Genomic DNA, 56030 nt, shown 5'->3' with positions numbered 1-56030 from the left:
GGACCTGGAAGTGGTGCGGATCGCCCCCGAGGGGGTGGCCCCCGGCGGCCTCACGACGCTCCACGCCTTCGTCGCCAACCGGGGCCCGGACACCACCGCCTCCCCGTTCACGGTCGTGGCCGCCCTGCCGGAGGGGGTCACGGCGGAGGGGCCGTTCTACCCCTCGGGCTGCGAGGTGCTCCAGAACGGCCACCGGGTGCAGTGCGTCTTCGGACCCGGGTTGAAGGAAGGACGCAGCGCGACCGCGCTCATCCCGCTCCGGCTCAGCCGCGACCTGGAGCCGGGCGAGCTGCACGGCGGCCGGGTCGCGGTGCACAGCGCGGACGACCGGAACGAGAGCGACAACCGCACGCCGTTCACCATCCCGGTGGTCGAGTCGGCGGGCTGACGGTTCCGGGACCACGTCCGTCCCACCGGTCACCGGCCGCCCGCGAGCGGCTGCCTGCTTCCGGTGACCGGGGGACGGTCCTACGGACTACCGGTCACCGGTCACCGGTAGACGCGGACGTAGTCGGCGGCCATGGTGATCGGGGCGGTCCCCTGCGGCGCCGGGTGGTACTGGCCCGCGCACACCGAGAGGTTGAGGATCAGGTACGCCGACCAGTTGGCGCCCACGCCCTTGCCGTCCGAGAAGACCTTGACGCCGTTGACGTACCAGTCCACCGAGGTGGCGCCGTAGTAGGTGCCGATGGTCACCCACTGGTCCTTCGCGATGGCACTCGCGTCGGTGTAGTACTTCGGGTTGCCGGGGTTGACGTGGTTGGTCAGCTCCAGCAGGTTCGGGTTGTCGGGGTGGTACTCGAAGGAGTCGATCTCCCCGTTGCCGTTCTTCCAGGTCCACAGGGCCGGCCAGGCACCGGTGCCGGCGGGCAGCTTGACCCGGGTCTCGGCGTAGTCGCCGGTCTTGACCTGGAAGCCCTCGCTGGAGCCCTCGGTGGTCAGGAAGCCGGTGTTCCAGGACTGCTTGCCGTTCTCCAGGGCCGGTCCGCCGGACGTGGCGGTGAAGGTGGCGACCCCGCCCGCGACGCTGACGTTGTTCTTGTTCAGCCAGTCGAGCTTGTTGTCGTCCGGGTTGTGGTTCCCGTACTTGTAGGCGGTGCTCTTGTCGCCGACCCAGCGCTGGCCCCAGGAGAGCGGGCCGTTGAACTCGTCGGACCAGGTCAGCGACTTGCCGGCGACCGGGGAGGTCGGCGCGGGGGTGCTGGTCGGGGTCGCGGTGGGGCTCGGGGTCGGGGTCGCGGTGGGGGTCGGGGTCGCGGTGGGGGTGGCGGTCGGCGCGGGGGTCGGGGTCGGCGCGGGGGTGGCGGTGGCCGAGACCACCAGCTGCTGCGAGGGCAGGTTGTGCCAGGCGCCGCCGAGGTCCTGCCAGAAGCCGAACTGGGTGTAGGTGCCGGCGGGCAGGGTGCGCGCACCGCTGGTGAAGTTCACACCGCTCGGGCAGATCTGCACGTTGGAGGCGTTGCCGGGGAAGTCCAGGTTGGTGCCGCGCGCGTCCCGCACGCCCACGCCCACGGTCTTCGCGGTGAAGCAGGCCGAGGAGTGCAGGGTGAGCGAGGCCGTGGTGGCCTTGCCCGCGACCATGGTGGCCGGGGCGAGGCGGTCCTGGGTGACGGTCGGCGCGGTGGCGGCCTGGGCACCGGTGACGGACGGCAGTCCGAGCAGTCCGGCGCCGCTGATGGCGAGCGCCCCGGTGGCGGCGAAGGCGGCGTTGCGGCCGCGGTGGGAGGGGCGGGCGTGGCGCGGCGCGCGGCGCCGGGCAGCGGCAGGCTGGGGCATGGGTCACCTCTGCGACGCCTGCGAGGTTAGCTGTCGGGTTCGGGCTGCAGTTGCCCGGCCGCCTGTGGAGCGGCTTCACCCCTAGCCTCGGCCCGCGCGCGCGTGCGCACGGGTCGGGCGCCGACCTTGGTTCCCCCGCTCCCGTCCGCTGTGGTGCTCGGTGACCCGCCGGCGGGTGGACAGGACTAGGCGTCCCGGCGGCGGGGTCCGCGAGGGGCGGACGCCGTTGCAGGCTAGGCAGGCCGTACGTGAACGGACAACTCCTCCGGGCCGGTTGTCGCGCAGCTCACAGCGGTGTCGATCAACGACGCTGCGTGGCGGCCGAGTTGATCATTCCGGGCGGGCCGGTGTGGCGCGGCAGGCGGTGCCGGGCGTGAGGGCGGGTGCAGGGCCCGGCATGGAGCCGGGCCCAGCGCCGGGGGTGGAGCCGGGCGTCGTGCCAGGCGGCGCGGTGACCCGTCCTGCGGCAAAGATCCGACGGGGTGCGCCCGGTCGGATAAATTTGAGCCTGACATCTTCCGCAGTGCACAAGAGCGCAGTGCACACGAGCACCGACCCCCGAAACGAGGAGCCGCCCCACCATGACCGCGCCCCTGCCCGCCTTCGCCGGCCGTACCTACGTCTTCCGGGCCGACAACGGCGCGGCCTTCCGCAACACCTACTCGGCCGACGGCACGCGGTTGCGCTGGGAGGGCCTCGGCGAGTCCGCGGGCCAGTGGGAGGACGTGCGGCTGCACGTCGCCGAGGTCGCGCCGGAGATCTACTTCATCAGCTGGACGGAGCAGAGCGGGATCACCGTCAGCCATGTGATGGACCTCAACAACCTCACGATCCGGGCCTTCTGGACCTTCGAGGGCGAGGGCGGCCGGGTCGGGCAGTTGCACACCGGGACGCTGGAGCGGGTGGCCTGAGCCACGTGACGATCGAACCCCCGGGGCCGCGGCCCCGGGGGTTCGGTCGTCTGGCGCGCCTGTCCGTCAGACGGCCTGGTCGGGCACCTTGAGTTGCTGGGACAGCCACTCCAGCGAGGAGGGCAGCAGCGCGCTCCAGGTCTCGAAGTTGTGGCCGCCGTTCTCCAGCATGCTGTACGAGACCTTCATCGGGCTCTGCGCGGCGTCGACGAAGGCCTCGGTCTCCCGGCGGTAGTCGCCGTCGCCCTTCTTGGTGCCGGCCAGCAGCACGGACACCTTGGGCGCCGGCAGGTTCTTCAGCCGCCACATCAGGTTGGCCTCGTCGCGGCGCTGCTTGCTGCCGCCGAACAGGTCACCGGTGGTCGGGTCGTCGGCGGCATCGTAGTAGGCGGAGAGGGCGACGGCGGTCGGGAACACGTCGGGGTGGCGCATGGCCAGCTTGAGCGCGCAGTAGCCGCCCGTGGAGTTGCCCATGAACGCCCAGGCCTGCGGGTCGGACGAGACCCGGAAGCTGGCCTGGATCGCCGAGGGCACGTCCTTGGTGAAGTACGTGTCGGACTGCGGACCGTTCGGGATGTCCTCGCACTCGGTGTCCTGCGGCAGCGCGGGCGACGGACGCATCAGCACCATGACGGTCGGCTGCATCCGGCCCTCCTGCAGCAGCTTGAGCGCCGCGCCGGGGTAGTTGAACCGGGTGATCAGGTTCTCGGCGATCCCCGGGAACCCGGTGCTGACGATCACGGCCGGGAACCGCTTCTGCGCGTACTCGGGCTGGAAGTACTGCGGGGGCAGGTACACGTAGCCCTCGGTCGACAGGCGGCTGACCGCACCGTCGATCCGGACCTTGCGGATCTCACCGGACTGGCCGGGCTCACGGCCCATCGCGCCGCCGCCCTTGACCGCCGCGTGGCCGACGGTCTCCACCAGCAGGCGCCCGGAGGCGTCCGCCTTGTTGTGGATCACCACCGGGCCGGTGTCACCGGTGCCCAGGAGGTCGTCCCAACTGCTGTAGAAGGCGAAGTAGTTGTTCGCCACCAGGCCGAGCGCCGCGAGCACCGTGAGCTGGGTGGCGAGCAGGGCGCCGATCCGGCCGAGCACCGCCCGCCAAGTCTTCCCGGCCAGCCTGGGCCAGAGCCAGACCGTTCCCCCCATGACCACGACGGCGATCAATACGGTCAGCGCCAGCACCTTGTGGCTCGTCAGACCCATGTCCTACTTGCTCCCACGCCTCGAACTCCAGCCCCTCCGCTGGGGACATCCGAGGAGCTCACCCCGGTTCCCCGCCGGGACACGAAGATCAACCCTAGCGGGAGCTGGGAGAAGGCTGACGGGCGGCTGGGAGTTCGCGGGGAGCGGCCGCTCGGGTCTCGGGCGGCCGGGGCCGACTGGAGGGTTCGGCTGACAGATTTCAGATGACAGATTTCGAAATCTGTCATCTGAAATCTGTCGGTTGACATCTGTCAGCCGTTTCCCGCGACACGGGAGGGGCATCACGGGCCGACGCGACCCGACGTGACCCGACGCGACCCGACGCGACCCAGACGCGGCCCCGCACGCTCAGGACACCTGCTCCCAGAGCCGCAGGCCCGCCGTGAGCTCGCGCACGCAGCGCGCGCCGAGCTCCTGCGGGGAGCCGGGGCCGGTGGCGGCGACAGAGGAGGCGGCCCACTGCTCCAGGGCCACCCGGATCGCCGCCGTCGCGGCGGCGGCGGCCAGCCGGATCTCCAGCGGGTCGACGCCCTGCGGGCAGCGTTCGGCGAGGACGACGCGCAGCCGCTCCTCCGACTCGGCGTGGACGCGCTGCCAGGTGCCCTCCAGCCGCGGGTCGCGCAGCAGGCTTCGGGTCCACCGCATCATCTCGGCACCCGCTTCGTCGCCCGGCGTCAGCGACGCGACCGCAGCCCGCTCCAGGGCCTCGCGCAGCGGCAGGTCGGCGGGGCTGTCGGCGAGCCGGTCGACCCACTGCCGTCCGCCCGCCGCGAGCAGCGGCGCCACGGCGTCCTCCTTGACGGAGAAGTACCGGTAGAAGGTGCGCAGCGAGATGCCCGCGGCGAGGGCGATCTCCTCGGCAGTGGTGGCCTCGGCCCCCTGTTCGGCGAAGAGCGCGGCGGCGGTGCGGGCGATGTCCAGCCGGGTGGCGTCACGGCGGCGCTGGTTCAGGGTCGGGCGTCCGGTCACGGGGTCAGCCTACGCGGGCGGGTGCCACTGTGGCAGCACACGCCTGAATGGCACGACGAGACTTATTGGCACGACGTGCCACTTGGGCGTACCGTGTCTCGTGAGGTCGAGAGACCACGAACGAACGGAGTACCACCATGGAGCGCTTCAGCGGACGGAACGTCCTCGTCACGGGCGGCGGCTCGGGCATCGGCCGGGCGACTGTGCACCGGATCCTCGCCGAGGGCGGGAAGGTCGTCGCCGCGGACGTCGACGAGGACGGTCTGAAGAGGACCCTGGACCGCGCGACCACGGACGGCACCGCGGACCGGCTGGCCATCCGGGTCCTCGACGTCTCCGACGAGACCGCCGTCGTCGCGGGCGTCGCCGAAGCGGTGGCCGGCCTGGGCGGCCTGGGCGGCCTGGACGTCCTGGTCAACGCGGCCGGCATCCTCCGCTCCTCGCACACCCACCAGACCAGCCTGGAGTTCTGGAACAAGCTCCTCGCGGTGAACCTCACCGGCACCTTCCTGATGACCCGCGAGGCGCTCCCCGCCCTGCTCGCCGGCGGCCGGGGCGTGGTGGTCAACTTCAGCTCCACCTCCGCAAGCTTCGCCCACCCCTACATGGCCGCGTACGCCGCGACCAAGGGCGGCATCCAGTCCTTCACCCACGCCATCGCCGCGGAGTACGCGAAGCAGGGCCTGCGTGCGGTCTGCGTCGCACCGGGCAGCATCGACAGCGGCATGACCAACAACCCCGGCCTGCCCGCGGACGCCGACTTCAGCCTGCTCGCGAAGCTCTCCCCCGCCCTCGGCCAGGGCTTCGCGGGCCCCGAGAAGGTCGCCGGCGTGATCGCCATGCTCGCCTCCGAGGACGGCGCCTTCGTCACCGGCACCGAGATCCGCATCGACGGCGGCACCCACATGTGATCCGCCCGCTCCCGCAGGCCCGACGACGGGGCCCGTGCCGCCTCCGCCCCGGGTGCGGCCCGGGCCCCCTTCGCGCGCTTCCGGTGCCCGGGCGCCCGGCTGCCGCGGCGCTCAGTGGAGGGGCTTGGACAGCAGGACCTCCCTTGCCGCCCCGGCCGCCCCGACGGCCCCTGCCACCCCGGCAGACCCGGCGGACCCGGCGGACCCGGCGGACCCGGCGGACCCGGCGGACCCGGCGGCTCCAGCGTCCTCAGGGGCCTCAGGGGCCTCAGGGGCCTCAATGAGCCCGGCGAGGGGCGCCACGGGGGTGAAGCCATGGCGGCGGTAGAGCGCGAGGGCGGGGGTGTTGGCGGGGAGGACGGCGAGGTGGAGGGTGGTGCCGCCGGTGCCGCGGGCCCAGCGTTCCACCTCCTGGATCAGGAGGTCCGCGATGCCCTGGCCGCGCGCCTGCGGGGCGACCCACAGCGAGCGCAACTCCCGTACCCCGTCCGGGGACCCGTGCAGGCCGCCGACGAGGCCGACGGGCGCTTCGTCCAGGAACGCGGCGACGTGGTGGGCACCCGGGAGGTGGAGGCGGGCGTGCCAGCGTTGCTCCCCGCCGTCGCGCCACTCGGCGAGGCCATACCTGAAGGCGTGCGGCGCGTCGGCGAGGGCGGCGAGGCGCAGGTCTCGCCAGAGCGGCCAGTCGGCGGTCGTGAGGGTCCGGAGGGTCGCCATGCCGGTCACCGTAGAACTTGCACGTGGTGGCCGTCAGCCCGTTCCGGCGCGGGCGTGACGACCCCTCGGGGCGGTGCCGTCACGGGCGTCGCGGTGGGCCGCGGCGGCGTTGCCCAGCGCGGCGACCGCGGCGCCGACCAGGAGGAAGGCCACCGTCATCAGGAAGCAGGCCCCGGCCACCCGGCGGTAGCCGCCGTGCCGGCTCGGGTCGAGGAACGTGTACGGGTACCAGTCGGCGGCGTGGCCGCGCAGCAGCGCGTACGTCAGGTACAGCAGCGGGAACGCCGTCCAGCCGAGCACCGCGACCGGACGGATCCGCCGGACCGGCGGATCGATCAACCAGTCGGCGAACGCGAGCAGGGGCAGCACCCGGTGCACCGCGTCGCCCACCCACGGGATCACCAGGTGCTCCGGGTACGTCGCCAGCAGCGTGCCGTAGAACAGCCCGGTGATCGCCAGGTAGAGCACGACCGCGCCGCGCAGCTCGTCCGGCACCGGGCGGCGGCCGGTGAGGCCCGCCCAGCCGCCGTAGCCCAGGACGGCGGCGCCGGCGAGGTTGCTGAGATTGGTGAAGTAGCTGAAGAAGTCCAGCACCCCGGTGGTGTCGGTCGCCGCCCGGTAGCCGGAGAAGCCGAGGGCGACGGCGACGAAGACCGCGACGGCGAGCCGGGCGGGTGCGAGCCACGAGTACGTCGCTGGTGCGGGCATCGTCGGGTCCGCCTCTCTGGGGGCGCCCCTCATCCGGCGGGAGGGCTATTCGGATTCAAACCCGGACGGGCGGAGTCGGCCACAGCAGCGCGGGCTGTGCGGCCCGGGGCTGCTCGGCCGCGGGCTGCTCGGGCGGGGGCTGTGCGGCCGAGGGCTGCTCGGGCGGGGGCTGTGCGGCCGGGGACTGCGCGCTCGCGGGCTGCTCGGCCCCTGCCCGGCCGCGGGCTGCGTGTCGCGGGGTCAGGGCGTGCGCCAGTCGACGGCGAAGGCGGCGGCCGGGTTGGCGGTGAGGAGCAGCTCGGGCAGCTCGGGACCGAAGGTGCGGGCGAGTCGCGGGGCGAGGTCGGTGAGCAGCCGGGTCGGGCCGCCGGCCTGCCGGGCGGTGCGGGTGGTGGTGTCGGCGCCCAGCAGCAGCCGGTCGGCGTGGCCCGCCTCGACCAGGTCGGCGATGACGTCGAAGGCCTGGAGGTCGCCCGGGTGCCCGGGCCGGGACGGGCTGTCCAGCGCGAGGTGGACGCCTTCGGCGGCGAGGCTGCGGTAGACGGCGGGGTCGGGGAACCGGGTGAGGTGCCCGAGGACGATCCGGTCGGGCCGGACCCCGTGCCGGTCGGCGAGCCGGGACAGCACCCCGTGCGGATCGCCGTCGGGTTCGAGGTGGACGGCGATCGGCGCACCGGTGGCGTGGTGCGCCTCGGCGGCCGCGGCCATCGTCCGGCGGGTGTGGGGGGTGGTGCGTCCGACGTCGTCCGCGACCTTGATCAGTCCGGCGCGGACGCCCCGGGGTGCGCCGGGAAGGCCGGCGGTGAGGTCCGCGACGAAGCGTTCGGCGAGGTCGGCGTACGGGACCGGCCCGGGCGCGTAGTGGACCTCCTGGTGCGTTCCGGTGGCGGCGACGACGTGGACGCCGGTCGCGCGGGACAGCGCGGCGAGGGACTCCTCGCCCCGGCCCATGCCGTGCGGGGTCCACTGGACGAAGGACCGTCCGCCGGCGGCCGCGAAGGCGTGCAGGACCTCCTCGGCGGCGACCGGGTCGTCCAGCTCCTGGCCGGGGAGCAGCGGGCTGCGGATGAAGAGGTGGTCGTGGGAGTCGGTGACGCCGAGTTCGACGGGATCGAGGTCGCCGAGGACGGTGCGGACGCGGGCGGTGCGAACGGCGGGAGTGCCGACGGCGGGGGTCGTGGGGGCCGTGGGGGTGGTGGGGTCCGTAGGTGCAGTACGGTCCGTGGGGTCCGCCGGGGTCATCGGTCGTCCTCGGGGGCGGTGGGCGCGGCTTCGGCGAAGGTGGCGGCGGCGACGCGCAGGCCGGCCAGGGCCTTGGGGACGCCGACGTACGGGGCGAGGTGCACCACGACCTCGGTGATCTCCTCCTTCGTCAGGCCGATCCGCAGGCTGTTGCGCACGTGGTCGGCCAGCTGGGGCTCCACGCCGCCGAGGGCGGTGAGCGCGGCCAGGTTGGCGATCTGGCGGTCGCGCAGGGCGAAGCCGGGGCGCTGGTAGGTGCCGCCGAACAGGCTGGTGACGATCCAGTCCGGGAAGCCGGGGGCGAGGGCGTCCAGGCCACCGAGGGTGCCGACGGCGACCGGGCCTGCGAGGTCCGCGAGCAGGGCGTAACCGGCTTCGCGGTCGAGCGGGGCGGGGGCGAGGTCGGCGGGCAGCAGACCGGCCGCCGTGGGTACGGCAGCTGTGGGTGCGGCAGCCGTGGGGGTGCTGGGGGTGCTGGGGGCGCTGGTCACGGGGTCAGGGGTCCTTTCACCAGTGGCGGCCGGCCGGGAGCCGGTCCAGTTCGGGGCGGGAGAGGTGCAGCACCCGGTACCGGACACCGGGCGCGTCCTCCGGGGCCTCGCCGTGCCAGAGGACGACGCGGAGCAGTTCCCAGCGGCTCGGGTCCACGGCGACGGCGGCGGTGTGCAGGGCCGGGCGGCCCGGCAGTGGCGCGGATCCGGCCGGTCCGGCGAGGTCCGCCAGTTCGGCGACGGCGCGGGAGACGGCCTCGGCCGGGTCCGCGCCCTCCGGCAGTCGCACGGTGTCGCGGGTCGCGGTGGTGGGGCTGGGCACAGCGGCCGGGGTGGGCACGGTGGCCGCACTGGGCACAGCGGCCGGGGTGGGCACGGTGGTCGGGGGCGTCGTGGCCGTCGGAGTGCTCTCCGCCGAGGCCGGCGCGCTGCCGTGGACCAGGCCCGCTCCGAGCCAGTGGCGGACCGTCGGGCGGCCGAAGTCGGCGCTCAGGCCGCGGAAACCCGGGCCCCAGAGGAAGCCGTTCATGCCCTCGGCGGTGCGCCACAGGTAGAACGGCGCGTACTGGTTGACGGGCGACCCCTGCCGCCCGCGTTCGCGGACCAGGTACGCCTTGAGGCCGAGGCCGGGATGGGCGTCGAGCAGGTGGCCCTTGTCGGCGACGCGCTTGCGGATGATGCCCATGTCGTAGTCGGCGGGCAGGGTGATCTCGTACTGCATGGCGTGCACGGTGGTCCTCCTCGGGTCGGTCCAATCGGGCTGGGCGGGCTGAACGCGTATCCGGCGGGCGCCCGGCAGGCGTCCGTCAGGCCGGGCGGTGGGCCGCGAGGAGGCCGAGGGCGCCGCGGACTGCCCGGTCGAAGGGCTCCGCGCTGTCCGCGGCGCGCGCCAGGACGTAGCCGCCCTGGACGACGGCGACCACGGCGGCCGCGGTGTCGGCCGGGTCGAGAGCGGGGGCGAACTCACCGCCCGCCTGGCCTTCGGCGACCAGCTCGGCGATCCGGCCGCGCAGCCAGTCGAAGGTCTCCTCGACGGGGGCGCGCAGCTGCGGGTCGGCGACCACGTCCGGGTCCTGCGCCATCCGGCCGATCCGGCAGCCGCGCAGGACGTCGCGGTCGCGGCGCAGGTAGGCGGCGATGCGGTCGTACGCGGTGCCGGGGGCGGCGAGGTCGGCCTCGGCGATGCCGCGCATCTGCTCGGCGCTGCGGCGCAGGGCGGCCGCGGCGAGGTCGGGCTTGCCGGTGAAGTGGTGGTACATGCTGCCCTGGCCGACTCCGGAGCGCTGCTGGATGGCCTTGGGGCTGGTGCCGACGTAGCCGCGCTCCCAGAGGAGGGCCTGGGTGCTCTCGATGAGACGGTCCTGAGTGCTCATGCGGATCACTGTACATACCAGTAGGTACAGAAGGCCAGGGGTGCGCCGAATCCGGGTCGACGAGCCGTGGACGACCGAGGGCCGTGCGCCGCCCCCCGGCGGCCACGGCCCCTCGACGGTTCGTCATCCCCCTTACTAACCAGGGGCATTCCGGAACGGCCGGTGGCGCGCGTCACGTCACGCACGGTCGCCGACGGCTCGCGGCGGGCAGTCAGCCGGGGCCCGCGCGAACCGGGTCGGACCGACCAGAGACTTGATCGACCGGACCCGGCTGGCAAGATGTCCGGCATGAGCTACCTCGCCGCGGATGACCGCTATGGCTCCATGACCTACCGGAAGGCCGGCCGCAGCGGCATCCAGCTGCCCGCCGTCTCCCTCGGCCTCTGGCACAACTTCGGCGACGCCCAGCCGCTGGAGGTGCAGCGCGCGGTGCTGCGCCGGGCCTTCGACCGGGGCGTCACCCACTTCGACCTGGCCAACAACTACGGCCCGCCGTACGGCAGCGCCGAGCGCAACTTCGGCTACCTCTTCGCCCAGGACTTCCGGCCGTACCGGGACGAGCTGTTCATCGCGACCAAGGCCGGCTGGGACATGTGGCCCGGCCCGTACGGCGACGGCGGCAGCCGCAAGTACCTGCTGGCCAGCCTCGACCAGTCGCTGGACCGGATGGGGCTCGACTACGTCGACGTCTTCTACTCGCACCGCTACGACCCGGACACCCCGATCGAGGAGACGATGGGCGCCCTGGACAGCGCGGTGCGCTCGGGCAAGGCGCTGTACGCCGCGATCTCCAACTACCCGGCGGAGCAGCACCGGGAGGCGGTGGCGATCCTGCGGGAACTGGGCACACCGGTGCTGATGAACCAGTCGGCGTACTCGATCCTCAACCGGTACGTGGAGGAGACCGGCGTCCTGGACGCGGTGGGCGACACCCAGACCAGCCTGATCGCCTACTCTCCGCTGGCCCAGGGCCTGTTGACGGATCGTTACCTCAGCGGGAAGGTGCCGGCGGGCTCGCGGATGTCGGTCGGGAAGTTCCTGACCGAGGAGGCGCTGACCGGGCCGAAGCTTGAGCAGCTGCGAGCGCTGAACAAGATCGCCGAGCGGCGCGGGCAGTCGCTGGCGCAGCTGGCGCTGTGCTGGGTGCTGCGGGACCCGCGGGTCGTGTCGGTGATCATCGGCGCAAGCAGCGTGGCCCAACTGGACCAGAACCTGGCGGCGTTGGCCGGGGAGCCGCTGACGGCGGAGGAGCTGGCGGAGATCGACCTGCTGAGCCGCTGAGGCACCGCGACGCCGAGCGGCCCCGCTCCCGGGCGACGCACCCGTGACAGATGACAGCGAACAGATGTTGAAATCTGTTCGCTGTCATCTGTCATCTGTTATCTGTTCGCTGTCATCTGTTCGCCGTCGCCGGTCAGACCGCGGCGGCCAGACGGCGCCGGTCAGACGGCGGCCGGGGTGTACTTGTAGCCGACCCGGCGGACCGTCACGATCGTGTCGCGGTAGGCCGGTCCGAGCTTGCGGCGCAGCCGGGCGACGTGCACGTCGACGGTCCGGCCGTCCCCGACGTGGCCGTAACCCCAGACGGCTGACACCAGGTGGTCCCGGGTGTGCACCCGCTGCGGGTGCTCGGTGAGGTGGGCCAGCAGCTCGAACTCCAGGTAGGTGAGGTCGAGCAGCCGCCCGTCGACGTAGGCGTTGCGCCGCTCGGTGTCGACGCTGATGCCGCGACCGGCCGGACGCGCCGCGCGGACACCCGCCGGGCCACCCGCCGGGCCACCTGCCAGGACGTCCGCCGGGGCGGGCGCCGCGGGCAGGGCCGAGCCGACCGTCACCGGGGTCTCGGCCGGCACCAGCACCAGGTACCCGACCATCGGGTTCCCGTTCGCGCCGCCGAACTGCGTGCCGTACTGGGCGAGCAGACCCTGCGGCAGCAGGCCTTGCGGCAGGGCGGCGACCACGGTCGCCCCCTCCGGCAGCGCGGCGAGCAGTGCCTGGGGCGCCGGCGGGACGACCGCGCCCGGCTGCGCCGCGGCGGCCGTCGGGAGGCCGACGGGGCGGGGCGGCCTCAGGGACGTTCCCGCGAGCCCGACCGGACCGACCCCGGCCGGACCCGGCCCGCCCGGCGCGGCGGAGGCGCCGGACGGCACCGCGGGCGGCGGAGGGAGGGGGGCGGCGGGAGAGCCGGACGGAACCGAGCGGACCGCGCGCAGGTGCGGGGTCGTGGTGGGCAGGGGCAGGGTGGCCGTGGAGGAAGAAGACATGGTGTGCCGCTCATTTCGCGCGTGACGGACGGGGTGGAGTCGTCTGCGCGTCGACCGGGCGTACTGCCGTGGGCTGGACCGGATCGAACCGGGTCAGCGGGCGGAGGGCCGGGACGCGCTGGGCGAGCCCGGACACGTCTGATCGAACAGGTGCGGCTGCCGGGACGGCCAGAACGGCTGGAGGTCGGGGCGACCCCGCCGGCTGTCCGCAGCGCGGCCCGCGCGCCCGTTCCACCGTCCGGTCCGGCCACCGCCCGCGCACGTCGCGGGGCCCGCGCCGGTCGTTCGGGCACGGCCGACGGCGGCGGGGGCTGGTGTGGGGCAGACGATGTTCACTGTGGTCTCTCCGCTGGGCGGTCCGGTTTGGTCGGCCGCGGGCACGCCGGACGGCGGTCCGCTACGGCCTGGTCGACGGGATCGGCGGTGCGTCGGGCGGTGGTGGCCGGTGGGCCGGAAGCGCCGGGGACGTACCGGGACGGGACGAGGCCGGTCAGCGACAACACGCGCTGCAGATGAGCGCGTGGTCGATGTAGCGGCGGACGGTGAGCACCGGGACGGCAGCGCCCGAGCGGGCGGAGCCGGGCATGAGGGGCCCGGACACGGTGGTGACGGTGCGTCGTCGGCCGACGGTCATCCTGCTGCCCCTCCCCTCGTTCTGCGCGTGGCGGCGCACCGCTTCCGGTGCGCGCCGACGGGTCCTCGCCGGATCTCCGAAGGCCGTCCGCCGGTCGGCGCCCATGCGGAACGGGCGTCTCCGGGGCTCCCGACGGCATGGCCGGGCGGCCTTCGTCCCCAGAGCCTTCCACGGCCGGGCCACTCCAGGCAACCTTCCGAACACCGACCGTCCGGGATGCGGACAACCGAATGAGACGTCGGTGGGCGCGGACGGTCTCCGCGCCGCCGCCTGAGGCCTCCTCAGGCCCCGGACGTGGCGGGGATCCCAGCGCGGATCCCACCATGGGTCCCCGCCCGACCCCCGCAGGGAAAGCCCAGGTCAGAAGCGGATTCAGGCCCGGACGGGAGCGCCGTGCCGACGGGCCGCGGCGTGCTCGACCAGGGCGACGAGCAGGTCCTTCCCGTCCTCCCGCAGCCGCGCGTCGCAGAGCAGCACGGGGATGTCCGGATCCAGGTCGAGCGCGTCCCGCACCTCGTCGGGCGAGAAGCGCTCGGTGCCCTCGAAGCAGTTCACGGCGACCACGAACGGGATGCCGCGCTGCTCGAAGAAGTCGACCGACGGGAAGCAGTCCGCCAGCCGCCGGGTGTCGGCGATCACCAGCGCGCCGAGCGCGCCGCGGGCCAACTCGTCCCAGACGAACCAGAACCGGTCCTGCCCGGGGGTGCCGAACAGGTAGAGCGCGAGGCCGGGCCGCAGGTCGATCCGGCCGAAGTCCATCGCCACCGTGGTGGTGCGCTTGGCCTCCACGCCCGAGGTGTCGTCCACCGGGCGGCCCAGCTCGCTGAGCTCCTCCTCGGTGCGCAGCGGCCGGATCTGGCTGACGGACCCGACCAGGGTGGTCTTGCCCGCGCCGAAGCCGCCCGCGACCAGGATCTTCACGGCGACGCCCGGGCCGCCGCGCCACCGCGGGTCGTTCGGGTTGCCGCCGCCCGGGCCGGGGTGGTGGTCAGAGCGCTCGGAGTCCATTGATCACGTCTCGCAGCAGGCGCTCGTCCGGCAGCTCGGCGAGCGGAACGGGTCGGGTGACGCTGATCAGGTCGGCGTCGTAGAGGTCGCCCAGCAGCACGCGCACCACGCTGACCGGCAGGTCGGTGAAGGAGCCGAGTTCGGCGACGGACAACGGCTCGTGGCGGCACAGGGCCAGCAGTGTCTGGTGCTCGGGGTCGAGGACGTGCGCGGGCACGGCCCCCGCGTCCGGCCCGGGCTCGGCGGCGGTGATCAGCGAGATCAGGTCGAACAGCCCCTCCTCGACCGGCCGGGTGCGGCCGCGGGTCATCGAGTAGAGCCGCACGACCGGGCCGGCCTCGTCGTCGAACCAGCGGTCGTCGACCGGGGTGCGCGGCTGGAACAGGTCGACCGCGGGCCCGTCCGGCTCCCCCTGCTCCCGGCCCGTCCCCTCCCGATCCATCCGGTCGTGTCCCGTCCGGTCCTGGCCCATCCGGTCACGGTCCACCTCGGCGTCCGGATGCCGAGACGTCTCCGCACCGGACACCTCGCCGCCGGACGCCTCGCCACCGGACGTTCCCGCGCCGGACGCCTCCGCGGCGGACGGCCCCTCCGTGCCCACGGGCACCTCGGGACCGTCCGGCAGGTCCGGCACGTCCGGCACGTCCGGCAGGTCCGCCTTCGGATCCGACATCGGCCCGCTCATCTCCCCGGCGGGGCGGTCTCGGTGCGCGGCTCGGCGGCCATGTGCTCGCCGACCCGCTTGACCAGCAGGGCCATCTCATAGGCGATCTGACCGATGTCGGCCTCGGCGTCGCTCAGCACGGCCAGGCAGCTGCCGTCGCCGGCGGCCGTGATGAACAGGAAGGCCTCGTCCAGCTCCACCATGGTCTGCCGGACGCCGCCGACCTTGAAGTGCCCGCCGGCGCCCTTGGCCAGGCTGTGGAACCCGGCCGCGACGGCGGCCAGGTGCTCGGCGTCCTCGCGGTCGAGGTCGCGGGAGGCGCCGGTGGCCAGGCCGTCGCTGGAGAGGATCACCGCGTGCCGCAGGGCCGCGACGCGCCCCACGAGGTCGTCCAGGAGCCAGTTGAGGTCCCCGGACGGCTGCGTCGAAGTGGTCATGAATCAGTTCCTTCCGCTGGAGCGGGTGGTGCAGGTGAGGCAGGTGAGGCAGGTGATGCAGGTGGTACTGGAGAAGCGGGTCCTGCGGATGCTTCCGGTCGTACGGGTACCTCGGATCGCGCGGATGCCTCGAATCGCGCGGGAGTTTCGAATCGCGCGGGCGCTGCGGGCCGTACCTGCGGCGCCGGCGGGACCGGCGGACCGGGGACCTGGCCGGGGCGCACCGGCTGCCCGGGCGGCTGCCGACGGACGAGCGGCGCCCGCGCGCCGTCCGAGGGCGCGGGCAGCGCCGCCGGGGCGGGTGCCGGGCTGATCGCCTTGCGGGACGGATCCGGCGGCTGCCAGAGCGGTACGGCGGCGAGCCGGTCGCGTGATGCGCCGTCCCTCGGCGTGCCCCGGCGGTCCGGGGCGGAGCCGGTACGCTCCGTCGGCACACTAGCGCCTCGACCCCGGGTGAAGCCGCGCTGGAAGGAGGCGAAGGCCGCCCGGGCCTCCTCGGGCGAGCGCTCCCGCGCCTCCCGTGCTTCCCGGGCGTCCCGAGCGGCGCCGGCGTCCTCCGGCGCGTCCGCGCCGGCCCGGGCGGCCGGGCCGCCCGCTGCGCGGAATCGTTCCTTCACCTGCTCGGCGAACTGCTCCCTCAGCTGCGGCGCCAGGTTCGCCTGCCGGACCCGCCGCGGCAGACCACCGGCCGTCCGCGGCCCGGCGTCCACCGGCGGAACCTCAGCCGCGGCAGGCCCCTCGACGGCGACCGTGGAGGCTCCGGCGGCCTCGGCGACCGCGACAGCCTCGGCGACCGCGGCGGCTTCGGCAGCCGCGACGGCCTCGGCCGCGGCGGCCACCACCACGTCCTCCCGCCGGTGCCGCCCGGTCGCCGGCGCGCCCTCGACGTCCGCCCCGGGCGAGGGCACCAGGACCGGGCCGCCCTTGGTCCGCGACGCCCGACGCGGCAGACCGCCCGCCGTCCGCCCGGCCTCCGGTGCGGAGGGTCGCGGCCCGCCGGTCACCCGGTGCCGACCGCCCGTACCGCCCGAACCGCCCGCACCGGCGCCCGAGGAGGACCGCGGGGAAGAGCCCGCAACGGAGCCGGACGACGCACCCGAGGACCCGCCCGAAGACCCGCCCCGGGACGCCCCGGGACGCTCGCCGCCCGACCCTCCCGAGCCCGGCACCGCGACCAGGTCCCGCGGCCCGCGCCGCCCGCCGTTCACGGCCCGCCGCCCGGCCGCGGCCGGTTCCGGCAGTCCGTCCGGCGCCTCGGCGAGCAGCTCGCGCGGGATCAGCACCACCGCCGTCGTCCCGCCGTACGGGGACGGCCGCAGGTGCACCCGGATGCCGTGCCGCCGGGCCAGCCGGCTGACCACGAACAGGCCCAGCCGGTCGGTGTCGGCGAGGTCGAACTCCTGCTCCACGGCGAGGCGTTCGTTGATCTCGGCGAGCAGCTGCTCGCTCAGCCCGAGGCCGCGGTCGTCGATCTCCAGCGCGAAGCCGTGCGCCACCACCTCGCCCTGGACGGTGACCTGGGTGCTCGGCGGGGAGAACACCGCGGCGTTCTCGACGAGTTCGGCGATCAGGTGCGTGACGTCCGCGACGGCGCTGCCGAGCAGGCCGGTGCCGGGGAACGGCCGGACGGTCACCCGGGCGTAGTCCTCGACCTCACCGACGGCCGCCCGGACCACGTCCACCATCCGGACCGGCTTGCGCCAGGCACGCCCCGGCGAGCCCCCGGCCAGGATGATCAGGCCCTCGGCGTGCCGGCGCATGCGGGTGGTGAGGTGGTCGACCTTGAAGAGGTCCTCCAGCTCCGCCGGGTCCTCGGTGCGGCGCTCCATGGTGTCGAGCAGGGTGAGCTGGCGGTGCAGCAGCACCTGGCTGCGCCGGGCCAGGTTGACGAACACGGCGGAGACCCCGCGGCGCAGTTCGGCCTGTTCGACGGCGGCCTCGACGGCGGCGCGCTGCACCGCGTTGAAGGCCTGGCCGACCTGGCCGATCTCGGCGGCACCGAAGTGCAGTTCGGGCGCCTCGGTGGCCACGTCCACCGGTTCGCCGCGACGCAGCCGCCGCATGACGGAGGGCAGCCGGGTGCCGGCCAGCTCGTTGGCCGCGTTGCGCAGGCCGATCAGCTCGCGGGCCAGGCCGCGCCCGATCCGGAACGAGATCATGATCGTCAGCACGACCGCGACCAGGCCGATCGCACCGGCGATGCCGCCCCGCCAGAGCATCCCGATCGCCGCGGAGTGGGCGCGTTCGTCCAGTCCGGCGGCGATCCGGCTGTTGATCGAGGCGAGGTCCCCGAGCGCCCGGTCCGCGGTCACCCGCCAGGAGTCGCTGTTGAGTGCCTGGACCACCCGGTCGGGACCGCCGGCACCGACGAAGTCCGCCTCGGCGCGGGCCAGCGCGTTCCAGGCCTCGCCGCCGCGCAGGGCGACGTAGTCGGACTGGTCGGCGGGTTCGAGCTCGGCGATGTAGACGGTGAACAGCGCCTGCTGGTTGTGCAGGGCGTCCAGCGCGACCTGGTACTGCTCGGCCGTGGGCTTTCCGGCGCTGGTGCGCAGTCCCTCCATCGCCGCGTCCTCCTGCGCCAGGTACTCACGGGCGCGGGACAGCTCGATCAGGATGGTTCCCTGGCGCGGGAGTTGACCGCTCTGCCGGGCGACGTACGCGGACCGGAAGCCGAACACCGGCTTGACCAGGTCGCTGTACTGGTCCAGCGCGAACTCCCAGTTGAGCGCCAGGCGGCCGACCTGGGAGCGCAGCGGGCCCATCTGGTCGGCGGCGGCGATGATCTGCACGAAGCGTCCGCGCTGGGCGGTGGAGAGCTTGCTGCCGCTGCCGTCCTTCAGCTGCCGCAGGACGGTGAGGCTGCGGTCGGTGGCCGCCTTGGCGTGCTCGTAGGCGTCCCGGGCGACGGGTGAGCGCGGGTCCGCCAGGCGCTGGACGGCGGCGCGGCGCTCGTCCTGCAGGTCGTTGGCGTACTGGTCCACCGGACCGGAGAACTCCTTGTACGTACGACTGATCCTCAGCTGATTCCAGACGTCCCCGGTGGTGGCGATGGTCGCGTACACCCACAGGGCGGCGAGCGCCACGATGGGCACCAGGAGCAGCGCGATGATCTTCGCGCGGATCGAGCTGCTGCGCAGACGCATGGAGTCCTCGGTCGGGAAGTGCCAGGCGCGGACAGGGCGGGGGGGAGGAGTGAGAGGGAGAGGGTGAGGGAGGGAGGGGCCTTGGAAGCGACGGGTGCGGCGGGTGCGACGGGGGATGGAGAGGGGGTTGGAGGGGCCTCCCGGCGCAGGTCTGCGCGACTCTACTACGCCCTGACCACTCGTTCGAGGGTCGAACCAATCCACGCGTTCAGCTTGCCCCGCACACGTCAGGAACCGCTCCCGCACACCTTCGCATCACGACGGAATCGTCCCCCGATGCCCGGAATGCCAGATGGACACCCCATCCCCACCCCTCCCCCACGCTTTCACCGGATCCTCCACGACCACGGCACCACACGGGCGGACCCGTGCCGATCTCGTCGGGTCACCGTCACAACTCTGGGCAGTGACTGACCGATCCGATAGTTTCGCTCCACCCGGACAAACCGGCGCCGAACTGGGGAGGACCGTGCGCGAGTTCAGCACCCCCGCCCCGGCCGCGCCCGAGGCCGCCGGAGGACTCGCCGACTCGCTGTACGACACCGCGGAGCGCACCCCGGACCTGGTCCAGTTGTCCCGGCGGTCCGGGGACGGGCGCTTTGGCACCGGCCGGACCGGGGGCGACCGGGCCGGGGACGGGCGGTCCCGGGACAGCCAGTGGCAGGACGTCACCGCCCGGGAGTTCCGCGACCAGGTGCTCGCCCTGGCCAAGGGCCTGCTCACGCACGGCGTGCGCTACGGCGACCGGGTCGCGCTGATGTGCCGCACCCGCTACGAGTGGACGCTCTTCGACTACGCCCTCTGGTCGATCGGCGCGATCACCGTCCCGGTCTACCCCACCGCCGCCCCCGAGCAGGTGCGCTGGATCCTCGCCGAGACCCAGGCCGTCGCCTGCCTGGTCGAGGACGAGGACGCCGCGATGACCGTGGGCGCGGTCTGCGACGCGCTGCCCGACCTCACCGGCATCTGGCAGCTGGACCGCGACTGCGTCGCCGCGATCACCGAGGACGGCCGCGGCGTGCCCGACTCCCTGGTGCACCGCCAGCGGCTCGGCGTCGGCGCCCAGAACATCGCCACCGTCGTCTACACCTCGGGCACCACCGGCCGCCCGAAGGGCTGCCTGCTCACCCACGGCAACCTGGCCGCCGAGGCCGACGCCCTGCTCGCCGGCTGGGGGGACGTCCTGCGCGACACCGGTGGCGGCCAGCCCGGCACCCTGCTGTTCCTGCCGCTCGCCCACGTCTACGGACGGGCCGTGCAGATCGCGGCGTTCCGCGCGGGCTTCCGGATCGGCCACGTCCCCGAGGTCTCCACCGACGCCCTGCTGCCCGCGCTGACGTCCTTCCGACCGACCTTCCTGCACGCCGTCCCGTACGTCTTCGAGAAGATCTACCAGCAGGCCAGGCGTGCCGCCGAGGACGCCGGACGCGGCGAACTCTTCGAGCAGGCCCGGCAGGTGGCCGTCGACTGGGCCGCCGCCCGGGAGCAGAAGACCTTCGGACGCGGCCCCGGACCGGGCGCCGGACTGCGGCTGCGCCACCTCGCGTACGAGCGGACCGTCTACCCGAGACTGCGCGCGGTGCTCGGTGGACGGGTGCGCAGCGTGATGTGCGGCGGCTCCTCGCTCCGGCGCGAGCTGGGCCTGTTCTTCACCGGCGCCGGCCTGCAGCTGTACGAGGGGTACGGGCTCACCGAGACCTCCGCCGCGATCACCGCCAACCCGGCCGGCCGGCAGAAGCTCGGCACCGTCGGGCGTCCGGTGCCGGGCGCGTCGGTGGCGATCGCCGACGACGACGAGGTGTGGGTGCGCGGCGCCTCGGTCTTCGGCGGCTACCTCAACCACCCGCAGTGCACCGCCGAGTCGCTGGTCGACGGCTGGTTCGCCACCGGGGACCTGGGGCGGTTGGACGAGGACGGCTACCTCACCATCACCGGCCGCAAGAAGGACCTGATCGTCACCAGCAGCGGGAAGAACCTCGCCCCGGCGGCCCTCGAAGAACGGGTCGAGGCCCACCCACTGGTCTCCCAGTGCCTGGTGGTGGGCGACGACCGCCCGTACGTGGCCGCACTGATCACGCTCGACCCGGCGGCGCTGGCGCACTGGCTGAAGACCAGCGGCCGGGAGCAACTGGACGCCTGGTCGGTCCTCGCCGACGAGGACCTGCACAGCGAGATCCAGCGCGCGGTCGCGGCGGCGAACACGGCGGTGTCACGCGCCGAGTCGATCCGCGCGTTCCGGCTGCTGCCACGGGAGTTCAGCCAGGAGCAGGGGCTGCTGACACCCTCGCTCAAGCTACGCCGGGCGGCGGTCGCGGAGTACTACGCGGCGGACATCGAGGAGCTCTACCAGTCCTGATCAGCCAGGCGTGAGCAGCCCCGCCGTGAGCGGCACGGTTGTGACGGCACGGTTGTGAGCGGTATGTCCGGGAGTGTTTCTGACGGGCCGTCTTGTCGCTTTCCGAGGAGGGGCGAAGGCGGTTCGGTTCATCCGCCGTTCCCTTGACGGGCCGATTGGTCCAGTCCATTGTTGCTCTTCGGTCCGAGTGCGGCGCGCCACCACCCCCTCCGCTCCCGCCCCTCCGGGAGCCCTTTCCTTCCGCTCACGCCCTCCCCACGGGCGCCTCCCCCACACGCTGGAGTCCTCACGTGTCGATGTCCACGCGCCTGTCCGCGCTGGCCGCCTCCGTCGCGCTGCTCACCACCTTCGCCGCGCCGGGCGCTTCCGCCGCGACGCTGTCGCCCTCCTCCTCGGCCGCGCCCACGGCCGCGCCCACGCCCTCGACCGCGCCACCGGCCGCGACCGTCAACCTGGCGACCAACCCCGGGTTCGAAGTGCCCGCCCCCGACCTCGCCGACTGGGGCAGCATCCCCGGCTGGAACTGCACCGGCGGACCGGCCGAGGCCGCCGTCACCACCACCGCCCCGCACTCCGGCACCTCCGCGCTGACCGTCACCCCGGCGAACGCCGACTCCACGGGCGAATGCGCCCAGACCGTCTCCGTCCAGCCGAACACCGTCTACACCGCCTCCGCCTGGGTACGCGGCGACTTCGTCTACCTCGGCGCCACCGGCACCGGCCGGGACGTCGCGCCGGCCTGGACGGAGAGCACCGGCGGCGGCTGGCAGCAGCTGACCACCCGGTTCACCACCGGACCGGACGCGCGCAGCGTCCGACTGTACGTCCACGGCTGGTACCAGCAAGGGCCGTTCTCGGTGGACGACGTCCGGGTCGACGGCCCCGCGCCTGCCCCGGCCGTGGCGGCGGGCTCCGTCCCCACCGCCGACAAGGTCGTCTTCTTCACCGTGGACGACGGCTGGCAGCGCACCCCCGAGGCGGAGCAGTTCATCGCCGACCACCGCCTGCCGATCACCGCCTTCCCGCTGCCGATGCCGGCCGGCACCGACCCGGCCTTCTTCCGGCGGGTCACCGCCGTACCGGGCTCCTCGATCCAGGACCACAGCGTCTCGCACTCCGATCTCAGCAAGCTCCCGGCGGAGCGGCAGCAGGTCGAGATCTGCGACGCCCGCGACGCCATGACCCGCCTCTTCGGCACCGCGCCGGTGGTCTTCCGCCCGCCGTACTTCGCCTGGAACGCCGACACCCTCCAGGCCGCCGCCAACTGCGGCATGCGCACCGTGCTCACCGCCGACGCCGACTTCAGCTGGGGCGCCGCCAACGTCTGGCACCCTGGCCCGCTGCAGCCGGGTGACGTCATCCTCATGCACTGGTCCGACACCCTGGCCGGCGACCTGCAGCGCGCCCTGGCCGCCACCGAGGCCGTCGGGCTCAAGCCCGCCGGGCTCTCCGCCTACCTGCGCTGACCGAGCCACGGACCGGACGCGCCGCCGCCCGAGGGGAGCGGCGGCGCGTCGCCGTCTCGCACGACGCCTGGTGCTCGATGCCCCGTGCTCGATGCCCCGTGCTCGACGCCCCGTGCTCGACGCCCCGTGCTCGACGCCCCAGGCTCGATGCCCCGTGCTCGATGCCCCGTGCTCGACACCCCGTGCTCGACGCCCCAGGCTCGATGCCCCGTGCTCGATGCCCCGTGCTCGACACCCCGTGCTCGACGCCCGGCATGATCCACTCGTTGACAGTGCGCCCGCGCAGTGGCTCTAATGGGGGCGTGCAGCGCGGCGTCGGCCACAGAGCAGTGGGCCGGCCGACAGCCGAGCGAGCACCTTGCCGAAGGGACGACGCGCGATGAGCACTCTCTCCGCTTCCCTGATCTGACGTCCGGCGGTCACCGCGGTGTCCGTGTAGGCGTTCGTGTGCGCGCTGCGCCACCCCCGACTGTCACCGCGTGTGGCCGCGACCCCCGCATCCCTGGAGACTTAACCCCACACGCGTGCCCATGTCTTTCAACGTGAATGTCATCGAGGAGTTCCGCGCCAACGGCGGACGGGTCGGCGGCCCGTTCGAGGGCGGCGACCTCCTGTTGCTCACCACCACCGGAGCCCGGTCCGGGCGTCCGCACACCGTGCCGCTCGGGTACGTGCGGGCGGACGGTCTGCTGCTGGTGGTGGCCTCGGCCGCCGGGGCGCCGGAGCATCCGCAGTGGTACCACAACCTGCTGGCCCATCCGGTGGTCCGGGTCGAGCTCGGGACCGACGCCTTCGACGCGATAGCGGTACCCGCCGAGGGGTCCCGCCGGGAAGAGCTGTTCGCCGCCGTCGTCCGGAAGGCGCCGGGGTACGGCGACTACCAGGCCCTGACCGAGCGCGAGTTGCCGGTCGTCGTCCTGGAGCGGGAGCCGTCGCGCTCCGGGTCCGGAGCAGAAGCCGACCCCGACCCCGACGGCGACCCCGACACCGATACCGACTCAGACGGCGACGGCGGCGCACCGGTGGTGCGCACGCTCGCGGACAAGCTGCTGGAGGCGCACACCTGGTTGCGGGCGCAACTGCGCCAGGTCCGGGAGGAAGCGCGCGCTCACGCCCCCGGCCGACCGGCCGGACTCGGGCTGCAGCTCCGGCAGCGCTGCCTCGCGTTCTGCGACGGGCTGACGCACCACCACGCCGGCGAGGACGGCGCCGTCTTCCCCGCCCTCGCGCGCAGTCACCCGGAGCTGGCCGGGGTGCTCGCGCGGTTGGACGAGCAGCACCGGGCGATCGGGCGGATCAAGCAGGAACTGCTGGCGCTGCTGGCCGGGGTCGAGATCACCGAACCGGAGCGACTCCGGACCGAACTGGACCGGATGTCAGCCGAGTTGGAGGCGCACCTCGACCACGAGGAGGCGGAGTTGCTGCCGGTCCTCGCCGGCATCCCCTTCCCGCCGGTCGGGCCCGCGCCGACGCGGCCGAGCCCGGCCCGACCGGTTCCGGACCGATCCGCCCAGGCTCCGACCCGTCCGGCCGGGACCTCGTAGCCGAAACGGCGTTTGCCGCCGCCCTCTCCCCGGAGCTCGGAGGGGGCGGCGGCACCGGCCGTCCGGCGGCGTCGGAACAGCGTCCGACGAACCCGTCAGGACGCCGAGAAGACCGGGAGGTAGCCGCCGGCCTGGCCGGCGGCCTTCGGGTGGTAGCTCTCGTCGATCGGCAGGGTGGTGCTGTTCAGCCAGGTGGTGAGGTTGCCGCAGATCTCGTGGTCGGTGAAGATGCTGCGGACGTCGCCGAACGTGAAGCCCGCGTTGGCGGCGCGCTTGGCGAGGACGCCGTCCAGGGTGTCGGCGGCACCGTTGATGGCCGCACGCTTGGTGTCGCTGATGCCGAAGATGCAGCTCCCGTTGACCTTGTAGATGTGCGGGTAGCCCATGACCACGACGTGGGCCTTCGGAGACTTGGCCTTGATGGCGGAGTACACCTGGTCCAGCTGTCCGGGCAGGGTGTTGACCGCGTAGTTCTTCGCCGTGTTGACGGCGTCGAGGCAGGAGCTGTCGGAGCCGAGGACGCAGGTCTGCATGGTGTCGGCGAAGCCGGCGTCGTTGCCGCCCACCGAGATGCTGACCAGCGTGGTGGAGGAGTCCAGCGCCGAGATCTGGCTGTTCAGGATGTCCCCGGTCCGTGCGCCCGAACAGGCGACGAACTTGAAGGAGGACGGCGAGTGCGCGTTCTTCCAGAGGTACGCGTACGCGTTGGTGCTGCGCTTGCAGCTGCCGCTGTCGCTCAGGTAGCTGCCGGCGCCGACACCGGAGGAGTACGAGTCACCGAGGGCCACGTAGTTGACGCCGGCCGCGTTGGCTGACGAGGCGGCGAAGAGCGTCGTCATGGTGAGGCCTGCCGCAATCGCGGCGATGGACAGAGCACGGGCAGGGCGGAGCATGACACCTCCAGGGTGGGGGGTGGGGGTGAGGTGCGTGGCGTGGGTCACAGAAGTGATACCAGGCGGCGGGCCACCCTGGAAGCGTTCACGCCAAGGATGTTGACGGGCCGTCTGATGGCTCAGAGATGAACTGACCCTGACAGAAAGTGAGTTCGCACAGGTCAGCGCGGGTGCTTTTTGACGCGCGTAGCGCTCTGCGCGTAGACCCGCAGATTTCGGAGATTAACTGCTGAGTAAACCTGGGGTCGCCGTCCGACCACCGTTGAGTCGGTTTCGACGCCGATCGGCCTTCCGAAGGAGAGGCCGAGGACGGGCGCGGGGGGACCACTCCGGCATCCGGAAGCCGTAGCGGGCGCGGACACGTCGGGACGGACGCACGGAGGGACGGCTCATGGCGGGATGGGCCCTCCAGGGGCCGGCCCCTACTCCGCGTCACCCCCACCGTCCGATCACCGCTACGTCCGATGAGCCCTACGTCCGATCAGCCCGCGCCGAGCCCGGTCCGCACCGAGTCGGTGCCGCGCCGAGTCGGGTCGGGTCGAGTCGGGTCGGGTCGAGTCGGGTCGAGTCGCGTCCGGGCCGGGCAGTCCCTCACGCGCCCGGGTACACCGCACCCGGGGAGACCGTGCAACCCTCGACCGGCAGTTCCTCGATCGTCTCGTTGGCGGCGGCCGGCACGCCGAGCCAGCGGACGGCAGTGGCGACCGCCGCCCGGGCCTGGCGCAGTCCGGGTGCACCCCAGCCCAGCAGCTCGACGGCGAGCCCGGGCGCGACCAGCAGCCGCCGGTAGTGCCGGCCCGAGGCCGGGTCGGCCACGCTCGGGCCGACCGCCCGGAGCGACGCCGCCATCCGGACCCGCGCGCACTCGTGCCCACCGTTCGCCGAGCCGACCCGGTCGTAGAGGTAGCCAAGATAGTACGGACGGCCGATCACCGCCTGCGCCTCCTCCGCGGCCTCGCGGGCCAGGGTGGCCGCCGGGTCACCGCCGTCCTCCGGCTCCAGCGAGCCACCGGGCAGCGAGCAGATCCCGTCCCGGGGGTTCACCAGGGTCAGCACCCGCCCGTCGGGGGCGAACAGCCACCCCCAGGACTGCTTGACCGGCAGCCCGTCCGGCACCTGCTCGCCCGGCCGCCAGGGCCAGCCGGCCGTCGGACGCCGCCGCACCTTGCCCAGCAGCTCGGCGACCTCCGCGCTGTACTCGATCGGGCTCATGCTCTCGCCTCGCCGCGCTCGGCCGGGGCCCAGGCGTCCGTCGGCGCGCACCTCCCGGCGCCGAGCTCGCGCCGCTCGCTCATGCGTCCCCCTCTCGCTGTCGGGCTCGCCGGACCGGCGGTGCGCGGAGGGACCTGCAGGGCGCGGTACGGAGCGGAGCGGCCGGAGCGGCGGCGTGGGGTACCGCACGCTCCTGCTGTTGATCTTCTCCGAATCTTCCCCGAACAGGCGGTCGATGAACAGTCCCCAGCGCCGCATGGTGGATGCGGAGGCGGCGAACGCCCTGATCACACCAGCGGCCCACCCCCTCCCCCGGGCCCCGGGAAGCCGGGCAGCGGGAACCCCGGCCGCGGATCCACGCCGGGCGGGAACGGCAGTCCGCGCGCGGCGTCGTCGGCGAGCTCGTCGAACACCTCGTGGGCCGTCATCGGCCGCAACCGCCCGTCGGCCAGCGCCCAGCCCCGCACCGGCGGCCGGGCCCGGGCGCCGCTGCTCGGGGGATCGCCCGGGCCGCCGGGCGAGGGCTCGGAGTGCCCGCCCCTCGACGGATCACCGTGCAGCAGCAGCGCCCCCTCGCCCCCGGAGGCCACACCGGCCGCCAGCGTGACGCAGAACGCCTCGGTGTCCCGCCCGGCGGGGAGGAGCCGCCCCTGCTCCACGCAGACGTCCACCGCTGAGGTGAGCTCCTCGCCGTCCTCCGGACCGTGGCAGCGCAGCGTCAGCAGGTGGCAGCCCTCCCCCGCGCCCTCGGCCAGCGCGAGGTACACCGACGTCACGTACCGCATCACTGCCGCCATCCGGCGTTGCCCGGCCGGATCGTCACCGACGGCGTCCAGCAGGGCCGCGCAGGCCACGGACATCCGCACCCGCGCCCGGTGGTCGTCCATCAGCACCGGCAGCAGCTCGGCCAGCCGCTCCCCCGCGTAGACGAACGGCTCCCCGGCCAGCTCGGGATCGCCCGCGTAGGCGACCCGGGCCGCGGGCACCCGGGGGTCGAGGCCGAGCGCCTCGCAGTAGTCCTCGAAGTCCTCCGCCTCCAGGACCCGCAGGTGCACCTCCAGGCCCTGCCGGTGGAGGGCCGTCAGCTGCTCCTCCGCCCGGCGCAGGTAGTCCTGGTGGCCGAGCCCGCCGAACAGCCCGTACCGCGCGAGGGCACCGAAGTCCCCCGCCCGGACGGCCAGCGCCACCGCGACCGGCTGCGGCGGCGCGCCCGGGGCCCGGCCGCCGCGCCGTGCCCGCGCTCCGCCCCCTCCCGCATGGCCGCCGGGCGGCCGCCCGGCCCCGGGCGGCGGCGCCCCACCGGGCCCGCCGCCCGGAGCGCCGCCCGCACCGCTCCCCCGCCTCCGCCCCGTCAGCACCAGCACCCGCCGACACCCCCGCGGCGTCCGCGCGCCCGCGGCACCGGCCGCCTCGCGCACCCACGCGCACACCTGCGCCCGCACCGATCCATGGACCGACCCACGGACCGATCCGCGGACCGATCCGCGGACCGCCTCACGAACCGCCTCGCGCACCGCAGCCATGGTTCCTCCCGTTCCTCGCTCGACCGACACCCGACCCCGGATACTCCGCACCCGGTACTCGGCGCCCGACACCGGACACCCGGCACCGGACCGCACCGACCGCCCCGAAGGACGGGGCCGCCGACGTCGAGGAACATACACAGAGCCACTGACAATCCACCCCACGTAATCGAACAGTGGCCGGTCGGACGGGCATTCCGGTCGATTCGCTGACGATCCGGGCGCGCCCGCGCCGCGGGACCCGTGAGACGCACGCCTCCACGGATCCGGGCGGGATTGTCCGTGGCGGACGTTAGGGTCGGGGACCATGCGACTGCTGCATACCTCCGACTGGCATCTCGGGCGCTCGTTTCACCGGGAGAGCCTGCACGACGCCCAGCGCGCCTTCCTGGACCACCTGGTGGACGTGGTCCGGAGCGAGGGCGTGGACGCCGTGCTGGTCGCGGGGGACGTGTACGACCGCGCGCTGCCCGGCCTGGAGGCGGTCGCGCTGTTCGACGACGTGCTGCACCGGCTGGCCGACCTCGCCGTGCCGACGGTGTTCATCAGCGGCAACCACGACTCGGCCCGCCGCCTCGGGGTCGGGGCGGGGCTGATCGGGCGTGCCGGGATCCACCTGCGGACGGATCCCGGCGGCTGCGCCGAGCCCGTCCTGCTGGCGGACGAGCACGGGCCGGTGGCGGTGTACGGGCTGCCCTACCTGGAGCCGACACTGGTGCGCGAGCGGTTCGGGCTGGCGAAGGGCGGACACGCGGCGGTGCTCGGGGCCGCGATGGACGCGGTGCGGGCCGACCTGGCGGCGCGCCCGGCCGGAACGCGGGCGGTGGTCCTGGCGCACGCCTTCGTCACCGGCGGCGCGCCGAGCGACAGCGAGCGGGACATCGCGGTCGGCGGCGTCGCCGCGGTGCCCGCCGCGGTGTTCGACGGGGTGCACTACGTCGCGCTCGGTCATCTGCACGGGTGTCAGACGCTCGCCCCCCACCTGCGCTACAGCGGCTCCCCGCTCGCCTACTCCTTCTCCGAGGTGCACCAGCGCAAGAGCATGTGGCTGGTCGACCTCGCCGCCGACGGCTCGGTGGCCGCCGAGCGGGTGCCCTGCCCCGAGCCGCGGCGCCTCGCCACCCTGCGCGACAGCCTCCAGGCCCTGCTCACCGACGAGAAGTACAGCGAGCACGAGCAGTCCTGGGTGCAGGTCACGCTCACCGACGCCGTCCGCCCGGCCGAGCCGATGGAGAAGCTGCGCCGGCGCTTCCCGCACACCCTCCAGCTGCTCTTCGACCCCGAGGAGAGCGAGGCCGGGCCGTCCCCGTCGTACGCGGCGCGGGTGAGCGGCCGGGGCGACCTGGAGATCGCCGAGGGCTTCCTGCGGCACGTCCGCCCGGGCGCCGAGCCCGGTCCGGACGAACTCGGCTGGCTGCGCGAGGGCTTCGAGCGCGTCCGGGAGACCGCCGACCGGAAGGCGGACCTGCCCCGATGAGGCTGCACCGGCTCACCGTCACCGCCTTCGGCCCGTTCGCGGGCACCGAGACGGTGGACTTCGACGCGCTCGCCGCCGGCGGACTGTTCCTGCTGCGCGGCGCGACGGGCGCCGGCAAGAGCAGCGTGCTGGACGCGGTCTGCTTCGCGCTGTACGGCGAGACGCCGGGTGCCCGGCGCGCCAACCGGCTGCGCAGCGACCACGCCGACCCCAAGCAGCTCACCGAGGTGCGGCTGGAGCTGACCCTCGGCGGGCGGCGGCTGCAGATCACCCGCCTGCCGGAGCAGCGCCGGCCGAAGAAGGTCGGTGCCGGCACCACCGTGGAGCGGGCGCAGACCCTGCTGCGCGAGTGGGTGCCCGACGCGGGCGAGGGCGCGCCGGGCTGGCGCGGGCTCAGCAAGTCCCACCAGGAGGTCGGCGAGGAGGTCCTCCGGCTGATCGGCATGAACCGGGAGCAGTTCTGCCAGGTGGTGCTGCTGCCGCAGGGCGACTTCGCCCGCTTCCTCAAGGCCGACTCGGAGGAGCGCGGCAAGCTGCTGCGGCGGCTGTTCGACACCGAGCGGTACCAGCTGGTCGAGGGCTGGCTGGCCGAACGGCGGCGCGCCGAGGAGGCCGCCGTCCAGGCCGGCCGGCGCCGGCTGCGCGACCTCGCCAGCAAGGCCGAGCAGGCCGCCGGTCCGGGCGCCGAGCCCGCCGAGGACTGGATCCCGGCCGATGACAACGACGCCGGGCTGACCGCCGGGGTGCTCGGCTGGGCCGCCGTGCTGCGCAGCGGCGCCGCCGAGGAGCTCGCGGTCGCGGACTCGGCACTCGAGGCTGCCGAGGCGGCGCAGCGCACGGCGCAGCGGCACCGCGAGGCCGCCGAGGAGCTGGCCGGGCGCCAGCAGCGGCACCGGGAGGCGCTGGCCAGGGCCGATCGGCTGGCCGGGTTCGAGCCCGATGCGGCGCGGGACCGGCAGCGGCTGGCCGCGGCGCAGGAGGCCGTCGGGGTGGAGTCCGCACTGCGGCTGCGGGAGAGCGCGGCCGAGGCGCTCCGGCGCGCGCAGGCCGCGGAACGCGGACACCGCGAGGCCCTGGCCGCGGCCCCCGGCACGGAGGGCCGGGCGCTCGAGGCGGCCGACGCCGCCGACCTGGCCGAGGCGGAGCTGCGGCTGCGGGCCGAGGTGGTCCGGCTGGAGGCGGCCCGGGAGGAGGAGCGGCGCTGTGCCGAACTCGCCCGGGAACAGCGCACCCTGACGGCGGACCGGAGCGCCGCCGAGGCACTCGCCGAGGAGGCCGAGGACTGGCTGGCCGAGTTCGAGGCCGAGCTGGGCCGTCTGGAGGAGCAGCACGCCCGGGCCCGGGAGGCGACCACTCGGGTCGAGCAACTGGACGGCCGGCGTGCCGAGTCGACCGCCCGGCTGGACGCGGCCCGGGAGCGCGACGCGCTGCGCGCCGAGATCGCGGCGGCCGAGCCGCGGGTCGTCGAGCTGCGCGCGGCCGCGCTGGACGCCCGGGAGCACAGCCTCGACCTGCGGGACCGCCGCCTCGCGGGCATGGCCGCCGAGCTGGCCGAACAGCTGCGGGCCGGCCAGGCCTGCCGGGTCTGCGGTTCGCCCGAGCACCCGGCCCCGGCCGAGCCGGCCCCCGGCGGCCGGGTCGGCGCCGAGGACGAGGAGCGGGCCCGCCGTGCCCAGACCGTCGCCGAGCAGGCCTGGACGGAGGCCGACCAGGCACTCACCGCCCTACGGGTGCGCGAGGCCACCGCCGCCGGCGCGGCCGGGCCGGACGGCGCTGACGCCGACGCGCTCGCGCTGGCCCTCGCCGAGCTGGAGCGGGAGCACCGCGCGGCCCGGCACACCGCGGAGGCGCTCGGCCGGATCGAGCAGGAGATCGCCCGGCTGTCACAGGACCGCAGCCGCCGCGCCGACGAGCTGCGCGAGGCCAAGGAGCGCAGCGCCGTCCTCACCGACCGGCTGCAGGCGCTCGACACCGAACAGGAGGCGCTGACGGCCCGGGTGGCGGCCGCCCGCGGCGCGGCGGCCTCGGTCGCCGACCGGGCCGCCGCCCTGACCCGGCTCACCGAGCGGGTCGCCGCCGCGGCCGCCGCGGCCCGGGCCCGCGCCGAGGCGGAGGCGCGGCACTCCGAGGCCGAGGCCGAGCTGGGCAAGGCGGCCGCCGCGGCGGGCTTCCCCGACGCCGCGGCGGCACTGGCCGTGCTGCTGCCGCGCGAGGAGCGGGACCGGCTGGAGGCCCGGCTGGAGCGCCACCGCGCGGAAACCGCCGCCGTCCGGCGGGAGCTGGAGCGTCCGGAGCTGGCCGAGGCCGCGGCCCGGCCGCCGGTCGACCTGTCGGCCGCCGCGGCCGCGCTGCGCGCCGCCACCGACCGTCTCGGGCGGGCGCACGCCGCTCGGGCGGCGGCCCGCGAGCGGTGCGAGGCACTGGCCGCGATCGGCCGGCAGCTGACCACGCTCGCCGCCGAGCTGGCGCCGACGCTCGACCGGTACGGGCGGATCAACCGGCTCGCCACGCTGGCGGCCGGCACCTCCCACGAGAACCGGCTGCGGATGCGCCTGGAGTCGTACGTCCTGGCGGCCCGGCTGGAGCAGGTCGCGGCGGCCGCCAGCGCCCGGCTGGTCCGGATGTCCGGCGGGCGCTACACCCTGGTACACAGCGACGACCGGGGCGCCGGCACCAAGCGCTCGGGCCTGGCCCTGCGCGTGGTGGACGCCTGGACGGGCACCGAGCGGGACACCGCCACGCTCTCTGGCGGCGAGAGCTTCTTCGCCTCGCTCTCCCTCGCGCTGGGCCTGGCCGACGTGGTGACCGACGAGGCGGGCGGCATGCCGCTGGACACCCTGTTCATCGACGAGGGCTTCGGCACGCTGGACGAGCAGTCCCTGGAGGAGGTGATGGACGTCCTCGACGGCCTGCGCGAGCGGGACCGCGCGGTCGGCATCGTCAGCCACGTCGCCGACCTGCGCAGTCGCATCCCGGCCCAGCTGCTGGTCCGCAAGGGCCGACGCGGCTCGACCCTGGCCCTGGCCGGACGGGAGGACGCGTAGCGCCGGCGCACCGCCGGCGGCCGGCCGACGCGGGGCGGGGCGGGGCGCTCATGGGCGCCTGGTGGGCCCTCGGTGGGCCGCGGGTCAGCCCGAGCAGGCGATCCGCTGCGCCTGCTGCCAGGCGCACACCGGGCAGAGCGTGCTGCCTGCCCGGTCCGCGGGCAGCTCGGTCGGCTCACCGCAGAGCACGCAGTCGGCGCGCGGCCCGGTCGCCTCCGGGTCGTGCCGCAGCGCCGCCTCAGCACCGCCGTCGGAGGCGAACTCGCAGGCCGCAGCGGGCTCGTTCGTCACGCTGTCGCTCATGCTGCCTTCCTACTCCGCCACCCTGCCCGGCGGCAAGACGCGCCGAGCCCGGGCACCGGCACCGGCTTCCGGGACCGCCCGGCACCGCTCCGGCTTTCCGGACTGCCCGGCACCACTCCCGGCTTTCGGGACCCCGGCACCCCTCCCGGCTTTCGGGGCCCCGGCACCACTCCCGGCCGACACCGCTCCCGCCCGGCACCGCTCCCGCCCGGCACCGCTTCCGGTCGGCTCGCCGATCGTGGCGACGCCGTCCAGCGGGTTCGGCGCACGAACGACGGCGAACAACGAACAGCGAACAGATTTCAGAAAACGTTCGCTGAAATCTGTCGTCTGACATCTGTCACCCGAAAGCCGTCCCCCGCACCCGCCCACCGGCCGCCCCCGCCCGGCGGCTACCGTGACCGGCATGGCCACCGATCTCCACCAGCGCCTGCTCGCCGCCCGGGCCGCCGCACCCACCTACGCCGAGGTGGGCGCCACCCGGGGCGGGCGGCTGCCGAGTGGGTACGCGCACCTGCGGCGGCGGGTCCACCTCGGGCGCGGACCCGAGGTCCTGGAGCGGGCCGGGCGGTACGTGCTCGGCTGGGGCAGCCAGACGGGCACCGGCTTCGCCGTCTTCCCCGGCGGCCCGGCCCGGGACGGGGGGACCGTCCTGCTGCGGCTGAGCCTGCCGGGGAGCCGTCGGCCGCGACTGGTGATCCCCTGCCGGGTGGTGTGGACGGTGGACGAGCCGGACCGCGTCGGCTTCGCGTACGGCACGCTCCCCGGGCACCCGGAGTGCGGCGAGGAGGCGTTCCTGGTGTCGATGGACGCCGAGGGTGAGGTGTGGTTCGAGGTCACCGCCTTCTCCCGGCTGTCCGCCTGGTACGCACGCCTCGGCCGCCCGGTCGCGCTGCTCTGCCAGTACCTGGCGATCGAGCGCTACCTGGCGGCCGTGGCGGTGTACGCGGGCCGGTAGCCCGACGGGGCTGCCCGGGACTCAGCCCAGGAAGGACAGCCGGACGGTCCGGCGCGGATTGTCCCCGTTGGTGTCGATCAGTACCACCGACTGCCAGACGCCGAGCGCGAGTTGGCCGCCGATCACCGGCAGGGTGGCGTGCGGGGCGACCAGCCCGGGCACCACGTGGTCGCGGCCGTGCCCGGGGCTGCCGTGCCGGTGGCGCCAGCGGTCGTCGGCCGGGAGCAGCTCGCGCAGGGTGGCGAGGAGGTCGTCGTCGCTACCGGAGCCGGTCTCCAGGACGGCGATCCCGGCGGTGGCGTGCGGGACGAAGACGTTGAGCAGCCCGTCGCGCCCGGCGGCCCGCTCGTCGAGGAACGCGGCGCAGCGGTCGGTGATGTCGAGGGCGACCTCGCGGGTGCCCGTGGTGATCTCGAAGGTGGTGGTCTGGAACCGGCCGGTCGGGGTGGAGTGGTTGTTGTCCGCCATGGCGCCATCCTGACCCAGGTCAGGGGGCTCGGCGTACTGCCTCGCCGACTCGCCCTGCCGGGCAGGCGAACTCGCATAGGGTGAACGGTTCGAACGGCGGTCGGGCTCCGGCCCACTCCCCACCGAGCACCCGCACCTGCCCGGAGACGCCGATGCCCCCGGAGACGCCAATGACCCGGAGGACCGGAGGGTCCACCGGGTCTGCTCCCGACCGGGACGGGACGAGGATCGACGACGGCCGAAGACGAGACGGCCGAAGACGACCGGGGACGAGCCCCTAGCCGCGCCCGCCGAAGAGGCTGCGCCGCAGCCGACGCAGCGGCGTCAGCAGCGAGATCCTGGTGTGGCGACGACGGGTCGTCGGGGCCTCGGCGCCGCGCGGCGTCAACTCCCTTATCAGCCCGAGCGCCTCGGCGGTGTCCACCGCCGGGAGCGCGGGCGCGCCGAGCACGGCCAGGTGTCGGTCGATCCGGCGGCCGGTCGTGCCGACACCGCACTGGATCGCCGGCACACGGGGCCGAGTCCGCACTTGCATGTGTTCCATCAGTTTTCCCACCCCTACGAGGCGCCAGGGCCGTGAGGCGAAGACTATCCGTGACAGACGGCCTTCGCGCAACCGTCCTTGGTGTTGTGCCACCGTATCGTGCGGCGTCAACTGACGATGCACCAGGGGCCACCCGGTCGGTCACGACTAGGCATCAATGATGGTGCACGACCGGCCATCCGTCAGCAGGGTCCGGAGGTGCGGGCCCGGCGCCCGGGTGCGCGGCACGCGCCCGGCGCACGGAGTCGCCCTGGCGGCACCCGCTCCGGCCGCAGCCGGAGCGCCCGCGCACACCCCCGCACGGCCCGCCCGCACCACCCTCCGCGCAGCTGCCCGCACCGTCCCTCCGCACCGCCCGTCGGCACACCCCATATAGGGGACAGCCGCCAGATCGACAAAGTGATCTTCAGAGCCTCGCGCCAGCCCCCAGAACTCCGCCCGGATTCATGAAGTGAACACATTCGAGGGATTGACTCGCGTCTCACCTCCAAGCAATATCTGTTGCACGCGTCCGTGCCCGCACCGCACCCAGGCGCGTGTTCGAGTGATGAACAATGTCGCAAGAACTCCGGCTCCCGCGAGCCACTGCCCGGCCGCCTCGACGCTGCGGCGGCCCGGCTCGCGCGGTGCCCGGACCGGCGGTCGGCCGTAGAGGGTCGGCCGGACCGCCACCAGACTGCCGGTGCCGCCCCGCGAGGGGCCCGGCACCGGCGGTCCCGGGTCCTCCCCCCCAGGCCCCCGCTCCTCCTCCCGCCGCTGCGGACTCCGCAGTCGGCCGGCACCCGCGGCTCCGGCGCAGGGCCGGGAGGCCGCGAAAGCCCCCGGAAGCTCCCGGAACCCCCCAGCAGCCCCGAGAAGCCCGGGGGATTCCCGCCGCGGCCCCGGACCGGACGTCCCTGCAGGTCGCACCCGGTGGATCGGTAGACTCGGCCAGCGTGTCCCTCCTCCTCAGCATCGTGCTTCCGGTCCACGGCGTGGAGCGGTACCTGCCGCGCTGCCTCGACTCGATCCTCGGCGACACCCCCGCCCTGGAGTCCCGTTTCGAGGTGATCGCGGTCGACGACCTCTCCCCCGACGGCTCCGGCGCGATCCTGGACGCCTACGCGGCCCGCGACCCCCGGCTGCGGGTGCTGCACCTCACCGAGAACCAGGGCCTGGGCGGCGCCCGCGCCGCCGCACTGCCGCAGGTTCGGGGCGAGTACGTGTGGTTCCTGGACAGCGACGACTGGGTGCCCGAGCGGACCGTCAGCGTGATCCTCGACGAGCTGGCCCAGGAGCGCCGCCGCGAGACCCCCGCCGACGTGCTGATCACCGACTTCACCCACGTCTACCCGGACGGCGGGACGGAGCCCAACCCCTGGCGGCACGTGCTGACCGGCTCCCCGCTGGTCGAGGGCTGCACCCTCGCCGAGCACCCGGCGCTGTTCCAGACCGTGATGTCGGTGTGGAACAAGGTGTTCCGCCGCGCCTTCCTGGAGGGCCTCGGGGTCTCCTTCGGCCGCGGCTACTACGAGGACATCTCGGCCACCTACCCGGCGCTGCTGGCCGCCGAGCGGCTGCGCTACCTCGACCGCCCCTGCTACAACTACCGGCGCGGCCGGGACGGCGCGATCACCGCCACCGCGTCCCCGAAGCACGCCGACGTCTTCGCCCAGTACGACGCGATCTTCGCCTTCCTGGACCGCCCGGACCGCCCCGGCCGGCCCGTCCCCGACTCGCTGCGCACCCTGGTCTTCGACCGCACCGTGCGCCAGGCGCTCAACGTCTACGACACCCCCGGCCTGGTCCCCGCCGACCGGCGCAAGGACTTCTTCCAGAGCATCGCCCGGCACTTCGACCGGCACCGTCCGGCCGGCTACCGCTACCCCGGCGGGGTGCGCGGCGTGCAGTACCGGCTGGCCGCCCGCGGCGCCCGGATCGCGTACGCCGAGCTGCGCCGCACCGGCCGACTGCCGCGCGAACTCAAGCGCGGGGCACGGGCGGTGGCGCCCGCGGTGCGCAAGGGGGTGCGCAGCGGCGCCCGGTTCACCGCGTACAACGCGTTCCGCCGGCTGCCGCTGGACGAGAACCTGGCGGTCTACGCCGCATACTGGCACCGGGGTTACGCGTGCAGCCCGGCGGCGATCTACGAGAAGGCGAAGGAACTCGCCCCGCGGATCCGGGGCGTGTGGGTGGTGGAGAACCGCCGGCAGGCCGCCGCGCTGCCGACCGGCGTGCCGTACGTGATCGTCAACACACCCGCCTACCTCAAGGTGATGGCGACCGCCAAGTACTTCGTCAACAACGTCAACTTCCCGCGCACGATGGTCAAGCGGCCCGGCTCGGTGCACGTCCAGACCCAGCACGGCACCCCGCTCAAGGCCATGGGCATGGACCTGCGCGACCGGCCCCAGGCCGCCGAGGGGATGGACTTCGACCTGCTCCAGGAGGCCATCGACCGCTGGGACTTCCTGGTCTCCCCCAACCCGCACACCAGCGAGCACTTCGCCCGCGCCTTCCCGGGCCGGTACGAGATGCTGGACACCGGCTACCCGCGCAACGACCGGCTCGTCCGCGCCACCCCGGAGGACGTGCGGGCGGTGCGCGAGCGGTTGGGGCTGCGGCCGGGCACCAGGGCCGTGCTGTACGCGCCGACCCACCGCGGCGGCAAGGGCGGCTACGTGCCGCTGCTGGACGTGGCGGAGCTGGCCGGGCGGCTGGGCCCGGACCACACGCTGCTGGTACGCACCCACTACTTCCACACCGGCGGGCCGGGCGACCTGACGGCCGACGGGGAGGCGGCGGCGATCGTGGACGTCTCGGCGCACCCGACCGTCGAGGACCTCTACCTCGCGGCGGACGTGCTGGTGACGGACTACTCGTCGATGATGTTCGACTACGCGGTGCTGGACCGGCCGGTGGTGATCTTCGCCCCGGACTGGGAGGAGTACCAGCGCGAACGCGGCGTCTACTTCGACCTGTTCGCGGAGCCGCCGGGCGCGGTCACGGAGACGGCGGACGAGCTGGCGCGAGCCCTGCTGGCGGGCGACCCGGCGCCGGGGGCGCGGGCGCGGTTCCGGGCGAAGTTCTGCGTCTGGGACGACGGCGGGGCCGCGGAGCGGGTGGTGCGCCGGGTGTTCCCGGTGGAGCGGCAGCGGTAACGCCCCGGCGGGGCGGCGGGGTAACGCACCGGCGCGGCAGCGGCGGTGGTAACGCCCCAGCGCGGCAGCGGCGGTAGCGCCCCGGCGGAGGAGCACTCGGGTCCGCGTGGAAGCGGACCCGCGAAAGGTCCGGGACCTCGGGAACCTCAGGGATTTCGGGAATCTCAGGGACCTCGGGGACCTCGGGGACCTCGGGGGCTTCGGGGACCTCGAGTCGGACGGGGCCGGTGCCGCCGGTACGGCGACCGGCCACCGTCCGCGCGGGCTCAGCGCTGGCGGGCGGCCAGGAACTCCTCGAAGGTCAGGACGCCGTCGTGGTTGGTGTCCATGCTGTGGATCAGCGCCTCGGCCACCGAGAGGGTGACGTCGTGGTCGCCCATCTCGTTGGCCGCCAGCGCGTACTCGGCCGCGGTGATCTTGCCGTCGCCGTCCTGGTCGAAACGGTCGAAAAAGGCCTTGATCGCCTCGGTGGTCTCCATCGTGCCCTCCTGGGTACTGCGGGGTCTTGCTCTGTTCGGACGGCCGTACCCTACCCGGCCGTGGTCTTCGCCACGGTCGGCGGGAGTGGACGGGCGCGGGGGTGGGTGTCGTAGTCTGCGGATCTGATCGCGGGCCCGGGCACCTCCCGGGCCGTTGTTCGTCCTGGGAGGGAACATGCTCGACCTCGTCACCAGGCTGGTGCTGAAACCCGTTTCGCGCGGGATCTGGCGGCCGGTCATCGAAGGTGCCGAGAACGTGCCGCGCAAGGGCGGGGTGATCCTGGCCAGCAACCACCTGTCGTTCATCGACAGCGTGGTGATCCCGCTGACCGCCCCGCGCCGGGTGCACTTCCTCGCCAAGGCCGAGTACTGGACCGCCCCCGGGCTCAAGGGCAAGCTCTCCAAGGGCTTCTTCGAGGCGATCGGCGCCGTGCCGGTCGAGCGCGGCACCTACCGTTCCGCTCAGGCCTCGCTGGAGTCGGCGCTGCAGATCCTGGAGGACGGCAAGGCCTTCGGCATCTACCCGGAGGGCACCCGTTCGCTGGACGGCCGCCTCTACCGGGGCAAGACGGGCGTCGCCTGGCTCGCGCTGACCGCGGGCGTGCCCGTGGTGCCGGTCGCGCTGGAGGGACCGGAGCAGATCCTGCCGGTGGGCAAGCGGGTGCCGCGGCTCAAGAAGGTGACGGTCCGCTTCGGCGAGCCGCTGCACTTCGACGAGCTGCACGGGCAGGCCCGCTCGCTGAAGGCCCGTCGGCAGGTGACCGACGAGGTGATGGCGGCGATCCAGCGGCTCTCCGGCCAGGAGGTCGTGGAGAGCTACAACGAGGTGCCGAAGGCGGCCTGACCGCCCGCCGCGCAAGCGGGTCGGGGTCCGAGTCCGAGTACGGGTCGACGTCCGGCTTCGGGCCCTGGTCCTGGTCCTGCTCCTGGTCCGGCTACGGCGACGGCCACGGCCACGGCCACGGCCACGGGTCAGGGTCCGAGTACGGGTACAGGTCCCCTGGTGTCCGCAGGGCCCGGCTCAGACCTGGCCGACCACCGCTTCCGGCACGGCGGCCTCCGCCGGTGCCTCCCGGCGCAGCAGGGCCGCGTACCGGCCGTCCAGCTCCACCAGCTCCTCGTGGGTGCCGAGTTCGACCACCTCGCCGTGGTCCAGGACCGCGATCTGGTCGGCGGCGCGGACGGTGGAGAGCCGGTGCGCGATGGTGATGGTGGTCCGGCCGGCGGCCAGGGTGTCCACGGCCTGTTGGACGGCGCGTTCGGTGCGGTTGTCGAGCGCGCTGGTGGCCTCGTCGAGGATGAGCACCGGCGGGTTGCGCAGGATCGTCCGGGCGAGTGCGAGGCGCTGCTTCTCGCCGCCGGAGAAGCGGTAGCCGCGCTCGCCGACCAGGGTGTCGTAGCCGTCCGGCAGGGCGGTGATGGTGTCGTGGACCTGGGCGGCCCGGGCGGCCTCGACCAGTTCGTCGTCGGTGGCGCCGGGCTTGGCGAAGCGCAGGTTCTCGGCGACCGAGGCGTGGAACAGGTAGGTCTCCTGGGAGACCACGCCGACCGCGCGGGCCAGGGTGTCGAAGGAGAGTTCGCGCACGTCGACGCCGTCCAGGGTGACCCGGCCGCCGGTGACGTCGTACAGCCGCGGGACGAGGTAGCCGAGGGTGGTCTTGCCCGAGCCGGTCTCGCCGACCACGGCCAGTGAGCTCCCGGCCGGGATCGTGAGGTCGACACCGGCGAGGGTCGGGCGCTCCTGCGCGGGGTCGTAGCGGAAGTCGACGGCCTCGAAGCGGACCTCGCCGCGGACCTCGGTGAGCGTGAGCGGGTCGGCGGGTTCGTCGATCTCCACCGGCAGGTCGAGGTATTCGAAGATGCGCTGGAAGAGCGCCAGCGAGGTCTGGACGTCCACGCCGGTGGACAGCAGGCTCACGGTGGGGCGGAACATGCCCTGCTGGAGGGTGACGAAGGCGATCAGGGTGCCGACCGAGACGATCGGTGCGCCGGCCGCGGAGGTCAGCCCGGCCGCCCAGTAGATCAGCGCGGGCATCGCGGCCATCACGATCTGGATGGTGTTCATCCGCCAGCGTCCGGCCATGCCGGCCCGGACCTCGAGGTCGGCGAGCTGGTCGGACTGCGCGGTGAACTCGCGGGCGAGCGAGTCGGAACGGCCCATGGTGCGGCCGAGCAGGATGCCGCTGACCGAGAGCGACTCCTGGACGGCCGAGCTCATCGCGGCCAGCTGCTTCTGGCGCTCGGTGGTGATCTTCTTGCGCTCCCGGCCGACCCGGCGGCTGATCCAGACGAACAGCGGGAGCAGGAGCAGGGAGACGACGGTGAGCCGCCAGTCGAGGGCGACCATGGCCACCACGGAGGCGACCACCGCCGTGAGGTTGGAGACCAGGCTGGTCGCGGTGGAGGTCACCGTGGACTGCATGCCGCCGATGTCGTTGGCGATCCGGGACTGCACCTCGCCGGTGCGGGTGCGGGTGAAGAAGGCCAGTGACTGCCGCTGCAGGTGCCCGTAGACGGCGGTGCGCAGGTCGTGCATGACGCGCTGGCCGACGGTGGTGGAGATCAGCGTCTGCAGGACGTTGAAGATGCTGTTCACCACGGCGGTGAGGATCATCCCGAGCACGAGCAGGCTGAGCAGCCCGGTGCGGCCCTGCGGGATGGCGGTGTCCAGGACGGCCCGCAGCAGGAACGGCGAGACGACCGAGACCACGGCGGAAGCCGCGACGAGGCCGCCGACGAGGGCGAGGCGGCCGCGGTAGGGGCGGAAGAGCGCGAGGATGCGCCGCCACGGGGCCGGCGGGCGGGGCTCGCCCTCGGCGCGGTCGGGCGGGGTCCAGTCGATCGTGGTGGGCCTCAAGGGCGGTCCTCCCCGGGTCGGACGGTCGGGCGGGCGGGCGCCATCAGCATAGCGAGGATGGCTCATAGTTAGGCAAGCTAATAGTGAGGTGAGCTCTATTCCCTCGCCGACCCGGCAGCCCCGCGGCAGCGGAGCCCGACCCGCCCGACCGCGAGCCTCAGTCCGTCCGGTACGTCCGCGCCGCCTTGGAGGAGAGGCCGCCGAGGCCGCCGGACGGCAGCAGTCGGGCGATCGCGACCGCGAGCTTGTAGCGCTTGCTCGGCACCGACAGGGACCGGCCGCGGGCCAGGTCCCGCATCGCCTCGTCCACCACCCGCTCGACGGAGAGCCACGACCAGGCCGGGATGTTGCCGGTGCCCATGCCCGCGCGCTCGTGGAACTCGGTCCGGGTGAAGCCCGGGCACAGCGCCATCATCCGCACGCCCGTACCGCCGAGGTCGCGCAGCACGCCCTGGGTGAAGCTGACCACCCAGGCCTTGCTCGCCCCGTACGTGCCGCGCGGCAGGAAGGCCGCCACCGAGGCCACGTTGACGATCGCGCCCCGCTGCCGCTCGCGCATGCCGGGCAGCGCGGCCGTGGTCAGCCGCAGGATCGCCTCGATGTGCACCTTCAGCATGTCCAGCTCGTCCTGCAGAGGGACGGTCCCGAAGGCGCCCTTGTTGCCGAAGCCCGCGTTGTTGATCAGGAGGTCGACCGGGCGGCCGGAGTCGGCGAGCCGGGCCTCGACGGCGGCGATGCCCTCGTCGCTCGCCAGGTCGGCGGTCAGCACCTCCGTCTCGACGCCGTACTTCGCGCGGAGGTCCGCGGCGGCGCGCTCCAGGCGGCCGGTGTCGCGCGCCACCAGGACGAGGGCGTAGCCGCTGCGGGCGAGCCGACGGGCGAACGCGGCTCCGATGCCGGCGGTCGCGCCGGTGATCAAGGCTGTGGTCATGCCCCCGACCGTACCGACTCGCCGCAGTCGAGCCCACACCGAGGGCAACGCCCCTGCTCAGCGGGCTGCGGATGCAAGCGATCGATCGTGCTCGTAGTGTCGGACAGGGGCATCGCCCGACCGGGTGATGAAATCCAGACGAGGAGGCACATCTGATGCTTACTCAGTTCCGTACCGAATCGACCGCGACGTCACTCACCGCGACGTCCGCCGAGGCCGAGACCCTAGCGAGCCTGATGGTGGAGGACGAGGCCGTCGTGTCCGACGCGCCCACGTACCTGCCGGAGGCCGCCGGCGCGGCCCTGCTGCTGGGGCTGCTGCTGCTCTCGCCGAAGGGCCCCAAGGAGAAGCCGACCCGGTAGCGGGTCCCCTCGGGCACCACGCCCGTGTCCGGCCTCTCGAAGGAGGACCACCTCACCATGCCGTTCGCCGAGACCCCACTCCGTGACGAGTACGCCGCGGCGGTCCAGCGAGTGGCGGGCCGCACCCTCGACGCCCTGCGGGACGGCGGGGGTACGGCCGCACTCACGGACCCCGGCACCGCCGCCCCGCGCCCACTGCTGGCCGCAGCGCGGGTGCTCGGCGGCGACCTGTTCGCCCCGCAGCTGCTCGTCGGCGCCGAACCCGACGCGGCCACCGCCGCACTCCTGGCCGAAGCACGCCGGACGCTTCCCGCGCCGGTGCCCGCCTCCGAGGACGCCGCGCTGGTGATCGGGTGGCAGGACTGGGCGGCCGCCCGGCTACTCGCCCGCACACCGCACGGGGACGGCGGGCAGCCGACCGCGCCACCGCTGCGGCCGTCCGGGCCCCTCTCCGGGCCGCAGGTCCTCGGCTGGCAGGCCTGGTCGGTGCGCATGGCGCAGCTGTCCGTCCTCACGCTGCCGGGGCTGGACGGCCCGGTCCACGACACCGCCCGGGCGAACACCCTGGACCTCGCCCGCGGCGCCGTCCGCGCCATGCTGCGGCGCGACCCGGCCACTGCGGTCCGGCTCACCCGCTGGCTGGCCCGAGCCCGCGCCGACGGCCGACCGGTACGACTGGAGGTCGAACCCCTCCTGGAGCGGATCCGCCTGGTCGGCGATCGGACCGCCCGCTCCGAACTCGAACTCGCCATCGCCCAGCGCCTGTTGAACGGGGCCACGAGATGACCGACACCCCACCGCTCGCCACCGCCCAACAGCTCGGATCCCGCGCGCTGGCCTGGCTGCACGCCGGATACCGGGCCGGCTACGGCAGGCTCCAGGACAACACGGTGATCGACCTCGCCGAACCGAACGACGTCTACAAACCGCTCTGCGAGGTGGCCCTCGCCTCCTCCCTGGTGCTGCGCGACGGCGTCACCGGCCCGCACGACGCCGCGCTGGCACGCGACCTCCTCGACACCGCCTGGGCCCAGCTGCGGGAGGGCGACCTGCTGTACGAGCGGCAACTGCGGCACGTCACCGTCGTCGACCCGCTGGAGACCTACGGCCACTTCGCCCGGGTCGGGTACCGCCACGGCGCCCTGGAGGAACTGCTCGGCTCGATCGGCCGGCTCCGGGCCGTGCACGCCATCGAGATCCCGGGCAACCGCAAGCTCGCCCTCGCCAACGCCCGGCGGATCGCCGGCCTCGAACCCCCACCCGACTGGTCCGCCCTGGCCGGGTCCACCTGGCTCGGCGCCCTGCCCGAGCCGTGGACCATCGCCTGGGTGATCGGCTACCACGTCACCCATACCGTCTTCCACCTCACCGACTGGGGGGCCCGGCCGGAGTGCCTGCCCGAACCGATGCGCGACTACCTGCGCGACTGGCTGCCGGTCTGGCTCGACATCTGGCTGGAGATCGAGCAGTGGGACCTCGCCGGCGAGCTGCTCATCGTCGACTCCTGCATCGGCGAACCGATCACCGGGTCCGCCGGCTGGGAGGCCCTGGCCGCGGCCCAGCAACCGGACGGGCTGATCCCCTGCGAGGGCGCGATGCCCGACTACGACGACCCGGAGGACGCCTTCCGCGACCACGGACACACCGCCGTGGTCGGGGTGGTGGCCGCCACCGTCGCACTGTCACGCGCGCTCGGTGGCACGCCGGTGGCCGCGTGAGCGAGCGCGACGGCACGGCACGGACGGCGGTGCGGGCCGACGTCCGGGCTGGTGGCCGTCCCGAGGGCCGAGTTGATGGCCGGGTTGAGGGCCGGGCCGAGGACCGGGTTGAGGGCCGGGTTGAGGGCCGGGTTGAGGGCCGGGCCGTTGGACAGGCCGATGGCCGGGCCGGCCTCCAGGCCGCCGTTCAGGACGCCGTTCGGGCCGCCGAGCCGTACGCCACCGCCGTCACCGTCGCCGTGGCCCGCGGGGACCGGGAGGAGATCCGGTGCTTCGGACGGCTCGGGCGCTCGCCGGACGCCCCCGTGTGCACACCGGACACGGTCTTCGAACTCGGCTCCGTCACCAAGACGTTCACCGCCCTGCTGCTGGCGACCATGGCCGCCGGCGGCGAACTCGCCCTGGACGACCCGGTGGAGGAACACCTGCCGCACTCCTGGCGCCCGGCGGCGGTCCGTTCGCCCGAGCCGATCCGGCTGCTGCACCTGGCCACCCACACCTCGGGCCTGCCCCGACTGCCGCCCGGGCTGCTCACGCGGGCCGTACGGACCTGGTGCAGCAACCCGTACGCCGCTTACGGGGACGACCAGTTGAGGGCCGGGCTGGCGCGAACGACGGTGCGTGCGGATCCCGGTAGCCGGTACCGGTACTCCAACTACGGCGTCGGACTGCTCGGCCGGGTGCTCGCCGAAACCGGCGGGCTGCCGTACGACGACCTGCTCGCCGAACGAATCTGCCGGCCGCTCGGACTGCGCTCGACCACGTGCCGCCCGGACGCGCCGGAGCCGGCCCTCGGACACCGGCACGGACGGGAGCTCCCGCCCTGGCACATCCCCGGGCTGCCGGGAGCGGGCGCGGTCCGGGCGAGCGGAGCCGACCTCCTGCGCTATCTCCGGGCCCATCTCAACCGCGGAGAAGGCGAGTTGGGCGCCGCTCTGCGGGACGTCCAGCAACCGAGGCTACGGCTCCCGCACACCGCCGACCGGCTCGGCCTGGTCTGGACGCGGCGCCGGTCCGGCGATCGGGAGCTCTGCTTCCACACCGGCGGGACCCGCGGGTTCACGGCCTTCGTCGGGTTCGCCCCGGACGGCGCGGCCGCGGTCGCCGCGCTGGCCAACACCGGGCCGGCGCTGGACGGGCGGTTCGTGCAGGCCGGGTACGAGGTGCTGCGGGCCGCCGCCCGGGCGGACTAAGCCGTGACCGCCACGGCACGGTCGGCGGCGATGCGCACGGCCAGGCCGGCGAGGACGGTGCCCATCACGTAGCGCTGGATCCGCAGCCAGACCGGGCGACGGTCGAGGAAGGCGGCGATGCCGCCCGCGCTCATCGCGATCAGGCCGTTGACGGTGATCGCGACGGCGATCTGGGTCAGGCCCAGCAGCAGGCTCTGCACGGCGACGTGGCCGCGCTCGGGCGCCACGAACTGGGGCAGCAACGAGATGTACATGATGGCGATCTTGGGGTTGAGCAGGCAGGTCAGGAAACCCATCGCGAACAGCCGGCGCGGCGGGTCCGGCGCCAGCCGCTGCGGGGCGAACACCGCGGTGCCGCCCGGCTTGACCGCCTTCCAGGCCAGCCAGAGCAGGTAGCCGGCACCGGCCAGCTTGATCGCGGTGTAGAGGGCGGGCACCACCGAGAACACCGCGGCCACCCCTGCCGTCACCGCGACCAGGTAGACCAGGAAACCGGCCCCCACCCCGAGCAGCGAGATCAGCCCGGCGCGACGGCCCTGGGCTATCGAGCGGGAGACCAGGTAGATCATGTTGGGCCCCGGGGACAGCACCATGCCCAGTGCCACGGCGGCGATTCCGAGCACGGCATGGCCGTCCACGGCGGAGGTCAGCGCTTCCACGTCGTTCATGGGAGGAGGCCAGGACGGGCGGTCGGGTCGGTGCAATGATGACTTTGCGCTCGGTGCAATGGGCGCCGGGACGGGTGGTGAGGACCCTGATGTGCGGACCGGGCCGTCAAGACGGGGTCGCGAAAACAGGCTTGTGAGTGCGCGGTTGTGAGGGCGGGCTCGCGAGGACGGGCTTGGGAGGACGGGCTTGGGCGGACGGGCTTGTGAGGACGGGGTGCCGATGGACGACTACCGCGTGATCGCCGACCACATCGCCGCCGAGATCGGGGACGGGCGGCTGCGGCCGGGCGAACAGCTGCCCACCCAGCGTGCGTTCGCCCGCGCTCGGGGGATCGCCGGCTCGACGGCGGCACGGGTCTACCGCGAACTCTCCCGGCGCGGGCTGACCGTCGGGGAGGTCGGGCGCGGCACCTTCGTCCGGGCCGGGCGCGGGACGGACGGCGGGCTGGTCGCACTCGCCGAGCCGGCCGCCGAGCCCGTGGACCTGGAACTCAACTACCCCACCGCCCCCGGGCAGGCCGGGCTGCTGGCCGGCGCGCTGGCACCGCTGCTGCGCGCGGACGCGCTCGACCACGCGCTGCGACCGATCGGCGCGGCCGGGACGGGCCCCGCGCGGCGCGCCTTCGCGGACCTGCTCTCGACCGACTCCTGGGAGGTGGGCGCGGCGGACCTGCTGTTCACCGGCAACGGGCGGCAGGCCATCACGGGAGCGCTCTGCGCGCTGGTGCCGCCCGGGCAGCGGCTGGGGGTCGAGGCGCTGACCTACCCGGTCGTCAAGGCGGCGGCGGAGCGGCTGGGCATCCGGCTGGTGCCGCTGGCCGTCGACGAGGACGGGCTGCTGCCGGACGCCGTCGCGGCCGCCCACCGGAAGGCGCCGCTGCGCGCCGTCTACGTGCAGCCGCGACTGCAGAACCCACTCGGCGTGAGCCTGTCGCCGGAACGGGCGGTGGGGCTCGCGGAGGAGCTGCGACGGCTCGACCTCCCGGTCGTCGAGGACGCCATCTGGTCCTTCCTGCGGCCCGGGTCGGCACCGCTGGCCGCACTCGCGCCGGAGCGCACCGTCCTGGTGGACAGCCTCTCCAAGCGGCTGGCCCCCGGCCTGACCACGGGGTTCGCGGTGGTCCCGGCCGGGCTGCGGGAGCAGGTGGCGGGCGCGCTGCGCGCCGGCGGGTGGACGCCGAGCGGCTTCGCCCTGGAGGCGGCGGTGCGCTGGATCGGGGACGGCACCCTGGCGGCGGTCGAGGCGGCGAAGCGGGCCGACGCGGCGGCCCGGCAGCTGCTGGCACGCGAGGCACTGGCGGGGCAGCGGCTGCGGGCCGACCCGGGCTCGTACTACCTGTGGTGGGAGCTGCCCGCGGCGTGGCGGGCGGAGACCTTCGTCGCGGCGGCGGCCCGCGCCGGGATCTCGGTCACGCCCGCGACGGCGTTCGCCGTCGATCCGCGGCGCTCGCCGAACGCCGTCCGGGTCGGGCTGGCCTCCCCGCCGCTGCCGGTGCTGGCACGGGCGCTGGCAACGCTGGGGCGGATCGCGGCGGAAGGGGCGGGAGTGGCGGACGGGTGACGGATGACAGCGAACAGATTTCAACATCTGTCAGCTGAAATCTGTTCGCTGTCATCTGTTCGCTGGTACCGGCTCCCTGGTATCTGTTCGCTGGTACCTGCTCGCTGTCATCCGTCGGCTGTCCCGTGGCCGCCGGCATCCGCCGGCGGCCGGCTGTCCAGCCGTCAGCTTTCCGACCCGCTGCGGCTCCCCCGGGCCGCCGTGTCCGCCGCGCCACCGGCGCCGACCGCGCGCAGACGGCTCGCGGCGGTGGCGGCGAGCTGGGGGGCGAGCCGGGCGACGTCGCGGGAGCCGACCACCGCGATCAGGCTCGGCAGCAGCCACCGGGCGGGCTGCATGCCGCGCAGCCAGGCCTGCGCGTAGACGTGCGCGGAGCGCCGCGCGATCCCCGCGACGATCCGGTCCACCGCCGGCTCCAGCGGGTACGTCTTGTTCGCCGGCCACGGCAGCCGGGCCCGCATCTGCTTCAGTACGGAGTCCTCGTCGGCGCCGCGGACCATGTCGGTGTCGGTCCAACTCAGGTACCCGACACCGATCTTCACCCCCTGGTGGGCGACCTCGGCACGGATCGAGTGCGCGAAGGCCTCCACCCCGGCCTTGCTGGCACAGTACGCGCTCATCAGCGGTGCGGGCGTCAGCGCGGCGAGCGAGGCGATCTGCAGCAGGTAGCCGCCGCTCTCGGTGAGGGCCGGCAGGAAGGCCCGCGCGGTGGCGACGCTGCCGAGCAGGTTCACCTCGATGACCCGGCTGAACGCCCGGTGGTCGCTGTCCATCAGCGGCCCACCGATGGCGATCCCGGCATTGGCGACGACGGTGTCGATTCGTCCGTAGTGCTCCTTGATCCGTCGGGCGGCGTCCTCCAGCGCCTCCAGGTCGGTGACGTCCACCTCCCAACTGGTGGCGTCCGGACCGCACTGGGTGGCGACGGCCTTCAGCTCCTCCGGTTCCAGCCCCAGCAGGGCGACCTTGGCACCGCGCCGGGCGAGCTTGCGGGCCAGCGAGGCGCCGACCCCGCGGGCGGCGCCGGTGACGACGACGACCTGCGCGGACAACGGCGGGATGGCGTTCATGCGACAGCGGTCCTCTCCTCGGTGGAGCCTGCGGCGGTGACAGCGGACGGCGCGGACTGCGACGGCGCGGACTGCGACGCCGCGGACTGGGACGGCGCGCCGACCAGGTGCTCGACGGCCATCCGGTGGATCTCGGCGGCGACCTCGGCCGGGCGCTCCAGCGGCGCCATGTGCCCGACGCCGGGCAGCAGCAACAGCCCCTGCGGGTCCTTGAGCGCGGCGACCATCCGGTGCGCGTGCACCGGCGGGGTCAGCCGGTCGTCGGTGCCGACCACCACGGACGTGGGTGCGGCGAGCCGGGCCAGCCCGGCGTGGACGTCCAGCCGGTCGAGCACCGCGGCCCAGTTGGCGCGGACGGACGTCGGGCAGGCGTGCACGATCCGGGCCGTCGCCTCCACCTGCCCGATGGGCGAACTCGGCCCCATCGTGGCGTACTTGAGCGCCACCCGGCTGACCGGCGAGACCGGTCCGAGCGGCAGTCGGGAGCGCAGCAGCTGCCGGTGCAGGAAGCGGCGCAGGCCCGGGGAGCGTACGGCGGAGGGCAGCACGGTGAGCTCGGCCACCAACTCGCGCGGGCCGGTGGAGATCAGGACGGCGGCAGCGGTGCGCTCGGCGACCTCGGGGCGGCCGGCGGCGGCCATGATGGTCATCCCGCCCATGCTGTGCCCGGCCAGGACGGCGCGCTCCCCCGCCGGGACGGTCCGGTCGAGCACGGCGGACAGGTCCTCGGCGAGCGCTCGGGTCGAGTAGCGGACCCGGCTCGGCGGGATCTCGCTGTGCCCGTGCCCGCGCTGGTCGTAGGCCACCACCCGGTAGCGGTCGGAGAGTTCGCGGATCACCGGCGCCCAGAAGACGGTCGAGCAGGTCCAGCCGTGCGCCAGTACCACGGTGGGCGCGCCGGGTTGGCCGTGCACCTCGACGTGCAGCCGGATGCCGTCGGCCGACCGGACGCTCAACTCCTCCACGGGCGTCGGTGGTTCGTACTCGGCTGGCAGGCGGACGGAGTTCACGCGGAGACCTCCTGGACGGGGCGGACGGCGGCCGGCGCGGTGCGCATGATCAGCTCGTACTCACCGAGGTCCACCTTGCGGGTGGCGCGGCGGAACGAGCTCGTGGAACCGGGCCACAGCACGGTGTTCTTGCCGTTGGGGTCGAGGTACCAGCTGCGGCAGCCGCCGGTGGTCCAGACCGTCCGGTCCATCCGGTGCTGCAGTTCCAGGTTCCACTGCCGCTGGGCGCGCGCGGTCGGCTGCATCGCGGCCGCGCCGATCGAGCCGAGCGTGGTCAACGCGTCGATCAGGTAGTTCAGTTGGGACTCGATCATCAGGATCATCGAGCTGTTCCCGAGGCCGGTGTTGGGCCCGATGACGAAGAAGAGGTTGGGAAACCCGCGCACCGTCGAACCGCGCAGCGCCTCCATCCCGCCCTTCCACTCCTCCGCCAGGCTCGTGCCGTCGATCCCGAACACCCGGGCACCGATGGGCATGTCGGTGACGTGGAAGCCGGTGCCGAAGACGATGGCGTCCACGTCGTGCTCGCTGCCGTCGGCCGCGACCAGCGTGGAACCGCGCACTTCCCGCAGGCCGGAGGCGACGACCTCGGTGTTGGCGGCGGCGAGCGCCGGGTAGTAGGTGTTGCTGAGCAGGATGCGCTTGCAGCCGATCCGGTAGTCCGGGGTGAGCTTGGCGCGCAGCGCCCGGTCCGGGACGCCCTGGGCGAGGTGGCGTTCGGCGAGCTGCTGGACCAGGCGCAGCAGCCCGGGCCGGCGGACGAAGGCGTCCACCTGGAGCTCGCGGAGGGCGAAGAGGGTGCCGCGCCGGACCTTGGCGGTGACCGGCAGGCGGCCGTGCAGCCACTTCTCCAGTTGGGTGATCTCGCGGTCGCGGCGCGGCAGGACCCAGGCCGGGGTGCGCTGGAACACGGTCAGCTTGCCGACCCGGGGCTGGATCGACGGGATGATCTGGGCCGCGGAGGCGCCGGTACCGACCACGGCGACGCGCTTGCCGGTCAGGTCGAAGTCGTGGTCCCAGCGGGAGGAGTGGAACACCTTGCCGGTGAAGCCGCTCAGGCCGGGGAGGTCGGGGATCTGCGGGTCGGCGAGCGGCCCGGCGGCGGAGACGACGGCGTCGGCGGTCCATTGGCCGGCCGAGGTGGTGATCCGCCAGCGGGTCTCGTCGCTCTCCCACCGCGCCTCCAGCACCTCGGCGTTGAAGCGCAGGTGCGGGCGGATCCCGAACACGGTGGCGACCTTCTCCAGGTAGGCGCGGATGTCCGGCTGGCCGGAGAAGCTGCGCGGCCATTCGGCGTTGGGCGCGAAGGAGAAGGAGTACAGGTGTGAGGGCACGTCGCAGGCGCACCCGGGGTAGCTGTTGTCCCGCCAGGTGCCGCCGACGGAGTCCGCGCGCTCCAGGACGACGAAGTCGGTGATCCCGGCGCGGCGCAGCCGGACCGCGGCGCCGAGGCCGCCGAAGCCGGAGCCGATCACCGCCACCCGGACGTGCGGGACGGCCTGGTGCGGCGCCGCGGGCGTCTCGGCGCCGGAGGTGCGGGACACGCCGGGCGCATCGGAGGTGCCGGATGTGCCGGACGCACCGGAAGTGCCGGACGCACCGGACACTCCGGAGCGGGGGCGCTTGCTGCTGGATGCCATGCGGCCTCCTCCTGAGGGTGGGCGGTGGTCGTCGCGCTCTCCGGGAGCCTTCCCCGGAACCCTGCCAATCGCGCCAGTAATCACTGGCGCGATTGGCAGGGTAGCCCTTGCTGACACCGGATGGAAGAAGCCCGACGGCCCGATTCCCGGATCGTCCCGTGATCCCCCGGGGAGCCCCGGGAGCACCCTGATCCGTTCCGGAGGCGTCCGGGTTCCCGGAACGCTCCCGGCCGACGGACCTATGCTGATCGCCGTGGACAAGGTCAGAGCTGCTGCGGGCGACAGAAAACGCGAGTACCGGGTGGAGGAACTGGCCGAAGCGGCCGGCATCACCACCCGCACCCTGCGGTTCTACCGCGAGCGCAAACTGCTCCAACCGCCCCGCAAGGAGGGCCGGATCGCCTGGTACGGCGAGGAGCACCTGGCCCGGCTGCGGATGATCGGCGAGCTGCTGGAGCGCGGCCACACCCTCGGCGGCATCGCCGAGCTGATCGGCGCCGGGGAGAGCGGACGGGACGTCGCGGACCTGATCGGGCTGGAGGCGGCCATCGTCGCTCCCTGGTCGGACGAGACGCCGGTACGCCTGGACTGGGAGGAACTGAAGGCGGCCTTCGGCGACCAGCTCACCGAGGAGAACACCGCCGAGGCGATCGCCCAGGACTACATCACCGTCGAGGAGGACGGGATCACCCACGTCAGCCGCCGCCTGATGGACGCCACCACCAACCTGGTGGCGGAGGGCGTGCCGCTGGCGGCCGTGCTGGACGCCAGCCGGCGCACCCGGGAACACGTGGACGCCATCGCCGAGATCTTCATCGAGCTGGTCACCGAGCACCTGCTCAGCGCGCTGTCCGTCGAGACCCCGCTCCCGCCCGGCGAGGCCGCCCGGCTCACCGAACGCATCCTGCGCGTGCGCCCGTTGGCCCGGACCGTCGCCGACGCCCAGTTCACCCTCGCCATGGACCGCCGGGTGCACGCGGAGTACGAGGAACTGCTGCGCCAGCGACGGGAGTACGGCTCCGAGGCGTAGCGGGCCGACCACGCGGGCAGGAATTCCCGCGCCCCGCCCGCACGTTGGAGGTGCCGTCGATGCCCACACCCGTCAGCCGCCGCGCCGTGCTCGGCCTCGCCGCCGGACTCGCGCCGGGGCTCGCCCTCGCCGCCTGCGGGACCGACTCGCCCGCCCCGGCGGGCGGTTCCCCCGGAAGCGGCGGGGACGGAGGCGGGACCGGCGGCGGCGCCCGGGTGGTCCGGCACGCGCGCGGCGAGAGCACCGTACCGGCACGGGCCGGGCGGGTGGTGGTGCTGGACACGGACGCGCTGGACTCGGTGGTCACCCTCGGCCTCGCGCCGGTCGGCGCGACCACCGTCAGCGCGGGCGCGCCCTTCCCGAGCTACCTCCCGGCCGAGCGGCTGAGCGGGACCAAGGCCGTCGGCACGATCGGCCAGCCCAACCTGGAGACGATCGCGGCACTGCGGCCGGACCTCATCCTCAGCAACCAGGTCCGCGACGACAAGCGGTACGGCGAGCTGTCCGCGATCGCGCCGACCGTGCTCTCCAAGACCACCGGACCGACCTGGAAGGAGAACGTCCGGCTGCACGCCGAGGCGCTGGGCCGCCAGGCCGAGGCCGAGGCGGCGGACGCGGCGTACCGGACGAAGCTCCGGGACCTGGTCACCGCGATCGGCGGGCCGGCCAAGGCCGCCGCCACCCGGGTCGAGATGGCCCGCTTCCTGGCGGGCGCGCCGACCAGGCTCTACCTCGACGACACCTTCGTCGGCTCGCTGTTCAAGGACCTCGGGCTCGGGCGGCCGGCCAACCAGGACAAGCCCGGTTTCTCGCTGGAGATCAGCCCCGAGCAGGTGGACCAGGCGGCGGCCGACGTCATCTTCTACTCGGTGTACGGCGACGCGGCCAAGTCCGACCAGGGCAAGATCACCGAAGGCTCGCTGTGGAAGAACCTGGACGCCGTCCGCAACGGGCGGGTGTTCCGGGTGGACGACAACGTGTGGATGCTCGGCATCGGGTACACCGGCGCCGGCCTGGTCCTGGACGAGATCCGCAAGGACCTGGCGGGGGTGAACGGGTGACAGATGACGGATGACAGCTTTCAGATGACAGATTTCAACATCTGTCATCTGAAAGCTGTCGGCTGTCATCTGTTCGCCGTCATCTGTCAGCTGTCATCCGTCAGCCGTCCTCCGGCCACTGTCCTCCGGCCGCTGGCACCCCGCCGCTGGCATCCGGCCGCAGGCGCCCGGTGAACGCGAGGAAGGCGACGAACGCGCCGAGGACGATCCAGCCGGGCCAGCCGGCGAGCCCCATGGTGAGCGGATCCAGCTCGGCGTCCGGGGCGGCGAACTCCTTGACCATCGACACGCTCATGCTGCTCGCGAAGGTGTGCGCCAGCACCGCCGGGACCACCGACCCCGACCGCAGCCGCAGCCAGGTGAAGACCGGCAGGACGAGCACACAGCTCACCACGAACGCGGGCACCGCCACGTACCAGGGCCGCCCCGGATACTGGCCGCCCATCAGCAGCGGCGGCAGGTGCCAGAGCGCGAAGGCCGCACCCGTGAGCAGGTAGGCCCGCACCAGGGCTCCCGCGCCGGCGCGTCCGCCGCCCAGCCGGACCAGGCGGGGGAACAGGAAGCCCTGCCACCCGAGTTCCTCCCCGAAGAAGAGCGGCAACGAGACCGCCATCCCGATCACGCCCCGTACCGCCCATGACCCGACCGCCCCCTCGTCCAGCGCGCGGAACCCGGCGAACGGGTAGCTGCCGGCCAGCGTGCCGAGCACCAGCACCGCGGCCGTCAGTCCGCCGAGCACACCGATCGGCAGCAGGCAGGCCCGGACCGCGCGGCCCCAGGGCCGAGGCCAGTGCAACGCGAGGGCGTCCCGCATGCCGCCGCCCCCACCGTGCCCGCCCCTGCCCCCGCGCCCGCCCCCGCGTTCCACGAAACGGACCACCACGAGAGCCGCCAGCCCCGGCGCGAACATCGCGGCGCCGATGCAGAGTTGTTCCAGGCCGCCGACCTCCTCCCGGGCGTCGGCCCGCCGGTAGCCGCCGGCGAGCAACGGCGTCATGGCCGCCCACATCCCGGCGTAGGCGAGGACCAGGTAGAGCAGCAGGCCGCGTCGGCGGTTCGAACGCGGCCTCGAACGCGGCGGAGACTGAGTCGGTAACGTCATGTCGGGGACGCTACGGATCCGAAGGATGCCCCGGTAAGCACGTCCCCTGCCGTTCCGGGGAGTTGCGGACCACCGGGCGAATGGTCGAGTTTTCCGGGTGTACCGCACCACACCGCACGTGCTAGCCCTGCCCGTCGCCGGTCGCGTCGGGCGCCGGAGCGGCGGCGGGGCGACGGTGGTCCGCACACCGTCGCCCCGCCGTTCGCGCACCCTTGCGACTACCCCCGGCTCAGTTGACGTTCACCGCCATCCAGGTGGCGGCGACCGCGTTGTACTCCGTGCTGCCCGATCCGTACAGGTCCGCCGCCGCGCTGAGGGTGGCCGCTCGGGCTCCCGCGTAGTCGGTGGTGGAGGTGAAGTACGTGGTCAGCGCCTTGTACCAGATCTGCGCCGCCTTGTCCCGGCCGATGCCCGCGAGCGACGAGTTGTCGTACGTCGGGCTGTTGTAGCTGAACCCGTTGACGGTCTTGGCGCCGCTGCCCTCGGCCAGCAGGTAGAAGAAGTGGTTGGCCACACCGGACGAGTAGTGCACGTCCAGGTTGCCCACGTCGGCCGACCAGTAGTCGGCGGAGCTGCCGTCCTTGCTCGGCTGGTCCATGTAGCGCAGCGGCGTGCCGTCGCCCTTGAGGTTGATCAGCTCGCCGATCTGGTAGTTCGGCGGGTTGGAGGGCAGATTGGCGTACCACTCGACCATCGTGCCCATGATGTCCGAGGTGGCCTCGTTGAGGCCGCCGGACTCGCCGGCGTAGTTGAGGTTGGCGGTCGCGGCCGTCACGCCGTGGGTCATCTCGTGGCCGGCCACGTCGATTTCGGTGAGTGGGGCGGCGTTGCCGCTGCCGTCGCCGTACGACATGCAGAAGCAGTCGTCGCTCCAGAACGCGTTGACGTAGTTGGATCCGTAGTGGACCCGGCTGAGGGCGCCGACGCCGTCGTTGCGGATGCCGTTGCGGCCGAAGGTGTTCTTGTAGAAGTCCCAGGTGGCGGCGGCGCCGAACTGGGCGTCCACGGCGGCGGATTCGCGGTTCGCGGCGGTGCCGTCGCCGAAGCTGTTGCTGGTGTTGGCGAACAGCGAGCCGTTGCCCGAGGTGCCGTTGCGCATGTCGGCGGTGGACTGGCCGCCCCGGCCGTCGTCCTTGAGCTGGTACTGGCTGCCGCTCTTCGCGGTGGTCAGCGGGACCTGGCCGACGAAGACGCCGTTGCCGGTGCCGGCGGCGGTCTGGACCTTCTCGTGGGTGGAGAGCACCTGACCGGTCGCGGCGTCGGTGATCAGGACCTGGCTGCTCGGGGTGCCGTCGGCGCGCGCGCCTTCGACGGTGGTGCGGTAGGCCAGGCGGGGATTGCCGTCGGTGGCCCAGACCACCAGTTCGGCCGTGCCGGTCCGGTGGACGTCGGTCAGCGGGGACTGGTCGGCGTCCAGGGTCACCCCGACGGTGGCCTTGACGGCGCCGGCGGCCTGGTCTGCGGCCCGGTCGGCGGGGACCTCCGGGGTGAGGCTCGGCAGGGCGATCCGCGCGGAGACGGCCTTGTTGACCGACTTCACGGCGCCGTCGGCCTTCTGGTGGACGACCAGGTCGCCGCCGATCACCGGCAGGCCGGCGTAGGTGCGCTCGAAGCGCAGGTGGCGGGTGCCGTCCCGGTCCACCACGGCGTCCTTGGCGACCAGTTGCTCCTTGTCGCCGAGGCCGAGCGCCGCGGCGAGCGGGCCGGCCTGGCCGCTCGCCACCGCGAGCACGGTGGCGTGCTGCAGGGCGGCCTGGTCCTGCGGCGAGGAGGCGGGGGCGGCCTGGGCGCCGGTGCTCGTCTGGATCACACCGGTCAGCAGGGCCGTGGCCGAGAGTACGGCGACGGCCGTGAGCTTTCGCTTCACGTACGAAGTCCTTCCGGGAAACCGCGCATGGACGCGGTCGCGCCTCGTCCCGGGGGCCGGGTCGGCACCTGGGGGGCGGAACGGGCGCTGACGTGC

At 73.9% G+C, this 56030-nt stretch carries 48 protein-coding genes and 1 riboswitch (1 of these 49 only partly in view); of the genes, 19 read left to right on the top strand and 29 right to left on the bottom strand.

Features of this window, described 5'->3' with window-relative positions; genetic code table 11:
- Window positions 1–388 carry the 3' portion of a hypothetical protein gene (locus tag ACZ6Y7_RS09955; protein ID WP_465757356.1) on the top strand. The gene continues 161 nt to the left of window position 1, outside the view, so the window shows 388 of its 549 coding nt (coding positions 162–549); its start codon lies off the left edge, out of view; its stop codon occupies window positions 386–388.
- Window positions 389–489: 101 nt separating this feature from the next.
- Here ACZ6Y7_RS09955 and ACZ6Y7_RS09950 read toward each other — a convergent pair whose 3' ends face one another.
- On the bottom strand, window positions 490–1776 hold the full coding sequence (locus tag ACZ6Y7_RS09950) for a glycoside hydrolase family 16 protein (protein ID WP_465757355.1): 1287 nt from the start codon (window positions 1774–1776) through the stop codon (window positions 490–492).
- Window positions 1777–1906, bottom strand: a riboswitch (cyclic di-AMP (ydaO/yuaA leader).
- Between the two features lie 451 nt (window positions 1907–2357).
- Between ACZ6Y7_RS09950 and ACZ6Y7_RS09945 the strand changes: the two genes are divergently transcribed.
- Window positions 2358–2687 (top strand): phenolic acid decarboxylase, encoded by a 330-nt coding sequence (locus tag ACZ6Y7_RS09945; protein ID WP_465757354.1) that lies wholly within the window; start codon window positions 2358–2360, stop codon window positions 2685–2687.
- A gap of 66 nt (window positions 2688–2753) precedes the next feature.
- Here ACZ6Y7_RS09945 and ACZ6Y7_RS09940 read toward each other — a convergent pair whose 3' ends face one another.
- Together ACZ6Y7_RS09940 and ACZ6Y7_RS09935 are read right to left on the bottom strand one after the other, a co-directional pair.
- Window positions 2754–3896 carry an alpha/beta hydrolase gene (locus ACZ6Y7_RS09940; RefSeq protein ID WP_465757353.1) on the bottom strand — a complete coding sequence of 381 codons (1143 nt, stop codon included), beginning with the start codon at window positions 3894–3896 and terminating at the stop codon, window positions 2754–2756.
- Between the two features lie 348 nt (window positions 3897–4244).
- Window positions 4245–4865 carry a TetR family transcriptional regulator gene (locus ACZ6Y7_RS09935; protein ID WP_465757352.1) on the bottom strand — a complete coding sequence of 207 codons (621 nt, stop codon included), beginning with the start codon at window positions 4863–4865 and terminating at the stop codon, window positions 4245–4247.
- Between the two features lie 137 nt (window positions 4866–5002).
- Between ACZ6Y7_RS09935 and ACZ6Y7_RS09930 the strand changes: the two genes are divergently transcribed.
- Window positions 5003–5776 (top strand): SDR family NAD(P)-dependent oxidoreductase, encoded by a 774-nt coding sequence (locus ACZ6Y7_RS09930; RefSeq protein ID WP_465757351.1) that lies wholly within the window; start codon window positions 5003–5005, stop codon window positions 5774–5776.
- A gap of 111 nt (window positions 5777–5887) precedes the next feature.
- Here ACZ6Y7_RS09930 and ACZ6Y7_RS09925 read toward each other — a convergent pair whose 3' ends face one another.
- The 6 genes from ACZ6Y7_RS09925 to ACZ6Y7_RS09900 all read right to left on the bottom strand — a co-directional run bounded on the left by ACZ6Y7_RS09925 (window position 5888) and on the right by ACZ6Y7_RS09900 (window position 10307).
- Entirely contained in the window at window positions 5888–6493 is a 606-nt protein-coding gene (locus tag ACZ6Y7_RS09925) for a GNAT family N-acetyltransferase (RefSeq protein WP_465757350.1), read from the bottom strand.
- A gap of 33 nt (window positions 6494–6526) precedes the next feature.
- Window positions 6527–7201 carry a Pr6Pr family membrane protein gene (locus ACZ6Y7_RS09920; RefSeq protein WP_465757349.1) on the bottom strand — a complete coding sequence of 225 codons (675 nt, stop codon included), beginning with the start codon at window positions 7199–7201 and terminating at the stop codon, window positions 6527–6529.
- 240 nt (window positions 7202–7441) lie between these two features.
- Entirely contained in the window at window positions 7442–8443 is a 1002-nt protein-coding gene (locus tag ACZ6Y7_RS09915) for a phosphotriesterase family protein (RefSeq protein WP_465757348.1), read from the bottom strand.
- Complete coding sequence (locus tag ACZ6Y7_RS09910; RefSeq protein WP_465757347.1) at window positions 8440–8934, bottom strand: carboxymuconolactone decarboxylase family protein; 495 nt, start codon at window positions 8932–8934, stop codon at window positions 8440–8442. The genes ACZ6Y7_RS09915 and ACZ6Y7_RS09910 overlap by 4 nt, the downstream gene beginning before the upstream one ends.
- Window positions 8935–8950: 16 nt before the next feature.
- Window positions 8951–9664 carry a DUF4865 family protein gene (locus ACZ6Y7_RS09905; RefSeq protein WP_465757346.1) on the bottom strand — a complete coding sequence of 238 codons (714 nt, stop codon included), beginning with the start codon at window positions 9662–9664 and terminating at the stop codon, window positions 8951–8953.
- Between the two features lie 76 nt (window positions 9665–9740).
- Window positions 9741–10307: a TetR/AcrR family transcriptional regulator gene (locus tag ACZ6Y7_RS09900; RefSeq protein ID WP_465757345.1), complete on the bottom strand. Its 567-nt coding sequence runs from the start codon at window positions 10305–10307 to the stop codon at window positions 9741–9743.
- Window positions 10308–10595: 288 nt separating this feature from the next.
- Here ACZ6Y7_RS09900 and ACZ6Y7_RS09895 point away from each other — a divergent pair, with 288 nt between their 5' ends.
- Window positions 10596–11588 (top strand): aldo/keto reductase, encoded by a 993-nt coding sequence (locus ACZ6Y7_RS09895; RefSeq protein WP_465757344.1) that lies wholly within the window; start codon window positions 10596–10598, stop codon window positions 11586–11588.
- Window positions 11589–11749: 161 nt separating this feature from the next.
- Here the strand turns inward: ACZ6Y7_RS09895 and ACZ6Y7_RS09890 are convergent, their stop codons facing one another.
- The 5 genes from ACZ6Y7_RS09890 to ACZ6Y7_RS09870 all read right to left on the bottom strand — a co-directional run bounded on the left by ACZ6Y7_RS09890 (window position 11750) and on the right by ACZ6Y7_RS09870 (window position 18457).
- Window positions 11750–12571 carry a winged helix-turn-helix domain-containing protein gene (locus ACZ6Y7_RS09890; protein ID WP_465757343.1) on the bottom strand — a complete coding sequence of 274 codons (822 nt, stop codon included), beginning with the start codon at window positions 12569–12571 and terminating at the stop codon, window positions 11750–11752.
- Window positions 12572–13577: 1006 nt separating this feature from the next.
- Window positions 13578–14213 carry a GTP-binding protein gene (locus ACZ6Y7_RS09885; RefSeq protein WP_465757342.1) on the bottom strand — a complete coding sequence of 212 codons (636 nt, stop codon included), beginning with the start codon at window positions 14211–14213 and terminating at the stop codon, window positions 13578–13580.
- Entirely contained in the window at window positions 14194–14886 is a 693-nt protein-coding gene (locus ACZ6Y7_RS09880; protein ID WP_465757341.1) for a DUF742 domain-containing protein, read from the bottom strand. The genes ACZ6Y7_RS09885 and ACZ6Y7_RS09880 overlap by 20 nt, the downstream gene beginning before the upstream one ends.
- An 8-nt stretch (window positions 14887–14894) precedes the next feature.
- On the bottom strand, window positions 14895–15314 hold the full coding sequence (locus ACZ6Y7_RS09875) for a roadblock/LC7 domain-containing protein (protein ID WP_360490059.1): 420 nt from the start codon (window positions 15312–15314) through the stop codon (window positions 14895–14897).
- Window positions 15311–18457 (bottom strand): sensor histidine kinase, encoded by a 3147-nt coding sequence (locus ACZ6Y7_RS09870; RefSeq protein WP_465757340.1) that lies wholly within the window; start codon window positions 18455–18457, stop codon window positions 15311–15313. The genes ACZ6Y7_RS09875 and ACZ6Y7_RS09870 overlap by 4 nt, the downstream gene beginning before the upstream one ends.
- 469 nt (window positions 18458–18926) lie before the next feature.
- Here ACZ6Y7_RS09870 and ACZ6Y7_RS09865 point away from each other — a divergent pair, with 469 nt between their 5' ends.
- From ACZ6Y7_RS09865 to ACZ6Y7_RS09855, 3 genes are all read left to right on the top strand, one after another.
- Window positions 18927–20813 carry an AMP-dependent synthetase/ligase gene (locus ACZ6Y7_RS09865; RefSeq protein ID WP_465757339.1) on the top strand — a complete coding sequence of 629 codons (1887 nt, stop codon included), beginning with the start codon at window positions 18927–18929 and terminating at the stop codon, window positions 20811–20813.
- Window positions 20814–21109: 296 nt separating this feature from the next.
- Window positions 21110–22279 (top strand): polysaccharide deacetylase family protein, encoded by a 1170-nt coding sequence (locus tag ACZ6Y7_RS09860; protein WP_465757509.1) that lies wholly within the window; start codon window positions 21110–21112, stop codon window positions 22277–22279.
- Window positions 22280–22803: 524 nt separating this feature from the next.
- Entirely contained in the window at window positions 22804–23823 is a 1020-nt protein-coding gene (locus tag ACZ6Y7_RS09855) for a nitroreductase/quinone reductase family protein (RefSeq protein ID WP_465757338.1), read from the top strand.
- Between the two features lie 95 nt (window positions 23824–23918).
- On the opposite strand, the gene ACZ6Y7_RS09850 is transcribed toward ACZ6Y7_RS09855, so the two are convergent.
- The 3 genes from ACZ6Y7_RS09850 to ACZ6Y7_RS09840 form a co-directional block, all read right to left on the bottom strand.
- Complete coding sequence (locus tag ACZ6Y7_RS09850) at window positions 23919–24716, bottom strand: SGNH/GDSL hydrolase family protein (RefSeq protein ID WP_465757337.1); 798 nt, start codon at window positions 24714–24716, stop codon at window positions 23919–23921.
- 591 nt (window positions 24717–25307) lie between these two features.
- Window positions 25308–25928 (bottom strand): hypothetical protein, encoded by a 621-nt coding sequence (locus ACZ6Y7_RS09845; protein ID WP_465757336.1) that lies wholly within the window; start codon window positions 25926–25928, stop codon window positions 25308–25310.
- 287 nt (window positions 25929–26215) lie between these two features.
- Window positions 26216–27115, bottom strand: a complete 900-nt coding sequence (locus tag ACZ6Y7_RS09840) for a hypothetical protein (protein ID WP_465757335.1) — start codon at window positions 27113–27115, stop codon at window positions 26216–26218.
- Between the two features lie 643 nt (window positions 27116–27758).
- On the opposite strand from ACZ6Y7_RS09840, the gene ACZ6Y7_RS09835 reads away from it, so the two are divergent.
- The gene (locus tag ACZ6Y7_RS09835) at window positions 27759–28928 is read left to right on the top strand and encodes an exonuclease SbcCD subunit D (RefSeq protein ID WP_465757334.1); all 1170 of its coding nucleotides are present in this window, start codon (window positions 27759–27761) and stop codon (window positions 28926–28928) included.
- The gene (locus tag ACZ6Y7_RS09830; protein WP_465757333.1) at window positions 28925–31972 is read left to right on the top strand and encodes an AAA family ATPase; all 3048 of its coding nucleotides are present in this window, start codon (window positions 28925–28927) and stop codon (window positions 31970–31972) included. The genes ACZ6Y7_RS09835 and ACZ6Y7_RS09830 overlap by 4 nt, the downstream gene beginning before the upstream one ends.
- Window positions 31973–32056: 84 nt before the next feature.
- On the opposite strand, the gene ACZ6Y7_RS09825 is transcribed toward ACZ6Y7_RS09830, so the two are convergent.
- Window positions 32057–32275 carry a hypothetical protein gene (locus tag ACZ6Y7_RS09825; protein ID WP_465757332.1) on the bottom strand — a complete coding sequence of 73 codons (219 nt, stop codon included), beginning with the start codon at window positions 32273–32275 and terminating at the stop codon, window positions 32057–32059.
- A gap of 406 nt (window positions 32276–32681) precedes the next feature.
- Here ACZ6Y7_RS09825 and ACZ6Y7_RS09820 point away from each other — a divergent pair, with 406 nt between their 5' ends.
- Window positions 32682–33233 carry a DUF1990 family protein gene (locus ACZ6Y7_RS09820; protein WP_465757331.1) on the top strand — a complete coding sequence of 184 codons (552 nt, stop codon included), beginning with the start codon at window positions 32682–32684 and terminating at the stop codon, window positions 33231–33233.
- Window positions 33234–33254: 21 nt separating this feature from the next.
- Here the strand turns inward: ACZ6Y7_RS09820 and ACZ6Y7_RS09815 are convergent, their stop codons facing one another.
- Together ACZ6Y7_RS09815 and ACZ6Y7_RS09810 are read right to left on the bottom strand one after the other, a co-directional pair.
- Entirely contained in the window at window positions 33255–33701 is a 447-nt protein-coding gene (locus tag ACZ6Y7_RS09815; RefSeq protein WP_465757330.1) for a YjbQ family protein, read from the bottom strand.
- 277 nt (window positions 33702–33978) lie between these two features.
- A complete protein-coding gene (locus ACZ6Y7_RS09810; RefSeq protein ID WP_049650625.1) occupies window positions 33979–34245 on the bottom strand; it encodes a hypothetical protein in 267 nt (88 codons plus the stop codon).
- 935 nt (window positions 34246–35180) lie between these two features.
- Here ACZ6Y7_RS09810 and ACZ6Y7_RS09805 point away from each other — a divergent pair.
- A complete protein-coding gene (locus tag ACZ6Y7_RS09805) occupies window positions 35181–37385 on the top strand; it encodes a bifunctional glycosyltransferase/CDP-glycerol:glycerophosphate glycerophosphotransferase (protein ID WP_465757329.1) in 2205 nt (734 codons plus the stop codon).
- A gap of 266 nt (window positions 37386–37651) precedes the next feature.
- On the opposite strand, the gene ACZ6Y7_RS09800 is transcribed toward ACZ6Y7_RS09805, so the two are convergent.
- On the bottom strand, window positions 37652–37864 hold the full coding sequence (locus ACZ6Y7_RS09800; RefSeq protein WP_465757328.1) for an EF-hand domain-containing protein: 213 nt from the start codon (window positions 37862–37864) through the stop codon (window positions 37652–37654).
- A gap of 175 nt (window positions 37865–38039) precedes the next feature.
- On the opposite strand from ACZ6Y7_RS09800, the gene ACZ6Y7_RS09795 reads away from it, so the two are divergent.
- Complete coding sequence (locus tag ACZ6Y7_RS09795; protein WP_402210126.1) at window positions 38040–38708, top strand: lysophospholipid acyltransferase family protein; 669 nt, start codon at window positions 38040–38042, stop codon at window positions 38706–38708.
- 177 nt (window positions 38709–38885) lie between these two features.
- On the opposite strand, the gene ACZ6Y7_RS09790 is transcribed toward ACZ6Y7_RS09795, so the two are convergent.
- Together ACZ6Y7_RS09790 and ACZ6Y7_RS09785 are read right to left on the bottom strand one after the other, a co-directional pair.
- Window positions 38886–40721: an ABC transporter ATP-binding protein gene (locus ACZ6Y7_RS09790; RefSeq protein WP_465757327.1), complete on the bottom strand. Its 1836-nt coding sequence runs from the start codon at window positions 40719–40721 to the stop codon at window positions 38886–38888.
- A 157-nt stretch (window positions 40722–40878) separates the two neighbouring features.
- Complete coding sequence (locus ACZ6Y7_RS09785; protein WP_465757326.1) at window positions 40879–41652, bottom strand: SDR family NAD(P)-dependent oxidoreductase; 774 nt, start codon at window positions 41650–41652, stop codon at window positions 40879–40881.
- 155 nt (window positions 41653–41807) lie between these two features.
- Between ACZ6Y7_RS09785 and ACZ6Y7_RS09780 the strand changes: the two genes are divergently transcribed.
- From ACZ6Y7_RS09780 to ACZ6Y7_RS09765, 4 genes are read left to right on the top strand one after another with little or no spacing between them, the layout of a single operon-like run.
- A complete protein-coding gene (locus ACZ6Y7_RS09780) occupies window positions 41808–42014 on the top strand; it encodes a hypothetical protein (protein ID WP_465757325.1) in 207 nt (68 codons plus the stop codon).
- 57 nt (window positions 42015–42071) lie between these two features.
- Window positions 42072–42800: a hypothetical protein gene (locus ACZ6Y7_RS09775; protein WP_465757324.1), complete on the top strand. Its 729-nt coding sequence runs from the start codon at window positions 42072–42074 to the stop codon at window positions 42798–42800.
- The gene (locus ACZ6Y7_RS09770; protein ID WP_465757323.1) at window positions 42797–43732 is read left to right on the top strand and encodes a DUF6895 family protein; all 936 of its coding nucleotides are present in this window, start codon (window positions 42797–42799) and stop codon (window positions 43730–43732) included. Before ACZ6Y7_RS09775 ends, ACZ6Y7_RS09770 begins: the two co-directional genes overlap by 4 nt.
- Window positions 43729–44925 carry a serine hydrolase domain-containing protein gene (locus ACZ6Y7_RS09765; protein WP_465757322.1) on the top strand — a complete coding sequence of 399 codons (1197 nt, stop codon included), beginning with the start codon at window positions 43729–43731 and terminating at the stop codon, window positions 44923–44925. The genes ACZ6Y7_RS09770 and ACZ6Y7_RS09765 overlap by 4 nt, the downstream gene beginning before the upstream one ends.
- On the opposite strand, the gene ACZ6Y7_RS09760 is transcribed toward ACZ6Y7_RS09765, so the two are convergent.
- Window positions 44922–45593 carry a LysE family translocator gene (locus tag ACZ6Y7_RS09760; RefSeq protein WP_465757321.1) on the bottom strand — a complete coding sequence of 224 codons (672 nt, stop codon included), beginning with the start codon at window positions 45591–45593 and terminating at the stop codon, window positions 44922–44924. The genes ACZ6Y7_RS09765 and ACZ6Y7_RS09760 overlap by 4 nt on opposite strands.
- 220 nt (window positions 45594–45813) lie before the next feature.
- Here ACZ6Y7_RS09760 and ACZ6Y7_RS09755 point away from each other — a divergent pair, with 220 nt between their 5' ends.
- Window positions 45814–47154, top strand: coding sequence for an aminotransferase-like domain-containing protein (locus ACZ6Y7_RS09755; RefSeq protein WP_465757320.1), 1341 nt, complete (start codon window positions 45814–45816; stop codon window positions 47152–47154).
- Window positions 47155–47318: 164 nt separating this feature from the next.
- Here the strand turns inward: ACZ6Y7_RS09755 and ACZ6Y7_RS09750 are convergent, their stop codons facing one another.
- The 3 genes from ACZ6Y7_RS09750 to ACZ6Y7_RS09740 are packed head-to-tail and all read right to left on the bottom strand — an operon-like array spanning window position 47319 to window position 50874.
- Window positions 47319–48224, bottom strand: coding sequence for an SDR family oxidoreductase (locus tag ACZ6Y7_RS09750; RefSeq protein ID WP_465757319.1), 906 nt, complete (start codon window positions 48222–48224; stop codon window positions 47319–47321).
- Window positions 48221–49234 carry an alpha/beta fold hydrolase gene (locus ACZ6Y7_RS09745; protein WP_465757318.1) on the bottom strand — a complete coding sequence of 338 codons (1014 nt, stop codon included), beginning with the start codon at window positions 49232–49234 and terminating at the stop codon, window positions 48221–48223. The genes ACZ6Y7_RS09750 and ACZ6Y7_RS09745 overlap by 4 nt, the downstream gene beginning before the upstream one ends.
- Window positions 49231–50874, bottom strand: a complete 1644-nt coding sequence (locus tag ACZ6Y7_RS09740) for a flavin-containing monooxygenase (RefSeq protein ID WP_465757317.1) — start codon at window positions 50872–50874, stop codon at window positions 49231–49233. The genes ACZ6Y7_RS09745 and ACZ6Y7_RS09740 overlap by 4 nt, the downstream gene beginning before the upstream one ends.
- Before the next feature lie 241 nt (window positions 50875–51115).
- Here ACZ6Y7_RS09740 and ACZ6Y7_RS09735 point away from each other — a divergent pair, with 241 nt between their 5' ends.
- Complete coding sequence (locus ACZ6Y7_RS09735) at window positions 51116–51904, top strand: MerR family transcriptional regulator (RefSeq protein ID WP_465757316.1); 789 nt, start codon at window positions 51116–51118, stop codon at window positions 51902–51904.
- Between the two features lie 59 nt (window positions 51905–51963).
- Window positions 51964–52965: an ABC transporter substrate-binding protein gene (locus tag ACZ6Y7_RS09730; RefSeq protein ID WP_465757315.1), complete on the top strand. Its 1002-nt coding sequence runs from the start codon at window positions 51964–51966 to the stop codon at window positions 52963–52965.
- A gap of 100 nt (window positions 52966–53065) precedes the next feature.
- Here the strand turns inward: ACZ6Y7_RS09730 and ACZ6Y7_RS09725 are convergent, their stop codons facing one another.
- Window positions 53066–54067: a CPBP family intramembrane glutamic endopeptidase gene (locus ACZ6Y7_RS09725; protein WP_465757314.1), complete on the bottom strand. Its 1002-nt coding sequence runs from the start codon at window positions 54065–54067 to the stop codon at window positions 53066–53068.
- A gap of 229 nt (window positions 54068–54296) precedes the next feature.
- Window positions 54297–55934, bottom strand: a complete 1638-nt coding sequence (locus ACZ6Y7_RS09720; protein WP_465757313.1) for a M4 family metallopeptidase — start codon at window positions 55932–55934, stop codon at window positions 54297–54299.
- Between the last annotated feature and the right edge of the window lie 96 nt (window positions 55935–56030).

Source organism: Kitasatospora sp. NPDC053308 (assembly GCF_055585785.1).
The sequence above is the reverse complement of the archived record's forward strand: the minus strand, read 5'-3'. Positions and strand labels throughout refer to the sequence as shown.

Coding starts and splice junctions, on each gene's coding strand:
- ACZ6Y7_RS09850 (WP_465757337.1), bottom strand. CDS start 24,716: ATGCTCCGCCCTGCCCGTGCTCTGTCCATCGCCGCGATTGCGGCAGGC.
- ACZ6Y7_RS09885 (WP_465757342.1), bottom strand. CDS start 14,213: ATGGACTCCGAGCGCTCTGACCACCACCCCGGCCCGGGCGGCGGCAAC.
- ACZ6Y7_RS09835 (WP_465757334.1), top strand. CDS start 27,759: ATGCGACTGCTGCATACCTCCGACTGGCATCTCGGGCGCTCGTTTCAC.
- ACZ6Y7_RS09780 (WP_465757325.1), top strand. CDS start 41,808: ATGCTTACTCAGTTCCGTACCGAATCGACCGCGACGTCACTCACCGCG.
- ACZ6Y7_RS09880 (WP_465757341.1), bottom strand. CDS start 14,886: ATGTCGGATCCGAAGGCGGACCTGCCGGACGTGCCGGACGTGCCGGAC.
- ACZ6Y7_RS09785 (WP_465757326.1), bottom strand. CDS start 41,652: ATGACCACAGCCTTGATCACCGGCGCGACCGCCGGCATCGGAGCCGCG.
- ACZ6Y7_RS09870 (WP_465757340.1), bottom strand. CDS start 18,457: ATGCGTCTGCGCAGCAGCTCGATCCGCGCGAAGATCATCGCGCTGCTC.
- ACZ6Y7_RS09940 (WP_465757353.1), bottom strand. CDS start 3,896: ATGGGTCTGACGAGCCACAAGGTGCTGGCGCTGACCGTATTGATCGCC.
- ACZ6Y7_RS09825 (WP_465757332.1), bottom strand. CDS start 32,275: ATGAGCGACAGCGTGACGAACGAGCCCGCTGCGGCCTGCGAGTTCGCC.
- ACZ6Y7_RS09830 (WP_465757333.1), top strand. CDS start 28,925: ATGAGGCTGCACCGGCTCACCGTCACCGCCTTCGGCCCGTTCGCGGGC.
- ACZ6Y7_RS09735 (WP_465757316.1), top strand. CDS start 51,116: ATGCTGATCGCCGTGGACAAGGTCAGAGCTGCTGCGGGCGACAGAAAA.
- ACZ6Y7_RS09725 (WP_465757314.1), bottom strand. CDS start 54,067: ATGACGTTACCGACTCAGTCTCCGCCGCGTTCGAGGCCGCGTTCGAAC.
- ACZ6Y7_RS09900 (WP_465757345.1), bottom strand. CDS start 10,307: ATGAGCACTCAGGACCGTCTCATCGAGAGCACCCAGGCCCTCCTCTGG.
- ACZ6Y7_RS09930 (WP_465757351.1), top strand. CDS start 5,003: ATGGAGCGCTTCAGCGGACGGAACGTCCTCGTCACGGGCGGCGGCTCG.
- ACZ6Y7_RS09760 (WP_465757321.1), bottom strand. CDS start 45,593: ATGAACGACGTGGAAGCGCTGACCTCCGCCGTGGACGGCCATGCCGTG.
- ACZ6Y7_RS09740 (WP_465757317.1), bottom strand. CDS start 50,874: ATGGCATCCAGCAGCAAGCGCCCCCGCTCCGGAGTGTCCGGTGCGTCC.
- ACZ6Y7_RS09730 (WP_465757315.1), top strand. CDS start 51,964: ATGCCCACACCCGTCAGCCGCCGCGCCGTGCTCGGCCTCGCCGCCGGA.
- ACZ6Y7_RS09750 (WP_465757319.1), bottom strand. CDS start 48,224: ATGAACGCCATCCCGCCGTTGTCCGCGCAGGTCGTCGTCGTCACCGGC.
- ACZ6Y7_RS09810 (WP_049650625.1), bottom strand. CDS start 34,245: ATGGAACACATGCAAGTGCGGACTCGGCCCCGTGTGCCGGCGATCCAG.
- ACZ6Y7_RS09925 (WP_465757350.1), bottom strand. CDS start 6,493: ATGGCGACCCTCCGGACCCTCACGACCGCCGACTGGCCGCTCTGGCGA.
- ACZ6Y7_RS09815 (WP_465757330.1), bottom strand. CDS start 33,701: ATGGCGGACAACAACCACTCCACCCCGACCGGCCGGTTCCAGACCACC.
- ACZ6Y7_RS09890 (WP_465757343.1), bottom strand. CDS start 12,571: ATGTCTTCTTCCTCCACGGCCACCCTGCCCCTGCCCACCACGACCCCG.
- ACZ6Y7_RS09755 (WP_465757320.1), top strand. CDS start 45,814: ATGGACGACTACCGCGTGATCGCCGACCACATCGCCGCCGAGATCGGG.
- ACZ6Y7_RS09875 (WP_360490059.1), bottom strand. CDS start 15,314: ATGACCACTTCGACGCAGCCGTCCGGGGACCTCAACTGGCTCCTGGAC.
- ACZ6Y7_RS09920 (WP_465757349.1), bottom strand. CDS start 7,201: ATGCCCGCACCAGCGACGTACTCGTGGCTCGCACCCGCCCGGCTCGCC.
- ACZ6Y7_RS09770 (WP_465757323.1), top strand. CDS start 42,797: ATGACCGACACCCCACCGCTCGCCACCGCCCAACAGCTCGGATCCCGC.
- ACZ6Y7_RS09800 (WP_465757328.1), bottom strand. CDS start 37,864: ATGGAGACCACCGAGGCGATCAAGGCCTTTTTCGACCGTTTCGACCAG.
- ACZ6Y7_RS09860 (WP_465757509.1), top strand. CDS start 21,110: ATGTCCACGCGCCTGTCCGCGCTGGCCGCCTCCGTCGCGCTGCTCACC.
- ACZ6Y7_RS09845 (WP_465757336.1), bottom strand. CDS start 25,928: ATGAGCCCGATCGAGTACAGCGCGGAGGTCGCCGAGCTGCTGGGCAAG.
- ACZ6Y7_RS09915 (WP_465757348.1), bottom strand. CDS start 8,443: ATGACCCCGGCGGACCCCACGGACCGTACTGCACCTACGGACCCCACC.
- ACZ6Y7_RS09775 (WP_465757324.1), top strand. CDS start 42,072: ATGCCGTTCGCCGAGACCCCACTCCGTGACGAGTACGCCGCGGCGGTC.
- ACZ6Y7_RS09945 (WP_465757354.1), top strand. CDS start 2,358: ATGACCGCGCCCCTGCCCGCCTTCGCCGGCCGTACCTACGTCTTCCGG.
- ACZ6Y7_RS09950 (WP_465757355.1), bottom strand. CDS start 1,776: ATGCCCCAGCCTGCCGCTGCCCGGCGCCGCGCGCCGCGCCACGCCCGC.
- ACZ6Y7_RS09795 (WP_402210126.1), top strand. CDS start 38,040: ATGCTCGACCTCGTCACCAGGCTGGTGCTGAAACCCGTTTCGCGCGGG.
- ACZ6Y7_RS09820 (WP_465757331.1), top strand. CDS start 32,682: ATGGCCACCGATCTCCACCAGCGCCTGCTCGCCGCCCGGGCCGCCGCA.
- ACZ6Y7_RS09895 (WP_465757344.1), top strand. CDS start 10,596: ATGAGCTACCTCGCCGCGGATGACCGCTATGGCTCCATGACCTACCGG.